This window comes from Rathayibacter sp. VKM Ac-2926 (genome assembly GCF_022815565.1).
Lineage (GTDB): Bacteria > Actinomycetota > Actinomycetes > Actinomycetales > Microbacteriaceae > Rathayibacter > Rathayibacter festucae.
The window spans coordinates 171,955-229,625 of record NZ_JALGRS010000007.1 but is presented as its reverse complement, the minus strand read 5'-3'; the positions used below and the strand labels follow the sequence as shown (position 1 = coordinate 229,625).

Sequence of the window (57,671 nt, the reverse complement as noted above, 5' to 3'; positions counted from 1 at the left end):
TGGTCGGCTCCCCTCCCGGGTACGTCGGCTACGACGAGGCCGGTCAGCTGACCGAGCGCGTGCGCCGGAACCCGTACTCGGTCGTGCTCTTCGACGAGATCGAGAAGGCCCACCCGGACGTCTTCAACCTGCTGCTGCAGGTGCTCGACGACGGACGCCTGACCGACGGTCAGGGCCGCACGGTCGACTTCCGGAACACGGTGATCATCATGACCTCGAACCTGGGGTCGGAGTTCCTCGCCTCGCGCTCCGGCGCGCTCGGCTTCGTCGCGCAGAGCGACGAGTCGGCCGAGGGCTTCGCCTCGGAGAAGGACCTGCACGATCGCGTGATGGGCCGGCTCCGCGAGGCGATGCGGCCCGAGTTCCTCAACCGGATCGACGAGATCGTGCTGTTCCGCCGGCTCGGCCGTGCGCAGCTGCGCGAGATCGTCGGGCTGGTGCTCGAGGCCAGCCGTGCGCGGCTCGCCTCGCGCGACGTCTCGCTCGAGGTCGCCGAGGCCGCGGTCGACTGGCTCGCCGAGCACGGCTACGAGCCGCAGTACGGCGCCCGGCCGCTCCGCCGCCTGGTGCAGCGCTGGGTCGACGACCGCATCGCCGACCTGTTCGTCTCCGGCGACGTGACCGACGGCGGCGTCGTCCGCGTCGACGCCGTCGCCGGCGACCTCGTCGTGACCTCGAAGGCGACCCTCCCCCTGGCAGCCTGACCCCCTGGTGAGCGGACGCCCCCGGCGTCCCTCCCGCGAGATGCCACTTGTGCACGCTTTTCACGGCGTGTCGCGTGCACAAGTGGCATCTCGCGGAGGGGGAGGCCGGGGGTTTCGTGCGCTCGGGGGCCGTGCGGGGACGGGTGTCGAGTGGTTGCGGGGGGTCGCGCGGGTGGGTAGACACGAGGGACGAGAACCGGAGGCACGATGACGAACCCGCGCTACTACGACCCGGTCGGCAAGGCGGTCCGCGCACTCCTGGTCATCAGCTTCGTCTGCTTCGGACTCGCGGTCGGCTTCTTCGCCCTCGACATCGTGATGCCCGGCAGCATGACCGACGCACACCGCCCCTGGTCGGAGGCGAGCGGCGGACTGGCCTGCTTCGGGATCGCGGCGCTGATCGTCCACTACGCGACGGTCGCCATCGTCGGCGCGCTGCGCGGCCGCGGCTGACGCGGCCCCCGTCTGCTGATCGAGGAGTTCGCGGAGCGGGCGGATCGAGATCGACCAGCGTCAGAATGCGGGTCTGCAGACCTGGCATGCTGGGGACGGTGGGTCTCGATACGCCCCTGCGGGGCTACTCGACCAGCATGAAGGCAGCGTCGGCGCTTCCTCTGCTGATCGAGTAGCCCGCGCAGCGGGCGTATCGAGATCCGCTGGCGTCAGAAGCCGAATCCGCAATGACCGGCATGAGGCGCGAGCTCCGGCACGCGGAAACGGCTCCGGCTCGCGAGAACCCGGGGGGTTCTGCGAGCCGGAGGCGGATTCACGTGCCGGAGGTGGGGGCTACGGGCACTTCTTCGCGGTGATGGCGACGCGGAGGGTGGCGTCGGGGGAGACGCCGGTGCCGCCCGCGGGGTCCTGGCCGGTGACCTGGCCGGCGTCGGGGGCGTTGCCGTTCTCGGTGCAGGACAGGGTGATCTTCGAGAAGCCGGCCGAGGCGAACGCGGCCTTGGCGGTCTCGAGGTCCTGACCGACGACGTTCGGCACCGTCTGCTGACCGGCGGCGGGGGCGGCCGGAGGGGCGGGTTCCGCGGTCGGGGCGGGGGCGGGCGCCGGGCCCGAGCTCGGGATGATCGTCACCATGGTGCCGCGGGTCGCGGTGCCGGAGGGGCTCTGGCGGACGACGGTGCCCGACGCGGCGGAGTTCGCCTCGGCGGCGCCCTCGCTCACGCTGAAACCGGCCGACTCGAGCTTCGCCCGGGCATCGCCGACCGACAGGCCGGTCACGTCGGGGACGTTGACGCGCGGCACGACCTGCAGGGAGCCGTCCGCCTCGGGGAACGTGGTGCCGCCGTACTTAGCGTTGGCGGCGGCCATGACCACCGGCCAGATTCGGTGGCGAGCGGTCGCCGCGGATCCGGAGTCGAAGGAGTAGCGCGGAGCACGGAGGCTCGCGGCACCCTTGATGTTGAAGACACCCACGGCGGTCGCGACGCGGGTGCTCGCCCCGGTCATCCAGGTCGCGACGGCGTCGTCGGTGGTTCCGGTCTTGCCGATCAGCGGGATGCTGTCGGGAGTGCGGGAGGAGACCGCGGTGCCGCCGTTAGTGAACGTCGACTGCAGTGCGACGGCAGCCGTAGCGGCGACATTGCGGTCGATCGACTGCCGGCAGTCCGCCGACGGGACCGGCTGCTCGGCGCCAGTGGCATCGGTGATGCGGTCGATCGCGATCGGGTTGCACGTCGATCCGCCCGAGGCGATGGTCGCGTAGGCGCCGGCCATCGACAGCGGCGAGACGTAGTTGGTGCCGAGGACCGTGGCCGGGAACTTGTCGAGCTCGCCGTCGCTGCCCTGCACCACGCCCATGTCCTTCGCCGTGTTGCGGATGGCACACAGGTCGAGCTCGCGAGCCATCCCCACGAAGCCGGTGTTCAGGGACGTCTTGGTGAAGCTGACGGGCGTGCCGACCTGGCCGTTGCCGCCCTCGTCGTTCCGGGCGGCGGTGTCGGAGCTGGTCGTCGAGCCGCCCGGCTCACACGAGTCCTCGAACGTCCCCCACGTCGCCTTCCGGGTCCCGTCCACGGACTCGTTGATGCTGTGCCCCTCCTTCAGCCACTCCACCAGGGTGAAGAGCTTGTAGGTGGAGCCGGGCTGGATGCCCGAGGAGCCGCCGTAGGCGCGGTCGGTGCTGAGGTTGATGGCGCTGTAGGAGGGGTCGGCCGCGAGGACGTCCGGGTCCTGCGAGTACTTCTTGTTCTGCGTCATCGCGAGGACGCGGCCGGAGCCGACCTCGACGCTGACGGAGACCGCTCCGACATCGAAGTTCCAGGTCTGCGGGACCTGCGCGTTGACGGCGGCGACCGCCGCGTTCTGCAGGTCGACGTCGAGCGTCGTGTAGACGTCGAGGCCGCCGCGGCGGAAGTTCGTCCAGCGGGTGTCCTCGTCGTCGCCGAACACCGGGTCGTTCTTGAGGATGTTCGTGACGTAGTCGCAGAAGTAGCCCGCGTCGCCGGCGGTGGAGCAGCCGGTGCTCGGCTCGGTGATCTGCGGCTCGATCGGCGACGCGATGGCGGCGTCGTGATCCTCCTGCGAGATCTTCCCCTCCTCCAGCATCTTGCCGATGATGTAGTCGCGGCGGTCCTTGTTGCGCAGGTAGCCGTTCGCGGCGCCGTTGTCGGGGTTGTCCGGCTGGTCGAGGCGGAGCACGGCCGGGTTGTTCACGATCGCGATGAGGCTGGCGGCCTGGGCGACGGTGAGGTTCGCAGCGGTGGTGTTGTAGTAGTAGTTGGCGGCGGTCTCGATGCCGTAGGTGGTGCCGCCGAAGAAGGCGATGTTGAGGTAGCCCTGGAGGATCTGGTCCTTCGAGTACTCCTTCTCGAGGCCGATCGCGAGCTTCATCTCGCGGAGCTTGCGCTCGGGGGAGGTGCGCGTCGCGGCGTCGATGGCGGCGGCGCGCTCGGCCTCGTCGGTGATGTTGCGGACGGCCTTCTCGACCAGCACGTTCTTCACGTACTGCTGCGTGATGGAGGAGCCGCCCTGGGTGTCGTTGCCGAGGACGTAGGTCTGCGCGACGGCGCGCAGGGTGCCGGGGAGGTCGACTCCGCCGTGCTCGTAGAAGCGGGGGTCCTCGCCGGAGACGGCGGCGTCCTTGGCGAACTGCGAGATCTGGTCCAGCGGGACCTCGATGCGGTTCTCGACGTAGAAGGAGGCGAGCAGCTGCGGGGAGCCGTCCGCGCGGGTCGCGTAGATGTTGCTCTTCTCGGAGAGCTTGTCGACCTCGAGGTACTCGGGGAGACCGTCGAACACTCCGATGGACTGGTTCGCGGCGACGCCGGCGATCGCCACGGCAGGAGTGACGGTGGCGGTCACGAGGACTCCTGCCACGACACTCATGCCGAGGAAGCCCACGACCGCCTTGATCACGCCACCGGTTGTCCTGCTGTCGGACGCCAAACCTTCTCCTTCGGGTCACCCCCGATCATCGCGACGGCCGCCGCCGACGCCCCGGACGCCCATACGCGCCGGGTCAACCCCGACAGACTAACCCGAGACCCGGGAATGACGAAGGGCCGGTCCGGGGCCTGAAAAGGGCCTGTGCACGGGAGACGAGGGTCCGGGACGTCACCGGAGCCCATGCGGACGCCCGGATCGGTGCTCCGATCGCGGCCGTCAGCCGGTGACCGGCCAGACGTAGTCGAGCCCCGGCAGGGTGTCCGGGAAGAGCGGCGCGTAGTGCTCCGGGTCCTTCTCCACCAGCTTCGAGCGGTGCGAGAGGTGCACGTCGTCGCGGCCGAACCAGGGCGGCAGCTCGATCGTCCCGGCGCGGTACAGCGCCAGGTCGGCGCGCTGCGTCGCCAGCGCCGCCTCGGTCTTCTCGAGGCAGGTGTCGGCGAAGCCGCGGTCGGTCCAGGCGTCGCAGGTCTCGCGCTGGTAGGCCATCACGGCCGGCCGGTAGCCGCGCCACATCCGCACGGCGGGGTGGTGCTGCCAGCCGTAGCCGGGAACGGTGAGCGCGCGCATGATCTGCAGCGTCTCGATCCGCTGCTTCCCGAGCCGCTTGCTGTCGAGGGCGCGGGCGCTCGCGCGGAGATCGGGGACGGGGAGGAAGGTCTGCACCCGCCCCATCCAAGACGACGCGGATGGTCCCGGGCTGTGTCCGCCCGGACGCCGCCCGGCCACCGGACCGTCACGCCGATGTCGCCTGCGCGGCGTACCGTGCGGCGCATGACCGGTCTCCCCCTTCTCGCCACCGACGACGTCCAGCTGCGCTGGGCGCGCCCCGAGGTGCTCGACTCCGCCCGGCACCGGATGCTCCGGCTGCTCACCCTCGCCGAGCGCCTGCGCTACGAGGCCACCGGCCGCCGCGAGGTGCGCGACGGCTTCCTCCTCGGCCGGGTGCTCGTCCGCGAGCTCGCCGCCGAGACGCTCGGGATCGATCCGCTCGACGTCCGCGTCGACGCGCGCTGCGAGCAGTGCGGCGGGCCGCACGGCCGCCCGGTGCTCGGCGGCGACCACCCGGCGCTCGAGCGGATGCGGATCAGCATCGCCCACTGCGACGGCGCCGTCGTCGCCGCGCTGGCCACCGGTCGCGGGATCGGCATCGCCGCCGCCCGGAGCCGCGCGGTGCGCGAGCGGATCGCCTCGGGGAGCGCGAGCGCGGAGCAGGTGCTGCAGGAGCTGCGGACCCGCGCCGTGAGGAAGGCCGACGGACGCGGGGCGTCGAGCGGCGATCCGGTCCTCTTCCGCACCCGCGAGGGGGCGACGGAGGCGTGGATCGAGGGCTCCGAGGGCTACCTCGCCGTCTCGGAGCCGGTGGTGCACTCGGCGCTCGTCGTCACGGTCGCGGTCGCGCAGGACTGAGGGCGCGTCGCGCCGCACTCGGGCGGTGCCCGTCGGCACGCGGCGCGCGCCGGGGCACCCGACGACGGGCGCCGCCGACCGGTTGTCCCGCCGTCGCGCCCTACTCTCCGAGGACTCTCCTCCCACCGAGTCCTCGGGAGTCCTGCATGCCCGGTCGAGCTGGGCGCGTCCGCGCGCCCGTCCGCCCTCCCGTCCGCGCTCGACGGGCGAGGCGTCCGCGCGCTGTCGCGGCCGTCGCGGCGGCCCTGATCGCACTGGTCCTCGCGGGTTGCGCGGCGTCGGAGCCTGCCGCCCCCGTGCGGAGCGACGACGTCGACATCAGCGCCTCCGAAGACCTCGGCGCCGTCCTCGACCGGTCGACCGCCGTGATCGTGCTCCCGATCGACGCGTACTTCCTCGACCCGGCCACGCAGGGGCGGGTGGCGCAGGCGAACGCGCTGCTGCTCGACGCGTGCCTCCGGGAGGCCGACCGGTCCTACCCGCCGGCCCGGCTCGGACCGATGGTCCGTCCGCCGCTCGCCGACAGCGTCTACGGGGTGTGGACCCAGGAGCAGGCGTCGCGCTCCGGCTACGAGCTCGACGGGGAGCGGACGGCCTTGATGCACGCGCTGGACGAGTCGCTCCTGGCCGCGAGCCGGGCGGATCCGGGCTGGGGGCCCGCCTTCGCCGGCTGCCTCGAGTCGACGGAGCAGCTGCCCGGGCTCGGCCGCGACAGCGCGGACGCGGAGTCGCTCGCGATCACGGAGCTGCCGCGGCGGATCCGGGAGCGGGCGAGGTCCGCCGCCGAGGCGCGGCCGGAGTGGGCGGCGACCCGCGCGCGCTGGAGCGCCTGCCTGGTCGAGCACGGCCTCGTGCTGCGCACCGGCGAGCACTCGCCGGGGACGCCGGAGGTGCCGGTCGACCGCGAGGCGGCGATCCGGGCGGCCCTGATCGACGTGGGGTGCAAGGAGGAGACGGCCCTGGTCGAGACGCTGAGCGGGCTGGAGGCGCGGTACCAGGCGGCGCTGATCGAGCAGCACCGCGAGGCGCTCGCCGAGGTCGCCGAGCGGGAGCACGCCGTCGCGGTGCGGGCGGACGAGATCCTGGCGACGCTCGGGGAGTGAGGGTCGGGTCGGCTCACTCGAAGAGCGAGAGCGTGAGCGTCGAGCGGTAGCCGCCGGCGGCGACGGTCGGCTCGGTGCCGAGCAGGAGGGCGGCGGTCGCGGACCACGAGCCGGACGCCGCGGGGGAGTCGTCGGCGGCGCTGAGGAGCACCGCGTCGCTGAGGCCCGGGCCGCCGTCGAGGGTTCCTGCGACGTGGGGGCCCGCGGAGACCGCGTCACCGGTGCCCCTCAGCTCCGGGGTCCAGCCGAGGTGCTCGGCGCCGATCGTGCGGCCGCTCGCGCCGGTGAAGTCGCTCGCGGAGCCGAGGACGTACCAGCCGGAGGTGGCCGGGCTCTGCGCGGAATCGCGGGTGTCGGTGACCGTGACGGTGGGCAGGGCGCCGATGAACTGGCGGCGCAGGGGGGTGGAGCCGGATTCGACGAGAGTGGCGGACGAGTCGGCGACGGTCATCGACAGGGCTCCGGGGGCGGTCGGCGGGTCGATGGTGACGCCCACGTCGACGCCGCCGGCGTCCTGCTGCTCGGGGACGCGCTCCGGGGACTCGGGCGCGGGAGTCGCGGCGGGGGAGGCTCCGTCGGGGGAGTCGTTCTCAGCGGGGGAGCCGTCTGCGGAGTCGTCAGCGGGCGAGGCGTCGGCGGCCGGGGTGCTCGTCGGCGGGGGGACCGCGCAGCAGGCGGTCGTCGCGTCCGAGCCGCGACCGCTGCGCGTGGCGGAGGACGGCCAGGGCAGGGCCGTCGGCGAGGCGGACGCGGAGGCGACGGGGACGGGGACGGGCGCGGCGGTGGCGGTGGTCTCCGGCGCGGTGACCGCCTCCGGAGCGACAGCCGCCGAGGCGAAGACCAGGCTGAGCGCGAGGGCGGTGGAGGGGACCGCGGTCGCGAGGACGGCGCGGGTGGTGCGGATCACTGAGGTTCCCGTTCTGCCGGACGCGGCGATGCGCCGGCCTGAGATTCCTATCAGTGGCGGGCGGGCGGGGGAGACCCCGCTTCCGGGTGCAGTGGGTGGGTGGGTCTCGATACGCCGCGTGCCGCGGCTACTCGACCAGCATGCAGAGGAGGGGCTGCGGTTCGGCAGGCGAGGGCAGCGGTCCATGCTGATCGAGTAGCCCACGCAGCGGGCGTATCGGGATCCACAGCGTCAGAAGGACGAGTCTGCAGACCTGCCTGCTGAGGACGGTGGGTCTCGATACGCCGCTGCGCGGCTACTCGACCAGCATGAACGGGGCCGCTGCGCGGCTACTCGACCAGCATGGATGGGGCCGCTGCGCGGCTGCTCGACCAGCATGAAGGGTGCCGCTGCGCGGCTACTTGACCAGCATGGAGGGCCGGGTCAGCAGGTGCGGGCCGGGTAGCTCACCTTCTGCTCGAGGGTGGACGGGCCGGACGTCGCGGTCACGGTGACCTCGCCGGACGGCATCGACGCCTGGCGTGTGGTCCAGCTGTGCGTGGCGTTCGCGCCGGCCGCGACGCTCGCGAAGGCCTTCTGCCCGTACGAGGACGAGACGGTGACGCCGATCGGCACGGTCTCGCCGTTGGTCGCCGTCACCGACAGCACGGCCTTGCCGGCGATGCAGCGCGAGGACACGACGGCCGGGACCTTCAGAGCGGGAGCGGCCGCCTCGGGCACCACGATCTCGGTGATCTTCAGATACGAGTTCGGCGTCGAGAAGCTGAGCTTCAGCCCCGTGGCGTCGACCGCGGTGAAGGGGATCGTCGTCAGCGCGCCGTTCGCCGCCGGAGCGACGTTCTGCGCGGACGTCGGGCGCCAGACGCCGTCGGTGCCGCGGTAGGCGATGCTCACCGAGGCGAGCGTGCCCTCGGTGTTCGTGAACGACAGCCCGGCGACGCGGTGCGCCTCCGTGTTCGTCAGCGTGAAGTCCGCACTGCCAGCGAAGGCCTGGTCGGTCCAGGTCGACCACGCCGTCGCGACGTTCCCGTCGCAGGCGTTGCCGGCGGGCAGGGTCGCCCACTTGGTCTGGCTGAACGACGCCGAGACGGCGGCGCCCTTCACCCGGCAGACGTTCACCGGCGGCGCGGTGCCCCAGATCTGCACCTCGGCGATCGACTGCCAGGTGTTCGCGGCGCTCGTCAGGTGGAGGCGGAGGCCGGTGGTGTCCGGCAGCGAGGACAGGTCGAGGGCGACCGTCGGCGCGGCGTCGGTCGCGGCCTGCGAGAGGGTCGCGGCGACGCTGCTCATGGTCCAGGCACCGTTCACCTGGTACTCGACCTCGATGCGCGAGGGCCAGGTCGCCGTCGCGCCGTCCTTGAAGGCGTGCACGGTCACCGAGTCGAGGTTCTGCGGGCTGCTCCAGGAGAAGGCGAGCCGGCTGTCGCGGGGGTAGCCGGTGCCGGTCCAGTCGTCCCAGCCCTTCGCCTTCACGTTCCCGTCGATCAGCGTCGGCGCGAGGTCGGCGCGGCTCGAGACCGTCAGCGAGGCGCCGGGCGCGAGATTCGCGATCCCGGGCTCCGCGACCTCGATCGTGCGGGTGAAGGTGCGGCCGCGCGCGAACTCGGAGTCGGCGGCGAGCGTGCCCGTCACCGTCAGCGTGCCGAGGAGCGCGGGGCCGGTGGGCGCCCAGGCGACCGCGACGTCGCGGGCGGCGGTGTCGGTCTTCACCGAGACCGTGGCGGGCAGGACGGCGGCGACGTCGGCGTTCCGGCGCACCGCGTCGGGGAGGCGGTCGTCGACGACCGACCAGGTGCCGGCTCCGACGCCCTTGTCGTCCCAGTAGGACTCGTTCCAGCCCGCGGCCCAGCGCGCCGGGTCCTCGACGGCGGGGTTGCGCATCTCGAGGCGGCCGTTCTCGCCGATGGTCATCGGCAGCCAGACGTAGTTCGAGTTGGACTCGCCGTCGGCCCAGCGGTCGCCCATGTAGACGTACTTCCCGGGCGCGAGCGTCAGCACGTTGGTCGATTGCGAGCCGAAGGTGGTCTTCCGGGTGTCGCCGACGGAGAGGAGTCCGTCGCCGCCCTCGGGGATCGCGTTGTAGGCGACGTTCTCGTTGACGTCGCCCTTCTCCACTCCGCGGATCCACGAGCCGAGGATCGAGTCGGCCGTGTAGTAGGTCTGCGGGTTGGGCGCCCAGCCGGTCGCTCCGGACGCGATCGTGTAGTACTTCCCGCCGTTCGCGAAGATCGCGGGCGCCTCGAGGTGGCCGCACTCCTTCACGATCTGGAAGTCGGTGCCGCGGACCGGCGCTCCGGCCTTCCCGTCGGCGAAGACGTAGGGGTAGGTGCCGTCGGCCGAGTACTGGTCGGCGTCGAGGGTGTCCGTCGTGGTCGTGCGCTCGACGTTCGTGTAGTCGGCGTCGAGCTTCGCGATGTAGAGGGAGTAGTTCTCCTCGGAGGAGTAGGAGATGTACGCGGTGCCGTCCTCGTCCTGGAAGACGGTCATGTCGCGCGCCTGGCCGGGGACCGCCGAGGTGGTGCAGGCCTGGTAGTTCGACCGGTTGTAGAGCCGGTAGACGCCCTGCATCGTGAAGGGGCCGGTCGGGCTGTCGGAGGTCGCTACTCCCGCCATCGACCGGGCGTAGGTGCTGCCGCCGGGGGTGATCCGGCCGTCGGAGTGCCACCACATGACCCACTTGCCGGTCTTCTCGTTGAAGAGCACCTTGGGCCGCTCGAAGATCGCGGTGTTCGGCGAGGCCTGCGTGGTGTCGAGGTGGTAGTCGAGCTCGGCGATGCGGTCGGCACGCGGCTGGCCGGCGTCGTCGACGGTGTCGTAGAGGGCGTCGAAGTAGGGGGACTTCAGGTCGTCGGGAGTGGCGACGCTGCGCAGCGCGACTCCCTTGTTCTCCCAGTTGTGGCCGTCGGTCGAGCGGTAGACGGCGACGCCGGGGCTGCTCCAGTAGCCCTTGGTGCGGTCCTCGCCGTACCAGTACTGCACCTCCTGGCCGTTCTCCTGCGTGGTGACGATCTGGCCGCCGTGCGCCTGGATGTGGCGCCCGTCGGTGTCGTACCAGGAGGGCTGGAAGTAGTCGGCGGCGGCGCGACCCGGGTCCTGGATCGCGGGGTAGTCGGTGTAGACGGGCGGCGGACTGGTCCGCGGGACTCCGTCGTTCGGGTCGGTGACCACGCCGGAGGGGGCGGCCGCCGCGGGGGACGCTCCCGCTCCGAGGAGGACGGCCGCGAGGAGGGCCGCCACTCCCGCCGCCACGGATCGCTGTCGAGGACTCATGCTGTGCTCCTTTGCACGCCGGACCGATGTTCACGCAAACACCGCTTCTCGACCGTACATGGCGACGTCAACATTAAGCGAGGGGTCCGTGCTGCTCCGCTGGCGGGCGTGGGTCTCGAGACGCCCCTGCGGGGCCGCTCGACCAGCATGCGGGCGCGTCTCGGGGCCCACCGGTCGCGCGGTGGGCAGTCCATGCTGATCGAGTAGCCCGCGGAGCGGGCGTATCGAGATCCACCACCGTTCGGAGTCGGGTCTGCAGGCCCGGCCTGCTGGGCTCGGTGGGTCTCGATACGCCCCTGTGCGGCTACTCGGCCAGCAGGGAGCGCGGGGCGCGCAGCAGCGCGAGCGGGCCGTCGTGCAGCGGCTCCGTCTCCCAGTGCGCCGCGAAGGTGCCGGCGGTGGGGTCGAGCGCGAGGTGCAGGCGGTGCGGCGTCTCGAGGAAGAGCACGTCGACCAGGAGGGCCCCGCCCTCGCCGGAGCCGGCGCTCGCCGCGAACGCGTCCGTGACCGTCCACTCGCCGGAGCCGGGGGCCAGCAGCAGCCGCTCCTCTCCCTCGATCAGCGCGAGGGTCCAGCCGGTGGTGTCGCCCGCGATCTCCAGCGCGGTCAGCGAGCGGATCGCCGACCCGGCCGCGGGCGAGAAGTGCCCGGGCTCCGGCGCCGTGGGCAGTGCGGGGAGCGGCGCGAGCCCGAGCGAGCCGAGGCGCTCGAGCAGCCGGGCGTCGGCGTCGGCCGTCGAGCCGCGGCCGACCGCCGGCAGCAGGTGCTCCCAGACCGCGGCGAGCAGCGCGCCGGTGTCGGTGCTCTGCCCGGTGATGGCTACGACGAGGTCGTGCTCGGGCAGGATCAGGCTGAACTGGCCGTAGGCGCCGTCGGCCCGGTAGCCGTGCAGCGAGCGCCAGAACTGGAAGCCGTAGCCCTGCTCCCAGTCGGGGGAGTCGGCCGGGGGAGTGGCGACGTGGGCGGTCGACGCCTCGGCGACCCACTCCGGCGAGAGGATCGCCACGTCACCCCAGCGCCCCTCCTGCAGATACAGCTGCCCGAGGGCGGCGGCCGCCTCCGTCGTGGTGTGCAGCCCGCTGAAGCCGATCTCGCGATCCGAGGCGTCGCGGATCCAGGCGACCTCGCCGATCCCGAGCGGGTCGAGCAGCCGCGGGCGGAGGTACTCGGTCAGCGGCAGGCCGCTCACGCGCTGCACGATCGCGGCGGCGGCGAAGGTGCAGGGCTGGTTGTAGGCGAAGACGCTGCCCGGATCCTGCTCCGGCGGCAGCAGCAGGAAGCCGCGGACCATGTCGACGGGATCGAGCTCGCGGGCCCGGTCGATGGTCTCGGCGGAGTGCCCGCTCGCCATCGCGAGGATGTCGCGGACGCGGATCGCCCGTGACCGCGGATCCGTGATCTCGGCCTCCAGCTCCGGGAAGAAGGAGAGGACGGTCGCGTCGAGATCGACGAGGCCCTCGCCCACCGCGAGGCCGACCGCCGCGGCGGTGAAGCTCTTGCTGAGCGAGTAGAGCAGGTGCAGCCGCTCGGCCGAGTACGGCGCCCACCAGCCCTCGGCGATCACGGCGCCGGCGTGCACGACCATCAGGCCGTGCAGCTCGACGCCGGGAGCGGCCTCGATCGCGTCGAGCAGATCGAGGACGCCACCGGCGTCGAGGGCGTGGGCGGAGGGGGAGCTTCTCGGCAGTGAGCGCGTCATGCCTCGATGCTACGCAGGCGTGCTCCCGGCCGAGGCGGGGCCGCTGCCGCCGAACGGTCTCGTCGTCAGCGGCCCTCGCCTCCAGGGCTCGGGTCAGCCCGCTGCCGGTCCCGTCGGCAGGGTGAGGGTGCCGGTGAAGGGGGTGGAGTAGCGGGTGCCGAGGGGGGTGGTGCCGGAGAAGGTGCGGCTGAAGGTGATGCTCCCGGCGTCGAGGTCGGCCTGGGTGACCTGGGCTCGGACCTGGTAGTAGGGAGCGGGCTGGCCGGGCGTGAGGACCATGCTCGTGTCGTTGATGTTGCGGAGTTCGACGTCGCCGCTGTTCACGGGATAGGCGATCCAGGTGATCCGGGTGCCCACCTTGACGGCTTCGCCGTTCTTGAGTTCGAGGTGCCCCTCGAACTCGCCGGAGAGCCTGGGGCGCTCGGCGGGAGCGGGCAGGGCCAGCGTGCCGGTGACGGCACCGGAGGTGTAGCGGGTGCCGGAGACGGTGACGGCGTCGTAGGTCCTGCTGACGCCGACGCTGCCGGCGTCGAGGTCGGCCTGGGTGACCTGGCTCCTCCAGGAGAAGTGGTCGGTGGTCTCACCGGGGGCGAGGTCGACGTCGATGCCGTCGATGGTGCTCAGCTCGATGTCGCCGGTGTTGGCGAGCTCGGCGGTCCAGGTGATCCAGGTGCCGGCAGTGACGGGCTCACCGTCCTTCGTGTCGAGGACGCCGGTGAAGTGCCCGTCGATGCCGGGGTGCTGGACCGGGAGGGTGAGGGATCCGGTGATGGTTCGGGAGTTGTACGGGGTGCCGTCGGGGGTGGTGGCGGAGAGGGTAGCGGCGAAGGTGGCGGTGTGGGCGTCGATCTCTTCCTGGGTGAGCTTGGTCTGCCAGTAGCCGTTGGTGGCGGTCTGGCCGGGGGCGAGGTCGGTGTCGGTGCCGTTGAGGTTGTTGAGGGTGACGTCGCCGGTGTTGGTGGCCTCGATGTGCCAGGTGATCGTGGTGCTGGTGGTGGCGGGTTCGCCGTCCTTCTTGTCGAGGGTGCCGACGAGGCGTGCGCTGACGCCGGGGTGCTCGACGGGGAGGGTGAGGGAGCCGTGGAGGGTGGGGGAGTTGTAGGGGGTGCCGTCGGGGGTGGTGGCGGAGAGGTTAGCGGCGAAGGTGGCGGTGTGGGCGTCGATCTCTTCCTGGGTGAGCTTGGTCTGCCAGAAGAGGTGGGTGGTGGTCTCGCCGGGAGCGAGGTCGGTGTGGCTGCCGTTCAAGTCCTTGAGGGTGACGTCGCCGGTGTTGGTGGCCTCGATGTGCCAGGTGATCGTGGTGCTGGTGGTGGCGGGTTCGCCGTCCTTCTTGTCGAGGGTGCCGACGAGGCGTGCGCCGAGGCCAGGGTGCTGGACCGGGACGGGCGCGGGCGACGGGGTCGCAGTGTGCGCGGTGACTGTCGCCGTCCCCGGCGACGCCCCGTCGGCGTGCGCGGCGGTCGCGGCGCCGCCGAGGAGGACGAGGGACAGCGCTGCCGAGACCGTCACGTCGAGGGCTCGTGCGGTGTGACGGCGGCCGGAGGTGGATCTGGGGGAACTGTGGCGCGGGGTCATGGCGCTCCTTGGCGTGAAGGGTGAACAGAGGATGTGAAGCATTGTCACATCCACCGTCGACCCGGATCGCGTCCGTCGTTCCCTGTGGCGCGAGACGCGCCTCTCAGTCGGCCTGGGTGGGGAACGGCCCGAGGTCGAGCAGGAAGCGCAGGATCTCGCCGGCCGGGGCGCGGACGGCGGGGCCGGAGCCGAGCGACCAGGAGGCGTCCGTCGGCACGAGGGAGCTGCCGCGGGCTGCGGCGCGGATGGCCAGCGGGGCGCGGAGGGAGCGGTCGAGCGCGACGGCGCCGGACACGCGCTCGGGGAGCACGGTCTCGGGGGCGAGGGCGAGCTCGACCCTGACCGCTTCGACCAGCTCGGCGACGCCGGTGGGGCCGCGGCCGGCGCGGCGGGCGGTGGCGAGGGCGGTGAGCGCCGCCGGCAGCGCTGCCGGGGCGGGAGGATCGGCGGCCTCGCGAGCGCCGAGGCGGGAGGCGAGCCGTTGCGTCGTGCTGCTGGAGAGCCGCACGACGAGCGCGCCGAGAAGAGGGGTGGAGACGGCACTGGCCGCCCCGCCCTCCGCGAAGGAGGGGGAGGCGGCCAGGACGGCGAGCCGGTCGAGCCGATCCGCGACGAGCGGGCGCCAGTCGTTGCTGACCCCCGACTCGTCGACCGAGGCTCCGGAGCTGAGCGGCAGGAACCGCGACCAGTCGGCCACGACCGGAGCGGCTAGCGTCCGCCGGAGCGGCGCTTGTTGTAGACGTCGAAGGCGACCGCGAGCAGGAGCACGAGGCCCTTGACCGCCTGCTGCCACTCGATGCCGATGCCCATGATCGACATGCCGTTGTTCAGGACGCCGATGATCAGACCACCGAGGATCGCGCCGCCGATGGTGCCGACGCCGCCCTGGACGGCCGCGCCGCCGATGAACGCGGCCGAGATGGCCTCGAGCTCGAAGCCGTCGCCGGCCTTCGGGCCCGCCAGGTTGAGGCGGGCGGTGAAGACGAGGCCGGCCAGCGCCGCGAGGACGCCCATGTTGACGAACAGCCAGAAGGTGACGTTGCGCGTCTTGATGCCCGAGAGCTCCGCGGCGTGCAGGTTGCCGCCGATGGCGTAGACGTGGCGGCCGAAGACCGAGCGGTTCATCACGACGCCGTAGACGAGGACGAGGACGGCCAGGACGATCAGGGTCACCGGGATGCCCTTGAACGACGAGAGCGCGAAGGCGAACGCGGCGACGACGACGGCGATGAGGACGAGCTTGGTGACGAACCAGGCGCCGGGCTCGACGCCCTGGTTGTACTTCTGGCGGCCGCGGCGGGTGCGCACCGACTGGACGGTGAACGCGACGATCGCGAGCGCGCCGACGCCGAGCGACAGCGGGTCGAGACCGGTGGTCTCGCCGAACAGGTCGGTGAGGAAGCCGTTGCCCAGGGCGCGGTACTCGATCGGGAAGGAGCCGATGTTCGCGTTGCCGAGGACGACGAGCGCCAGGCCGCGGAAGATCAGCATGCCCGCCAGGGTCACGATGAACGCGGGTATCCCCACGAACGCGATCCAGAAGCCCTGCCAGGCGCCCACCAGAGCTCCGATGAGCAGCGAGAGCACGATCGAGACGAACCACGGCAGGCCCATGTTGACGGCGAAGACACCGGACATGGCGCCGACGAACGCGGCGATCGAGCCGACCGAGAGGTCGATGTGCCCGGCCACGATGACCATCACCATGCCGATGGCGAGGATGAGGATGTAGCCGTTCTGGACGATCAGGTTCGAGATGTTCTGCGGACGCAGGAGGATCCCGTTGGTCATGATCTGGAACAGCAGCACCACCACGATCAGGGCGATGAAGATGCCGTTCTTGCCCAGGTCGCCCAGCACGTGGCTGAGGCGCTTGGTGAACGCGTTCTCGGTGGGGTTCACCTGCGCTCCCGCCGCCGTCGGCGGGGTGTTCTGCAGATCGGTCATCGTTGCTTCTCCTGGGTCATGAGGGTGAGGACGGCCTCGGGCGTGGCCTCGGCGATGGGCAGCTCGCCCGTGATGCGGCCCTCCGACAGCGCGTAGACGCGGTCGCAGATGCCGAGCAGCTCGGGCAGCTCGGAGGAGATGACGATGATCCCCTTACCCTCCGCCGCGAGCTTGTTGATGATGGTGTAGATCTCGTACTTCGCACCCACGTCGATGCCGCGGGTGGGCTCGTCGAGGATCAGGACGTCCGGGTCGGAGTAGATCCACTTCGAGAGGACGACCTTCTGCTGGTTGCCACCGGAGAGCTTCCCGGTCTTGGCGAGCACGGTCGGCGACTTGATGTTCATGCTGCCGCGGTACTCGTTGGCGACCTCGAACTCGCGGTTGTCGTCGACGAGTCCGGCGCTGGACACCTTGGGCAGCGACGCGAGCGAGATGTTCCGCTTGATGTCGTCGATCAGGTTGAGGCCGTAGTGCTTGCGGTCCTCGGTGGCGTAGGCGAGGCCGTGGGCGATCGCCTCCGACACGTTGCGCATCCTGATCTCCTTGCCGGCCTTGAAGACCTGGCCGGAGATGCGGCTGCCGTACGAGCGGCCGAAGAGGCTCATCGCGAACTCGGTGCGGCCGGCGCCCATCAGGCCCGCGATGCCGACGATCTCGCCGCGGTGCACGGTGAGGTTCACCTTGTCGACCATGACGCGGGTCGGGTCCTGCGGGTGGTGCGCGGTCCAGTCGACGACGCGGAGGATCTCCTCGCCGATGTGCGGCGTGTGGTCCGGGTAGCGGTGGTCGAGGTCGCGGCCGACCATGTCCTTGATGATCCGGTCTTCCGTCACGTCGTCGTGCGCGATCGTCTCGATCGTCTTGCCGTCCCGGATGACCGTGACGGTGTCGGCGATCTTCTTGATCTCGTTGAGCTTGTGGCTGATGATCAGCGAGGTGATGCCCTGCTCCTTGAGGTGCAGGATCAGGTCGAGCAGGTGGTCGGAGTCCTCGTCGTTGAGCGCCGCGGTGGGCTCGTCGAGGATGAGCAGCTTGACCCGCTTGGAGAGCGCCTTGGCGATCTCGACGAGCTGCTGCTTGCCGACTCCGATGTCCTGGATCTTGGTGGTGGGGTTCTCCTTCAGGCCGACCCGGGCGAGCAGCGAGGCCGCCTCCTGGTTGGTCTTGTTCCAGTCGATCAGACCGGCGAAGCCGCGGACCTCGTTGCCGAGGAAGATGTTCTCCGCGATGGAGAGGTAGGGGCTGAGGGCCAGCTCCTGGTGGATGATGACGATGCCCTTCGCCTCCGAGTCGCGGATGCTGGCGAACTGCATCACCTCGTCCTCGAAGACGATGTCGCCCTCGTACGTGCCGTGCGGGTACACGCCCGACAGCACCTTCATCAGCGTCGACTTGCCGGCGCCGTTCTCTCCGCAGATCGCGTGGACTTCGCCGCGCTCGGCGTTCAGCGTGACGTCCTGGAGCGCCTTCACGCCCGGGAACGTCTTGGTGATGCCGCGCATCTCGAGGATGTTCGTGGTCACGCGTGCCTCCCTTCCTTCGTAGTGGGGGAGGGCGCCCGATGGGCGCCCTCCCGGGGTCGTGCTGACGTCAGTGGAGGCGGTGCTTAGCCGTTGACCTCGGCGTCGGTGTAGTAGCCGCCGTCGACCAGCACGGACTGGATCTGGTCCTTGGTGACGATGACCGGCTCGAGCAGGAAGGACGGGACGACCTTCTCGCCGTTGTCGTAGGTCTCGGTGTCGTTGACCTCGGGCTCGGTGCCCTCGAGGACGGCCTGGGCCATGGAGACGGCCTCCTTGGCGAGCTCGCGGGTGTCCTTGTAGATGGTCGCGTACTGCTCACCCGAGATGATCGCCTTGACCGAGTCGAGCTCGGCGTCCTGACCGGTGATGATCGGGAAGTCGGTGCCCACGGTGTAGCCGGCGTCCGTCAGCGCGGAGATGATGCCGCGGCTGAGGCCGTCGTAGGGCGAGAGGACGCCCTGGATCTTCGAGCCGTCGGAGTACGTCTTGGTGATGATGTCCTCCATGCGGCTCTGGGCGACCTCGGGGTCCCAGCGCAGCGTGGCGACGGTGTTGAACTCGGTCTCGCCCGACTTCACGACGAGGGTGCCCGCGTCGATGAACGGCTTGAGGGTGTCCATCGCGCCGTTGAAGAAGAACGTGGCGTTGTTGTCGTCGGGGCTGCCGGCGAAGAGCTCGATGTTGAAGGGGCCGGCCGGGGCGCTCGCCGCGGCGGTGCCCTCGAGGTCGGTCAGGCCGAGGCCCGCGAGGAGCGAGGTGGCCTGCTGCACGCCGACCTTGTAGTTGTCGAACGTGGCGTAGTAGTCGACGTTCGGCGAGTCGCGGATGAGGCGGTCGTAGGCGATGACGGGGATGTCGTTGGCCTTGGCCTCCTCCAGCACGCTGGTGAGGGTGGTGCCGTCGATCGAGGCGACGATCAGGGCCTTGGCGCCCTTGGTGATCATGTTCTCGAGCTGCGAGACCTGGGTGGGGATGTCGTCCTCGGCGTACTGCAGGTCGACCTGGTAGCCGGCGTCCTCGAGCTGCGACTTGACGTTGTTGCCGTCGGCGATCCAGCGCTCGGAGGACTTGGTCGGCATCGCGACGCCGACGAGGCCGCCGTCGCCCGAGCCGGAGCCCGAGTCGCCGGAGCCGCTCGAGCAGGCCGCGAGGGAGAGGATCATCGCGCCGCCGGCGAGGCCGGCGATGAGAGCGCGCTTCATTGTGGTCACTGTGATTCCTTCGTCATTGAATGCAGCGGGTGCTGGGCTGCCGCGGGGTGCCAGCGGCGGCGGGACGCTCATGTGAGCGATCACATGGAGTGATGCTAGACCCGCTGGCGGCAATCGTGCCACCACGGATGTCTCGACTCGATAACGGCGCGGATCATCGGTGCGCCGCGCGCACGACGGCCGCGAGCGACCGGGGAACGGCGGTGGAGCCGCGGACCATCAGCTGCGGGTCGATCGGCGGAGACGCTTCGGGACGCTCGCCCTCGATCAGGCTCAGCAGCGTGGCCACGCAGCGTCGGCCGAGCTCGGCGAAGTCCTGCCGCACGCTCGTCAGCGGCGGCCAGTAGTAGGCGGCTTCGGGGATGTCGTCGAAGCCGATGACGCTGACGTCCTCGGGGACGCGGATCCCGCGCTCGTGGAACGCGCTCATCACGCCGAGCGCCATCTGGTCGTTGGCGGCGAAGACCGCGGTGACGTCGAGGAGGCGGCTGAGCTCGAGGCCGACGTGGTGGCCGCGCTCGGCGCTCCAGTCGCCGAGGATCGGCGGGCGCAGCGGCAGGTTCCGGTCGCCGAGCTCCACCAGGTAGCCGCGCATCCTGGCCTCGGCCTCGATCCAGTCCTGCGGACCGGAGAGGTGCACGATCTCGGTGTGGCCGAGCTCGATCAGGTGCGCGGTCGCCATCCGTGCGCCGGCCATCTGGTCGACGTAGAGCGCGTCGCCGCGCTCGGCGTCGGTGGTCTGCAGGGTGACGTTCGGGATCCGCAGCGCGACGCCGGAGAGGATGTCGAAGACGCGGATCTGCGGGGCGATGACCACCAGACCCTCGACCGCCTGGTTGAGCAGGTGCCGGATCCCGGCCTGGATGGAGTCGCCGTCGGTGCCGTCGACGTTGGCCGTGACGACGAGGTAGCCGGCGTCGCGGGCGGCGACCTCGATGGCCTGGATGCTCGACGCGGGGCCGAACTGCAGGCTCTGCGAGGAGAGCACCCCGATGGTGCGGGTGCGGCTGGTGACCAGGGCGCGGGCGGCGAGATTGGGGCGGTAGTCGAGCTCGGCCATCACGCCGAGCACGCGCTTCTTGGTCTCGGCGCGCAGGCTCGGGTGGTCGTTGAGCACCCGGGAGACGGTCTGGTGCGACACTCCGGCGGCCCGGGCGACGTCGTAGATGCTCGGGGCCCGCGGCGCGGGCTTGTCTTCCGGCATCGGGCACCGTGGCTTCCTGTGATCGGGCGGCGCTTCGTCGCAGGGACGCGGGTGCCGCTGCGATGCGGGGCCCGCCCGTCCGCGGGCGCGTGTGAGCACACCTTACGTCTCCCGCGGGGCGGAACCCCTCTCAGGGGGACGCGGGGGTGCGCGGGGCTCCGGCTCGTGGAACGGGGGCGGGCACGTCGGATCGCGGGGTTCCGGCGTGCCGGGGGTTGTTTCGCGTGCCGGAGGTCGGGGCGACGGAGGTTCGGCTCGCGGGATGGGGTCGGGCTCGCGGGATCGCGGGGTTCCGGCGTGCCGGGGGTGGTTTCGCGTGCCGGAGGTGGGGCGGGCGGAGGTTCGGCTCGTGGAACGGGGTCGGGCTCGTCGGATCGCGGGGTATCCGCGTGCCTGGGGCGGTTCCGCGTGCTGGAGCTGACGCGTCGGAGCTTCGGCTCGTGGAACGACCTCGGGCTCGTCGTTCCGGGGGCCTCTCGCGTGCCGGAGTTGTTTCCGCCTGCCGGCGGTGGGCGGGGGAGCGGCGGTGGGCTGGAGGGTAGGCGCTCGACAGCGGGATGGCCAGCACCTCGCCAGCGGAGCAGGGCGGACCGACGATGGAGGGGCAGGCGGGACGCGCACCGGCGCACGACCGGCGCGACGGCCCGCCCCATCAGCACCGCTCCGCATCACCGCGGGCACCGACGAGAGGACGACCGATGGGCTTCTGGGGACAGGACGACGACGACTCGCACGGCAGGCCGCGCCCGGTCGACGAGCCGCTGGGCGAGCTGGAGCTCGTGCACGAGTTCACCGACGGGCCGATGCCGACGGGTGTGAGCGTGTCGCACACGGGCCGGATCTTCGTGAACTTCCCGAAGTGGGGCGACGAGGTGCCGGCGACGGTCGTCGAGCTGCGGGACGGCGTCGCGGTGCCGTTCCCGGACGAGGCGTGGAACTCGCCCGACGGGGACGACGACGCGGAGGCGCTGGTCTCGGTGCAGAGCATCGTGGTCGATCCGGCCGACCGGCTGTGGATCCTGGACACGGGCAGCCCGCTGTTCCAGCCGACGAAGCGCGGCGGGCCGAAGCTCGTCTGCGTCGACCTGGCGACGGACACGGTCGAGAAGGTGATCGTCCTCGAGCCGGACGTCGCGCTGCCGACGACCTACCTCAACGACATCCGCTTCGATCTGCGGCGCGGGATCGCCTACATCACCGACTCCGCCGACTCCGGGCCGAACGGGATCATCGTCGTGGACCTCGAGTCCGGCACTGCCTGGCGCCGCCTGCACGAGCACCCCAGCACCAAGGCGCTGACGCCGCCCGAGCTCGTGCCGATGGCCGAGGGGCGGGTGCTGATGAAGCGGCCGGCCGACGGCGACCCCGAGCCCGTGACGATGGGCGCGGACGGCATCGCGATCTCGGCCGACGGCGAGCGGCTCTGGTACTGCCCGCTCGCCTCACGGCGCTGGTACAGCGTGGCGACCGACGCGCTCGTCGACCGCGGCGTCTCCGACGAGGACGTCGCTGCGACGGTCGTCGACGAGGGCGACAAGGGCGGCGGGGCGGACGGACTCGAGACGGACGACCGGGGCCGCTTCTACGCGACGAGCTACGAGAACAACGCGATCGTGCGCCGCCGCACCGACGGCACCATCGAGACCCTCGTGCACGACGAGCGCCTGCTCTGGCCCGACACGATGTCGCTCGCGATCGACGGGCACCTCTACGTCACCGCCAACCAGCTGCACCGGCAGGCCGACTACCAGGGCGGGACGGACCTGCGGACCTACCCGTACTCGCTGTTCCGCCTCGCGGTCGACGCGGGGCCGGTGCTGCTGCGCTGAGCGGCGCCGCGTGCCGGTCGCGTACAGGACCGTGCCGGTCGTGCGCCGAACCATGCCGGTCGGGGGCCGAACCATGCCGGTCGCGCGTCGAAACATGCTGGTCAAGTAGCCGTGCGCGGGACGGCGTATCGAGACCCCGCGTCTGCAGAACGGCGGATCTCGATACGCCCGCTGCGCGGGCTACTCGATCAGCAGGAGACGCGGGCTACTCGATCAGCAGGAGGCGGGCTTCTCGCTGGAAGCGCCGCCTTTCATGCTGGTCGAGTAGCCCCGAAGGGGCGTATCGAGACCCTGCGTCTCCAGAAGGGTGGATCTCGATACGCCCGCTGCGCGGGCTACTCGATCAGCATGCCCGGCCCGCTGCGCGGGCTACTCGATCAGCATGCCCGGCCCGCTGCGCGGGCTACTCGATCAGCATGAGCCGTCAGGCGACGCCGGCCGCGCGGCGCACGAGCACGGCGACCGTGGCACGGGTCGCGTCGTCGGCCGCGGTGAGCGCGTAGGCCGTCGGCCAGATCGTGCCATCGTCGAGCTGCGCGCCGTCCTGGAAGCCGAGGGTCGAGTAGCGGGTGCCGAACTTCGCGCCCGGCTGGAAGAAGACGATCGCCTTGCCGTCGGCGCGCGCGTAGGCGGGGAAGCCGTACCAGGTCTTCGGCAGCAGCTCGGGCGCCTCGGCGGCCACGACCTCGTGCAGCATCTGCGCGATCGGACGCTCGACGTCCGTCATCGCGGCGATCGCCGCCTCCGCGTCGGCCTTCTCCGCGGCGGTCTTGTCGGCGCTCTTCTGCCGCTTCGCCTCCTCGCGCAGCTCGGCGGCGCGCTGCTTCATCGCGGCGCGCTCCTCTTTCGTGAAGCCGTCAGCCATGGGAGTCTCCTTCGCGCGGGCCCGGGCGGTCCGTCGGGGCTCATCGTGGCAGTCGGCGGCGATCGCGGCAACGGCGGAGACGGCCGCCCGCTCGGCAGCCGTGTCGGCGGCCGCCGGTAGCGTGGACGGATGCGCCTCCTCCTGATCCGCCACGGCCAGACCCCCTCCAACGTCGACGGCATCCTCGACACCCGCATCCCCGGACCCGGGCTCACCGAGCTCGGCCGCAGCCAGGCGGCGGCCCTGCCGACGACGCTCGCCGACGAGCCGATCGGCGCGCTCTTCGTCTCGACGATGAAGCGCACCCACGAGACGGCCGCGCCCCTGGCCGCCGCGCTCGGGCTCGAACCGGTCGAGCGCGCGGGCATCCGCGAGATCGCGGCCGCGGGACTGGAGATGCGCGGCGACGAGGCCGCGGTCGAGGAGTACATGGGCACGGTCTTCCGCTGGGCGGGTGGCGAGACCTCGCTGCGGCTGGCCGGCGGCGAGACGGGCGACGAGTTCGCCGCCCGCTACGACGCGGTGGTGGCGGAGGCGGAGGCGACCGGCCACGACGTCGTCGCGCTGGTCAGCCACGGCGCCGCCATCCGCTGCTGGGCCGGGCTCCGCTCGCTCGACCTCGACGCGGACTTCATCGCCGACCACCTGCTCGACAACACCGGCATCGTGGTCCTCGAAGGCTCGGGCTCGGAGTGGTCGCTCGTCTCCTGGGAGGGCGAGCCGGTCAGCGGCGTCGGCGTCACGGCCCCGTCCGGGCCGGCGGGCGAGACGACGGACTGACGGCGGGGGATCTCGATACGCCCGCTTCGCGGGCTACTCGATCAGCATGAGCGGTCCGCTTCGCGGGCTGCTCGATCGACATGAGAGGTCCGCTGCGCGGGCTGCTCGATCATCCGGGCGCAAGCGGGCATCCGCGGGTAACGATCGGGCAACGGTGCGGAAACCGGCCCTGACCAGCACCGGAGTCGCCGCATAGCCTGGCTCTGCATCGTTGCAGAGCCCCTGATGTGGAGTCCGCCGTTTGTCCGGACGGACACCCGCGGCTACCGTGGACGGCGGTCCTCGAGACCCCGATGAATCGGTCCGCGCTCGTGCGGCGTCCTCCCCGACGTGCCGCGAGCGTACGGTCAACGGGTGCGCGAGGCGGCCCCGTGGCTGCCTCCCGGACGAACCGGAATCGCCTCCGCGCCCCCTCCGCTCACCGCGGCGGGACGCCCGCGGAGGCTGGAGAGACGGACGTCCCCCGCACCCGACCCGGCACCACGAGATGAGAGTGCAGGGATGCGTCCCTGCGCGCCGACGGAGTGCATGTGCAGCAGAATCAGCAGGACATCAGCGAGCCCGGGAACGGAGCCGGAGCCGCCACAGCGACCCTCGAGCGGGAGGGCCCGGCCCTCGAGGCGAGGAACCTCTTCAAGGTCTTCGGGCGCCGGCCCGAGGAGGTCGTGCGGCGGCTGCGCGAGGGCGCCGACCGCGCCGACCTCGCGGGCCAGGGCACCGCGGCGGTGATCGACTCCTCCTTCGAGGTGCGCCGCGGCGAGATCTTCGTCGTGATGGGGCTGTCCGGCTCCGGCAAGTCGACGCTCATCCGCATGCTCAACGGCCTGCAGGAGCCGACCGCGGGCGAGGTGCTGATCGAGGGCACCACGATCACCGGCGTCTCCGACAAGGAGCTCCGCCGCGTGCGCCGCTCCTCGATCTCGATGGTCTTCCAGCACTTCGCGCTGCTCCCGCACCGCACCGTGCTCGACAACGTGGCCTACCCGCTCGAGATCCAGGGCGTGCCGGCGGCGGAGCGCCGCGAGCGCGCGCTGCTCGCGGTCGAGCGGGCCGGCCTCGCCGGCTGGCACGAGAAGATGCCGGACGAGCTGTCCGGCGGCATGCGCCAGCGGGTCGGACTGGCCCGGGCGCTCGCCGCCGACACCGACATCGTGCTGATGGACGAGGCGTTCTCGGCGCTCGACCCGCTCATCCGCCGCGAGATGCAGGAGCAGCTGATCGAGCTGCAGCACGAGCTCGGCAAGACCATCGTCTTCATCACCCACGACCTCAACGAGGCCATGCTCCTCGGCGACCGGATCGCGGTCATGCGCGACGGCCGGATCGTGCAGATCGGCACCCCGGAGGAGATCCTCACCGACCCGGCGAACGACTACGTCGCGCAGTTCGTGCAGGACGTCGACCGCGCCCGCGTGCTCACCGCGTCCGCCGTGATGGAGCCGGCGCGCTCCGTCGTGACGCTCGCCGCCGGCCCCCGCGCCGCCCTGCGCACCATGCGCGACCAGCAGACCGCGGCGGCCTTCGTCGTGGGTGCCGGGCGGCGCCTCCTCGGCACCGTCCGCGACCGCGACGTGATCGAGCAGGTCCGCGCGGGCACGACCGACCTCTCGCTCGTCGTCACCGAGGCCGTCGTCAGCGTCGGCCCGGACACCGCGCTCAGCGAGATCATCGAGCCGGCCGTCGAGTCGGCGCTGCCGGTCGCCGTCGTCGACGAGGCGGGGCGGCTCCTCGGCGCGATCCCGCGCGTGACGCTGCTCGCGGCCCTCGGCAATCTCGGACCGCAGACCGGCGGCGTGCCGCTCGTCGAGCCGCCCGCGACCCTCCCCACCGAGATGGTCACCGCGACCCTGCACGCGACCGGCGGCCCCGTCGACGACGCCGTGCTCGCGAGCGAGGGGGGCGTGCGATGAACCCGGACCTCCGCCTCCCGCTCGGCGCTGCCGCCGAGGGCGTCGTCGACGTGCTGACGCAGACCTTCCAGCCCGTCTTCGACCTGCTCCGCACGGTCTTCGGCGCCGCCTACACCGGCGTCGACTTCGTGCTGGCGACGCCGCCGTTCTGGGTCGTCATCGCCCTGATCGCGGTGCTCGCCTACGCTGCGCGCGGCTGGGTCTTCGGGCTCGGCTCCGCGGTCGGGCTGCTGCTGATCGCGAGCGTGGACCAGTGGGACAACGCGATGGACTCGCTCGCCCTGGTGCTCGTCGCCTCCGCCGTCGCGATCGCGCTGAGCGTGCCGCTCGGGATCCTCGCGGCCCGCAACCGGACCGCCTCGACGATCCTGCGCCCGGTCCTCGACTTCATGCAGACCATGCCGGCGTTCGTGTATCTCATTCCGGCGCTGATCCTCTTCCGCGTCGGCGTCGTGCCCGGCATCGTCGCGACGATCGTCTTCGCGATGGCACCGGGCGTCCAGCTGACCGAGCTGGGCGTCCGCGGTGTCGACTCCGAGCTGGTCGAGGCGGGCGAGTCGTTCGGCTCGTCGAAGTGGCGCATCCTCCGCCAGATCCAGCTGCCGCTCGCGCTGCCGTCGATCCTGGCCGGCCTCAACCAGGTCATCATGCTCTCGCTCTCGATGGTCGTCATCGCGGGCATGGTCGGCGCGGGCGGTCTCGGCGGTGACGTCGTGGCCAGCATCGGCCGGATCGACGTGGCGCTCGGCTTCGAGGCCGGCATCGCGGTGGTGATCCTGGCGATCATCCTCGACCGGATGACGAGCGCCCTCGGCGCCCCGTCGCCGGCCCGCGTCGCCCGGGCGAGCAGCCGCAAGGCCGTCGTCGCGACCCGCACGGCCATCGCCGCGGTGTCGGTCGGCGTCGTCGCCTCACTCGGCGCCTCGGCCGTCGCCGGACCGGCGACCACCGCGTCCGTCGACAACGGCGACCGCACCGACGTCACCCTCGCCGTCTTCCAGGGCTGGGACGAGGGCATCGCCGCGTCGCGGCTCTGGGGCGCGGTGCTCGAGGAGGAGGGCTACGACGTGACGCTGCAGAGCATCGACGTGGCGCCCGGCTTCTCGGGTCTCGCCAGCGGCGACTACGACCTCGCGCTGGACACCTGGCTGCCGGTCACCCACGGCGACTACCTCGACGAGTACGGCGACCGCATCGTCGACCTCGGTGCCTGGAACGACGACGCGAAGCTCACCATCGCGGTGAACGAGGACGCGCCGATCGACACCCTCGAGGAGCTCGCGGCGAACCCCGAGGTCGTCGGGAACCGGCTCGTCGGCATCGAGCCCGGCTCGGGGCTGAACGGGATCACGACCGACGCGGTCATCCCCGGCTACGGCCTGGAGGGGATGGAGTACCTGACCTCGTCGACGCCCGCGATGCTGCAGGAGCTCTCCAGCGCGACGGCGGCCGGCGAGAACATCGCCGTGACGCTGTGGCGGCCGCACTGGGCCTACGACGCGTTCCCGGTGAAGGACCTCGAGGACCCGAAGGGACTGCTCGGCGAGGCCGAGGGGATCCACGCCTTCGGCTCCGCGTCGTTCGACAGCGAGTTCCCGACGCTGAGCAGCTGGCTGCGCGACTTCCGGATGGACTCGGACACGCTGTACTCGCTCGAGAACGCGCTGTTCAACGAGGGCGCCGACGACCAGGACGCGGCCCTCGAGTCGTGGCTGGCGGAGAACCGGGAGTACGTCGACGGGCTGACGAGCTGACGAGGGGATCTCGATACGTGCGCTGCGCGCCCTACTCGATCAGCATGATGCGGCTGTGCCGTCGGCATGAGGGGAGCGGTCGCCCGATGGGCGGCAGCCCTCTCCCCATGCTGGTCGAGTAGCGCGGAGCGCGTATCGAGACCCGCGTTCTGCAGAGGGGTGGATCTCGATACGCCCGCTGCGCGGGCTACTCGATCAGCATGGCGGACGCCCGTCGGGCGGCTGCCTCCTCATGCTGGTCGAGTAGCGCGCAGCGCGTATCGAGACCCGCCCTCTGCACGCGGGTCAGGCGCGGGCCGCCGCGTACTGCTCGCGGATGACCGGGCGGTGGTCCGGCGCCGGCTCGGCGAGGGAGGTGACCTCCCAGGTCGGCCGCGCGCCGGTCAGCGCCCAGGCGGCCTGCACCGCAGCGCCGTCGGCGACGTACTCGCCGGGCGTCGGCACGACGACAGGCACGTCGAAGACCTGCGAGGCCGCCAGCTGCACGGCGCTGTTCTGCGCCGCCCCGCCGATCAGCAGGATGCGCCGGGCCTCGACGCCCTGTGCCCGCACGGCGTCCAGGCCGTCGGCGAGGCCGCAGAGCATGCCCTCGATCGCCGCGCGCGCCAGGTTCGGCCGCGTGGTCGACGCGATCGTCATCCCGTGCAGGCTCGCCGTCGCGTCGGGCAGGTTCGGCGTCCGCTCGCCCTCGAAGTAGGGCACGAGCACGAGGCCACCGGAGCCCGGCTCCGCATCGAGCGCGAGCGCCGAGAAGGCGTCGAAGTCGCTCCCCAGCAGCCCGGCCGTCGAGGCCAGCACCCGCGCCGCGTTCAGTGTCGCGACCAGCGGCAGGAACCGCCCGCTCGCGTCCGCGAAGCCCGCGACCGTGCCCGAGGCGTCGCGCACCGGGTCGTCGGTCACGGCGAAGACGGTGCCGCTGGTCCCGATGCTCACCACGACGTCGCCGGGCCCCGCGCCCAGGCCGAGCGCCGCGCCGGCGTTGTCGCCCGCGCCGGGACCGACGACGAGACCGCTCTCGGTCGTGCCCGCCTGCTCCGAGGGGCCGAGCACGCGGGGGAGGAGCGCCCGGTGCCCGAGCGCGCGCTCGAGCAGGTCGAGGTCGTAGCCGTCGGCGCCCCAGTACGAGGTGCCGGAGGCGTCGGAGCGGTCGGTGGTCAGCGCGTCCAGCTGCGGCCCGCGCGCGGAGTCGGGGCCGTAGCCGAGCAGGCGCCAGGTCAGCCAGTCGTGCGGGAGCGCCACGGCCGCGACGCGCGCGGCGTTCTCCGGCTCGGCGTCGCGCAGCCAGCGCAGCTTGGTGGCGGTGAAGGACGCGACCGGGACGCTGCCGGTGCGCTGCGCCCACGCCTCCGCGCCGAGCTCCTCGATCAGCTCGCGCGCCGCGCCGGCACTGCGGGTGTCGTTCCAGAGCAGCGCGGGCCGGACGACCCGCCCGTCGGCGTCGAGCACGACCATCCCGTGCTGCTGCCCGCCGACCGAGATCGCAGCGACGTCGTCGAGTCCGCCCGCGTCCGCGAGCGCGATCTGCAGCGCCTCCCACCAGGCGGCCGGGTCGACCTCGGTCCCGTCCGGGTGCGAGGCGCGGCCGGTGCGGACCACGGCTCCCGTGTCGAGGTCGCGGACGACGACCTTGCAGCTCTGGGTGGACGAGTCGATCCCTGCGACGAGCGTCATCGCCGTCTCCGTTCGTTGTGGCGGGTGCGGAGGCGCGGCCTCCGCTGAAGTCGGGGTGCGGAGACGGTGCCTCCGTCGGGTGGAAGGGCGGGGGCCATGCCTCCGCGGAGGAGAGGCGGGGGAGGGCCGGAGCCGTCACCCGAGCATGCGAGAACGGACGAGACCCCCTGCCGAGGCAGAGGATCCCGTCCGTCTCAGGACGTCCCGCGGCGCACCGCGGGAGCGGCCGGGTGGGTCAGCCGCGCGCGCCGAGCAGGTGCTCGGTGGCGAGCTGCTGCAGGCGGACGAAGCCGAAGCCCTTGCCGCCGAGGTACGCGTCGGTGTCGAACGCCTCGTAGGACGCGCTGTCCGCGAGCAGGTCGTCGTAGGACTCGCCCTCGTTCAGCGTCGGGGTCGACAGCTCGCCGACCTTCGACGCCGCGAGCGCCTCCTGCACCTCGGGGTCGGCGCGGAAGGCCGCCGCGCGCTCCTTGAGCAGCAGGTAGGTGCGCATGTTGGCCGCGGCCGAGTCCCAGACGCCGGTCTCGTCCTCGGTGCGCGAGGGCTTGTAGTCGAAGTGGCGCGGGCCGTCGTAGGCCGGGACGCCGCCGGGGCCGCCGTTCTCCAGGAGGTCGACGAGCGAGAACGCGTTGTGCAGGTCGCCGTGACCGAAGACGAGGTCCTGGTCGTACTTGATGCCGCGCTGGCCGTTGAGGTCGATGTGGAAGAGCTTGCCGTGGTACAGCGCCTGGGCGATGCCGGCCGTGAAGTTCAGGCCCGCCATCTGCTCGTGGCCGACCTCGGGGTTCACGCCGACGAGCTCGGGGCGCTCGAGCGAGTCGATGAACGCGATCGCGTGGCCGAGGGTCGGCAGCAGGATGTCGCCGCGGGGCTCGTTGGGCTTGGGCTCGATCGCGAAGCGGATGTCGTAGCCCTTGTCGGTGACGTAGTCGCCGAGCAGGTTGACGGCCTCGCGGTAGCGCTCGAGGGCCGCGCGGATGTCCTTGGCGGAGTCGTACTCGGCGCCCTCGCGGCCGCCCCACATCACGAAGGTCTGCGCGCCGAGCTCGGCGGCGAGGTCGATGTTGCGGAGGACCTTGCGGAGCGCGAAGCGGCGCACGTCGCGGTCGTTCGAGGTGAAGCCGCCGTCCTTGAAGACCGGGGCGCTGAAGAGGTTGGTGGTGACCATCGGGACGATCAGGCCGGTGGACTCGAGCGCGCCCTTGAGGCGGTCGATCTCGGTCTGGCGCTCGGCGTCGGTCGAGCCGAACGCGAAGAGGTCGTCGTCGTGGAAGGTGAGGCCGTAGGCGCCGAGCTCGCTCAGCTTCTCGACCGCGTGCACGGTGTCGAGGGGCTTGCGGGTCGGGCCGCCGAACGGGTCCGTCCCGTTGTAGCCGATGGTCCAGAGGCCGAACGAGAACTTGTCGGCGCGGGTGGGGGTCAGGGACATTGATCCGAATCCTTTCCGGCGACGTCGCCGAATTGTTGTTGCGCCCAACATATCGATCGGCGGCGTGCGGCGCAACGGTCGTCGCGACGTGTCGCGTGGTGGTGCTCCTCGGTCGGCGCGACGTCTCGCGACACTGTGCTCATCGATCGACGCGACGTCTCGCGTCGATATGTGGCGTCGCCCGACGAATTCCTTGCGGAAGCGTTTCGACTGTGCGTACAGTGCTCAGCAGCAACCCGGTCGAAGCGTTTCGAAGCACTGCTCTCCCGAGCAGGGCGGAGCGGCCGGGCACCGACGACGAGGTCCGGCAGGAGGAACGATGGCGAGCATCCACGACGTCGCCCGCGTGGCCGGGGTCTCGATCAGCACCGTCTCCTACGCCCTCTCCGGCAAGCGATCGATCGCCGCCTCCACCCGCCAGCGGGTCGACGAGGCCGTCCGGCAGCTGGGCTACCGGCCGCACGCCGGCGCCCGCATGCTCGCCGGAGCGCGGACCCACATCCTCGCCCTCTCGGCGCCGATGCGCGGCGAGCTGCACCTGCCCACCCACATGCGCTTCGTCACCGAGGTGCTCGAGCGGGCCCGCGAGTCCGACTACGACGTCCTCCTCCTCGTCACGGACGAGGCCTCCAGCGGCATCGCCCGCGTCTCCTCCTCCTCGCTCGTCGACGGCGTCGTCCTGATGGGCGTCGACGACGAGGACGACCGCGCGGCCCTCATCCGCGCGGCCGGCGTCCCGGCGACCTTCATCGGCGTCCCGGCCGACGCGCACGACCTCGCCTGCGTCGACCTCGACTTCGCCGAGGCCGCCCGCCGCAGCGTCCGCCTGCTCGCCGAGCAGGGCCACCGCTCGATCGGCCTGATCGAGCACCCGCAGTCGTACACCGACCGCAACGCCGGCTTCGTCCGCCGCTTCGACGACGCCTTCGAGGCGGAGTGCGCGGCCCTCGGTCTCGCCCTGAGCGTCGAGCGCCCGCACATCGGCCGAGCGAGCGCGTCGGCGGCGGTCGACGCGCTGCTCACCGCCCCGGTCTCCGCCCTCGTGCTGCACTGCAACGAGCCGGTGGCGGAGGCGGCGATCGAGCGCCTCGTCGAGCGCGGCCTCTCGATCCCCGGCGACCTCTCGGTCCTCGCGGCCTGCGCGAGCTACGACGGCGCGGCGCTCCCGGTGCCGGTCAGCAGCATCCCTCTCCCGTTCGACGCGATGTGCCGCGCGGCCGTCGCCCGCACCCTCCAGCAGATCGACTCCGGCCGCACCACCGGCGTCGACCTCCTCCCGCCCCACTACGTCGACCGCGGCTCCGTCGCGCTCGCCGCGACCGGCGCCCCGGTGCCGGCCGCTCCCTGACCCTTCCCAGTCCTCTTCGCCCCCGCGCTCTCCGCGCCGATCGTCGAAACGCTTCGACAGCTCGGCCGGTCTCAGAGAGCGCTCTTCGACTCGCACGATCCACCACTCACAGCCCTCGTCCACAGCCCCGCGGCACCGTTTGAAGGAGAACTCCCGCTATGTCGCTTCGTCCCCGCACCGCCTTCCACCGCCCTTCCGCCGCCACCGTCGGCTCGCTGAGCCGCCGCGGCCTGATCGCCGGCGGTGTCGGCATCGGCGCGATGTTCGCACTCGCCGCCTGCTCCGGAGGCGGCTCCGACGCCGGCTCCGACGCCCTCGCCACCGACGTCGACGGCGCCGGTCGCACCCTCACCATGTGGGACTTCGAGACCCCCGACAGCGACCGCGGCATCGCCTGGCTCGCCGCCCGCGACATCTTCACCAAGGAGACCGGCGCCGAGATCGCCTACGAGTTCAAGGCCTTCGAGCAGCTGCGCACCGGTGCCAGCCAGATCTTCAACTCCAACTCCGCACCCGACGTCGTCGAGTACAACAAGGGCAACGCGACCAGCGGTCTGCTCTCCAGCCAGGGGCTGCTGACCAACCTCGACGAGGCCGTCGAGTTCTACGGCTGGGACAAGCTCATCCCGGGCGCTCTGCAGACCACGGCCAAGTACGACGACAAGGGCATCATGGGCTCCGGCTCCTGGTACGGCATCCCCAACTACGGCGAGTTCACCTTCGTCTACTACAACAAGGACGTCTTCGCGGCGAACGGCCTCGAGGTCCCGACGACCTACGACGAGTTCACCGCCGTGCTCGACGCCTTCGTCGCGAAGGGGATCACCCCGCTCGCCGAGGCCGGCGCGGAGTACCCGCTGCAGCAGCTCTTCTACCAGCTCGCGCTGCTGAAGGCCGATCGCCAGTGGATCACCGACTACCAGACCTACACCGGCGAGGTCGACTTCGAGGACGCGGCCTGGAGCTACGCGGCCGACCAGCTGCAGACCTACGTGGACAAGGGCTACTTCTCCGCGGACGCCTCCGGACTCAAGGCCGAGGACGCGGGCACCGCCTTCATCTCGGGCGAGTACCCGATCTTCTTCTCGGGCTCGTGGTGGTTCGGCCGCTTCAAGACCGAGATCACCGGCTTCGAGTGGGACACCTTCCTCTTCCCGGGCGCCGAGTTCACGATGGGCTCCGCCGGCAACCACTGGGTCATCCCCGAGACGGCGAAGAACAAGGACCTCGCCTACAAGTGGATCGACATCACGATGCGCCCCGAGATCCAGAACCTCATCGGCAACAACGGCGGCATCCCGCTGGTCGTCGACGAGACCGCGATCACCGACGAGAAGAGCAAGGCGCTGCTCTCGCAGTGGAAGACGGTCGTCGACGAGGACCAGCTCTCCTTCTACCCGGACTGGCCCACCGCCACCTTCTACGACGACCTCGTCGCCGCCTCGCAGGAGCTCATCAACGGCTCGGTCGACCCCAGCGGAATGCTGACGGAGCTGCAGGGCAAGTACGACGACGGAGTCGCGGACATCAAGTAACCGCAAGGTCGTCCCCTCCCGCGAGATGCCACTTGTGCACGCGACACGCCGTGAAAGCCGTGCACAAGTGGCATCTCGCGGCCACCCCGGGCTCCGCCGCCCCCACACGACAGCACACGTTCAAGGAGTACCCATGACGACGACCGTTCCGCGTCGCGCGGAGAGCGCCCCGCCGCCTCCCACGGCGGAGAAGCCGCCCCGCGAGAAGCGCTCCGGCGGCTACTGGCTGTACCTGATCCCGGGCTTCGTGCTCTTCGTGTTCATCGTGCTGATCCCGCTGATCTGGAACATCTACATCAGCTTCACGTCCTGGCGCGGCATCAAGCCGCCGATCTTCATCGGCCTCGACAACTGGATCGAGCTGATGGGCGACGACCAGTTCTGGACGTCGTTCCTCAACTCCGTCTACATGATCATCGCGATGGTGATCGTGCCGACGATCCTCGGCCTCCTCCTCGCCGCGATCCTCTTCGATCTCGTCGGCAAGAAGTTCGGCGGCCGGATCGCCTCCTTCCTCCGCGCGACCTACTACCTCCCGCAGATCCTGCCGACGGTCATCGCCGCCATCGTGATCGGCTGGATCCTGCGCCCGGACAACGGCGCCCTGAACTCGATCCTCGAGGCGGTCGGCCTCGGCTCGCTCGCGCACGACTGGCTCGGCAAGCCCGACACCGCGATGCTCTCGATCATGGTCGTGATGATCTGGGTGCAGCTCGGCTACCCGGTCGTCATCTTCATGGCGGCGCTGCAGCGCGTGGACCCCGAGCTCTACGAGGCCGCGGAGCTCGACGGCGCGAACTGGTTCCAGCGCTTCCGCTGGATCACCATCTCGATCATCCGGCCCGAGGTCTTCGTCGTCACCCTCACCTGCACCATCGCCGCGCTGAAGGTCTTCGGCCCGATCTACGCGCTGACCCGCGGCGGCCCGGGCGACTCGACCATCGTGCCGAGCTACTACTCCTACACCGAGTTCTTCCAGAAGCAGCAGGTGGGCTACGGCGCCACCATCGCGACCGCGCTGACCATCGTCATCGTGATCCTGGCCGTCCTCTTCATCCGCGCCCAGGAGCGCGTCGAGCGCAGCGAAGGAGCCCGCTGATGTCGGCCATCGAAGCCCTGCCGTTCACCCAGGCCGGAACCGACGACACCGATCTGACCACGCCGAAGAAGGCGCCCAAGGCCTCGAAGGGCGCGACCAAGCGCACCCTCGGCGACTGGGCGATCCTGGTCGTGGCCGTCGTGATCGGACTCGTCATCATCAGCCCGGTGCTGCTGATCCTGCTCAACTCGTTCAAGACCCCGGCCGAGTACTCGGTCGGCGGCCCGCTCGCCTTCCCGACCGGCCTCTCCTTCGACGGCCTCTCGACCTTCTGGGAGCGGGTGAACTTCCCGGAGAAGCTCGGCAACTCGATCCTGATCTCGGGCTCGGTCGCGATCCTCGCGGTCGCCCTCTCGGTGCTCAACGCCTATGCGATCGGCATCGGCCGGGTCAAGGGACGCAGCTGGATCATCATCCTGTTCCTGCTGGCGAACATGCTGCCGCAGGAGGCCCTGCTCTACCCGCTGTACTACATGTTCAAGGCCGTCGGGATCTACGACAGCCAGCTCTCGGTGATCATCATCTTCACCGTCATCCAGTCGGCGTTCGGCACCTATCTGCTCTCCAGCGTCTACGGCACCTTCCCGAAGGAGATCCTCGAGGCCGCGGCACTCGACGGCGCCTCCAAGTGGCAGGTGCTCACCCGGGTGATCGTGCCGATCTCGCGGCCGACGCTCTCGGTGCTGATGATCTTCTTCTTCATCTGGACTTGGAACGAGTTCCTCATCCCGCTGGTCTTCCTGGTGAGCGATGCGACGCAGACCGTCCCGATCGCCATCTCCAGCCTCCAGGGCGACAAGATCATGGACGTCACGACGACCAGCGCGAGCGCCCTGCTGGGCCTGCTGCCGACGCTGATCTTCTTCCTGATCTTCCAGCGCACCCTGACCCGCGGCATCACCGCCGGCGCGGTCAAGTAGCCCCTTCTCACCGCGGCGCGGGTCCTTCCACCGGGGCTCGCGCCGCTGATCCCCTCGGCATGCCCGGCCGGGAATCGAAGCGCTTCGACCTCGCTCCCGGCATCGGCCTCCCCATCAGAAAGGCACCACCCCATGAAGTTCACCGACGGGTTCTGGCAGACGAGGGCCGGATTCACGCCCCTCTTCGCGCAGGAGGCGTACGACATCCGCTCCCACGGCACCTCGCTCGAGGTGATCGCGCCGACCAAGGTGATCCAGGGCCGCGGCGACGTGCTGAACCGGCCGACGCTGACCGTCACCGTGTCCTCGCCGGCGGAGGGCGTCGCGAAGGTCCGGATCGAGCACTGGCGCGGCACCGCGACCCGCCGCGGCTTCGACCTGGTCGACGACGCGGTCGGCGAGGCGAGCCTCACCGAGACCGGCGGCGTGCTGCGCACCGGCGACCTCGAGGTGCGCGTCGCGCAGGGCGCGCCCTGGTCGCTCGAGTTCTGGGACACCGCGACGGACACCCGTCTCACCGGCTCCGGGCACAAGGCCGAGGGCTACCTCACCGGCCCGGACGGGAAGGCCTACCTGCACGAGCAGCTCGACCTCGGCGTCGGCGAGCTCGTCTACGGCCTGGGGGAGCGCTTCGGCCCGTTCGTGAAGAACGGCCAGACCGTCGACGTCTGGAACGCCGACGGCGGCACCTCCTCCGAGCAGGCCTACAAGAACGTCCCCTTCTACCTCTCCAGCCGCGGCTACGGCGTCCTCGTCAACGACCCCGGCCTGGTCTCGTTCGAGATCGGCTCCGAGACCGTCGAGCGCGTGCAGTTCTCCGTCGGCGGCGAGGCGCTGGAGTACCTGGTCATCCAGGGTCCGACCAAGAAGGACGTGCTCCGCCGCTACACCGGGTTGGCCGGCCGCCCCGCGATCGTCCCCGCCTGGAGCTACGGACTCTGGCTCACCACGAGCTTCACCACCAGCTACGACGAGGAGACGGTGAACTCCTTCATCGACGGCTTCGCCGAGCGCGAGCTGCCGCTGTCGGCCTTCCACTTCGACTGCTTCTGGATGCGCGAGTTCCAGTGGACCGACCTCGAGTGGGACCCGCGCACCTTCCCGGACCCGGAGGGGATCCTCGCCCGCCTGCACGAGCGCGGCCTGCACACCTGCGTCTGGATCAACCCCTACATCGGCCAGGCCTCGGCGCTGTTCGAGGAGGGCCGCGAGAAGGGCTACCTGCTGCGCACCACCGCGGGCGACGTCTGGCAGTGGGACCTGTGGGTCGCAGGCATGGCCCTGATCGACTTCACCAACCCGGAGGCGACCCGCTGGTTCCAGGACAAGCTGCGGGTCCTGGTCCGCCAGGGCGTCGACTCGTTCAAGACCGACTTCGGCGAGCGCATCCCCTCCGAGGGCGTCGCGTGGCACGACGGCTCCGACCCCGAGGGCATGCACAACTGGTACACCCAGCTCTACAACCGCGCGGTGTTCGAGGTGCTCGAGGAGGAGCTCGGCGAGGGACGCGCGGCGCTCTTCGCCCGCAGCGCGACCGTCGGCGGCCAGGCGCTGCCGGTGCACTGGGGCGGCGACAACACCTCCTCCTACGTCTCGATGGCGGAGACCCTGCGCGGCGGGCTCTCGCTCGCGCTCGGCGGCTTCGGCTTCTGGGCGCACGACATCGGCGGCTTCGAGGGCACGCCCGACCCGGGCGTCTTCAAGCGCTGGCTCGCCTTCGGGCTTCTCTCCTCGCACTCGCGGCTGCACGGGTCGTCCTCGGTGCGGGTGCCGTGGGCGTTCGACGAGGAGGCGGTCGACGTCACCCGGCTCTTCACCCGGCTGAAGCTCTCGCTGATGCCCTACCTCTACGCGGCGGGGGCGGAGGCGGCGCGCACCGGCACCCCGGTGATGCGGCCGATGACGCTCGAGTTCGAGGACGACCGCAACGCGGCGCACCTCGACACGCAGTACATGCTCGGCCACGACCTGCTGGTCGCGCCGGTGTTCACCCCCGACGGCTCGGTCGAGTTCTACCTGCCGCACGGCCGCTGGACCAGCTGGTGGACGGGCGAGAGCACCGACTCGGCGGGGGAGTGGCGCCGCGAGGTGCACGGCTTCGACTCGCTGCCGCTCTACGTCCGCGAGGGTGCGGTGATCCCGGTCGGCGCGCGCAGCGACGTCGCCGAGTACGACTACGTCGACGGGCTGGAGCTGCGGGTGTTCCCGGGCGCGGACGGCGAGACGGTCGTGCGGGTGCCGGCGCACGACTCCGGTGCGGAGACGGTGTTCACGGTGACCCGCTCGGGCGCCGACGTGCGCTTCGACGCGCCCGCCGGCAGCTGGACCTGGACCCGCGCGGGGTCCTGACCGGCGAGGCCCGCGCACAACATCAGCTGAGAGAGGGGTCCCTCCTCTGTGGGGCGAGGGACCCCCTTCTCAGCTGATGTTGTGCGGCCGGAAGCGCCCGCACCCGCGGATAGGCTGGCCCCGGAGAGCAGAGGAGACCGCGGAATGGCCGAGAACGCGACGCGCGGCAACAACCTCGACCGGGTCCGCCGGCACAATCTGTCCGCGCTCCTGCGCCTCGTGCACCGCGGCGGCCCGCGGTCCCGCTCGCAGCTCACCCGCCTCACCGGCCTCAACCGCTCCACCATCGCCGCCCTCGTCGGCGAGCTGGTCGAGCTGGGCGTCGTGCGCGAGCTGCAGCCCGAGACCCTCAACCAGGTCGGACGGCCCAGCCCGATCGTCGAGACCGATCCGCGGGTCGTCGCGATCGCGGTGAACCCGGAGATCGACGCCGTCACCGTCGCGATCGTCGGCCTGGACGCCGAGGTGCGCCGCCGCATCCGCCGCACCGCCGCCGTGCCGAGCGCCGAGGCCGCGGCGGCGCTCGCGGCCGGCGCCATCGCCGAGCTGGTCGCCGAGCTGCCGAGGGACGCCCGCACGGTCGGCATCGGCGTCGCCGTCCCCGGCCTCGTCCGGGACGCCGACGGCCTGGTCCGGGTCGGCCCGCACCTCGGCTGGACCGATGAGCCGTTCTCCCGGATGCTCGCCGAGGCGACCGGGCTCCCGGTGCTCTCGGCCAACGACGCGAACCTCGGTGCCCTCGCCGAGAGCGTCCTCGGCGCCGGGCGTGACGTGTCCCACCTCGTCTACCTCAACGGCGGCGCGAGCGGCGTCGGCGCCGGCGTGATCGTCGGCGGCACCCCGCTGCACGGGATCGACGGGTACGCGGGCGAGATCGGCCACACCCTCGTCAACAGCGCCGGCGTCGACTGCCACTGCGGCGCGGTCGGCTGCCTCGAGACCGAGGTCGGCCGGGCGGAGCTGCTGCGGGTGCTCGGCCTCGACGAGAGCGCCGACGTGAGCGAGCGGCTCGAGGAGGCGCTCGCCGCCTCGAGCGATCCTGCGGTGCGTGCGGAGGTGGAGCGGCAGCTCGGGCACCTCGCCGTGGCGCTGCGCAACGTCGTCAACATCTTCAACCCGCAGCTGGTCGTGCTCGGCGGGTTCCTCGGCGCGCTCGTCGGCGTCGCACCGGGCTTCCTCGAGGAGCGGCTGGGCCGCGGCGGGCCGTTCCGGGTGGCGCTCGACTCCGTGCGCATCGCCCGCACCGAGCTCGGCGCCGACCTGCTGATGCTCGGCGCGGCCGAGCTGGCCTTCGAGCGCCTGCTCGCCGATCCGCTCACCGCCGAGCTGCACCCGGCCGGCGGCGCGCGGCCGGCGGCCTGAGCAGCTCCCACCGCCCCCGCCCGATCTGGCCGTCGTCCGCCGCGGCCTCGCGCCGCTCCGTCTCCGCGCGCCCACCCGATGCGCACTCCGGTCCACGGGCTCGGCTCAGGCCCTTGCGCGACCCCCGGTCGAATTGATTCGATAGTCGGGGAATGAATCCGGTCTCCCGTCGCTTGGCGGTAGAGGCGGTGCCCTTCCGCGCTCCCCTCTCCCTTCTCCGCTCTGCGCCCCGCAGGAAGGCTCCGTGACCTCTCTCGCCCCGACCCCCACCGGCTCGATCTCCGTGCACCGGCACGCCGGCGACGCCCTGACCAACCGTCAGCGCCTCGTCTACGTGATCGTCCTCGGCGCGCTCACCGCGCTCGGCCCGTTCACGATCGACCTCTACCTCCCCGCCTTCCCGGCGCTGCAGGGCGAGCTGAACGTGTCGGAGGCGGCGGTGCAGCTGACCCTCACCGGCACGACGCTCGGCTTCGCGCTCGGGCAGCTGGTCGTCGGGCCGTGGAGCGACGTGGTCGGGCGGCGGCTGCCGATCCTGCTCGCGACCTCGCTGCACGTGCTGGCCTGCGTCGGAGCGGCGTTCGCCCCCGAGATCGTCTCGCTCGGCGTCTTCCGCTTCCTGATGGGAGCCGGCGCCGCCGCGGGCGGTGTCGTCGCGATGGCGATGGTCCGCGACCTGTTCGGCGGGCGTCCGCTCGTGAAGATGCTGTCGCGGCTCGCGCTGGTCTCCGGCCTCGCGCCCGTGCTCGCGCCGGTCATCGGCTCGCAGCTGCTGCTGGTGATGGACTGGCGCGGCATCTTCGTCTTCCTGGCCGCCTACGGCCTGCTGGTGATGCTGGCGGTCGCGCTGCTGATCGTCGAGACGCGCCCCCGGGTGGCGCGCGCCGACCGCGACTCCCGCTCGCTCGCGCAGCGCTACCGCGCGGTCCTCAGCGACCGGGTGTTCGTCGGCGTCGCGATCATCGGCGGCATGACCTTCGGCGGTCTGTTCACCTACCTCTCCAGCTCGTCGTTCCTCTTCCAGGGGCTCTACGGCCTGGACGCGCAGCAGTACGGCCTGCTCTTCGCGGTGAACTCGCTCGGCGTGGTGTCGGGCGTCCAGGCGTCCTCGTACCTCAGCCGCCGCGGCGTCGGCCCGCAGTGGATCCTCGCCATCACCACGGTCACGCTCTTCGTCACCGCCGGGCTGATCGCGCTCTTCGACGGCCTGGGCTTCGGCATCGGGGGCACCCTCGTCCCGCTCTGGTTCTTCATCGCGGCCTGCGGCTTCAGCTTCCCCTGCGTGCAGGTGCTCGGCCTGGTCAACCACGGCCGCGAGGCGGGCACCGCCGCGTCGCTGCTCGGCGCCGTGAACTTCGGCACCGCCGGCATCCTCTCGCCGATCTCCGGCCTCTTCGGCGCCGAGTCGGCCGTGCCGATGGCCGGCGTGATGATGGCCACCGCCGCCGTCTCGATCCTGGCGCTCTGGCTCGTCGTCCGCCCCCGCACGGTCCCGGCCCTGCAGGACTGATCCGCCGAGGCGACCTCCGGCTCGCGGAACCGGCTCCGACTCGCCGGATCAGCGGATTCGGGCGTGCCGGAGCGCGTTCCGCGTGCCGGGAGATGTTCGGCTCGCGGAAGCGGCCTCGGCTCGCGAAATCGCCATCTTCCGGCGTGCCGGACCCGTTCTGGCGAGCCGAAGGTGCGGGCGGATGACCTCCGGCTCGCGGATCCGGCTCCGGCTCGTCGGATGGCCCGCTTTCGACGTGCCGGACGCGTTGTCGCGAGCCGGAGGTGTCCGCGGTTGACCTCCGGCTCGCGGTATCCGCTCCGGCTCGTAAAAACGCACCGATCCGACGTGCCGGACGCGTTTCCGCGAGCCGGAGGTGATCACGGCCGATCTCCGGCTCGTCGTTCCGGCTCCGGCTCGCGAAAACGTGCCGCTTCCACGTGCCGGAAGCGATTCCGCGAGCCCGACCCCGCCGCGTCAGCCCGCAAGCCCCAGCGCGTGAACGTCCGGTGGCGCCATCATGTCCGGATGGATCCTCGCCACGACCCCCTGAAGACCGAGCCCGGCGTCGCCCAGCCCGACGCCGTGCAGCGCGAGCGCCTCCACCGGCGCGCCCCCTCGGACGACGTCGTCGCGAAGGTCCTCACCACGGAGGCCGCCCGGCACGTCTCGCGCCGCTGGCCGCTGATCTCCGCCTCGATCGCGCTGGCCGTGACGATCGTCCTCGCCGTGATCATCGCTTTCCGACCCACCAGCGCGTTCTCGTTCGACGTCGAGTGGATGGACGAGATCGTCGAGCACCGCTCGAGCGTCTGGGACGTGCCGGCGCTCATCATGAACACTGTCGGCGCCGGGATCGTCGGCACCGCGATCATCCCGGTCGCGATCATCATCGTTCTGCTGGTCTTCCGCCGGCGCTGGGCCGCCCTCTACTACGCGCTCGCCGCCCTCGTCAGCGTCGGCGCCACCCAGCTCGTGAAGGAGCTGGTCGGCCGCGCCCGCCCCGAGGACATGCTGGTGACCAGCGACTACGGCTCCTTCCCCTCCGGCCACACCGCGAACGCCTCGACCACCGCGATGGTGCTCGCCCTGGTCTTCCCGCTGCTCTGGGTCTGGATCGCCGGCTTCCTCTACAGCGTCGCGATGATGGCCAGCCGCACCTACCTCGGCGCCCACTGGCTCACCGACACCATCGGCGGCCTCCTGCTCGGCCTCGCCGTCGCCCTGATCGTCTGGGCCCCCCTGGCCGGCCGCCTCCGCACCGAGTCCGAGCTCCCTCACCCGCCCCTCTGGGTCCGCCGCACGCACTGATCCCCGCCGCGAGATGCCACTTATGAGCGCGACACGCCGCAAAAGCCGCTCACAAGTGGCATCTCGCGGAGGGGGTCAGAACGCGCGCAGGCCGTCGAGCTCGTTGAAGGTGTAAACGTGCAGGCCGGCGAGGCGGTCGCCCACGGCGGCTTCCAGCCGGCCGACGAAGGCGGACGGGTCGAAGCGGCGGCCGCGCAGCAGCCCGCCCGCCACCGACGAGCTCCGCTTGAGGAAGCCGAGCGACGACCCGACGCCGATCCGCGCGCCGAGCGACAGCAGCCGCGCCCGCTCGACCGGCCCCGGGACGCCTACCCACAGCTCCGCGTCGATCCCGTCCGCCCGCAGCCGGTCGGCGTAGCGGACAACGGCGTCCACGTCGAAGCACATCTGCGTGACGATCCCGCGGAGGTACGGCGCCCGCTCGCGCAGGTGCTTCGCGATGCTCTCGTCCGAGAGGTGCGGGTGCCCCTCCGGGTAGCCGGCGACGTCGACGGCCAGCTCGGGCCGCAGCTCGCGGGCGTCGCGGATCAGCTCGAGCGACGTCGAGTAGCCGCCCGCGGCGCTCCTCGCGTCGCCCGAGATCACGAACGCCTCGTCGATCCCCGCGTCCCGCATCCGCCCGACTGCGCGCTCCAGAGCCTCGCGCCCCTCCACGTTCCGCGCCGCGAGGTGCGGCACGACCCGGAAGCCGCGGCCGGCCAGCTCCACCGCGGAGTCGATCGTCCGCTCCGTCCCGTGCTTCGGCAGGCTCGTCACGGTCAGCGTCACCGCGGCCGGATCGGGGAACGCCCGCTCTGCCTTCTCGCCGATGCCGTCCGACGGGATGATCTCGAAGCGCGCCCTGGTCATCCGCCCAGCCTCGCACGCGCCGGTGTCGGAGGGGCGCCCTACCCTGGAGGCGGTCGTCGCCCGGCGGCCCGGGAGGGAGTCGCGTGTATCTCGAGGACGACCGCAGCGGGGGAGTCCGCCTCGTCACGAGCCCGACCGACCTCTCCTCCTGGTCGGCCTGCGAGTGGGCGGTGCTCCGCCGGCTCGACGCGACCCTCGGCCGGGCGCCCCGCGTCGTCGTCGAGGAGGACGCGATGCTGCAGCGCACCGCCGTGCTCGGCGACGAGCACGAGGTCGCCTTCCTCGCCGAGCTGAAGCGCACGCACGAGGTCCTCGAGTTCGCCCGCCCCGAGCGCGCCGACTACGCGAGGGCCGCGGACGAGGCGGTCGAGGCGATGCGCGCGGGTGTCGACGTGCTCTACCAGGCCACCTTCTACGACGGCACCTTCATCGGCTTCTCCGACTTCCTGCTCCGCACCGAGGACGGGGCCTACGAGGTCTACGACACCAAGCTCGCCCGGCACGCGAAGATCCCGGCGCTGCTGCAGCTCGCCGCGTACGCGGAGCAGATGGCGGCGCGGGGGATCCGTGTCGGCGAGAAGGTCCACCTGGTCCTCGGCGACGGCACGACCACCAGCCACGACCTCGCGATGATCGCCCCCGTGCAGCGGGTCCAGCGGGCGCGCCTGCGCGCGGCTCTGGAGGAGCACCTCGCCGCGACCGAGCCGGTGGCGTGGGGCGATCCGCGCTTCACCGCCTGCGGCCGCTGCGGCCTCTGCGCCCCCGAGGTGCAGGCCCACCGGGACCCGATCCTGGTCGCGGGCATGCGCCTCGACCAGCGCGCGAAGCTCGCCACCGCCGGCATCACCACCCTCGACGCGCTCGCGGTCAGTGAGGGGCCGGTCCCCGGGATGAGCGCCGGCGCCGCCGAGACGCTGCGCGCCCAGGCCCGCCTGCAGCTCGCCACCGAGGCCTCGGCCGACCACGTCCCCGTCGTCGAGGTCGTCGACGCCTCGGTGCTGACCGCCCTGCCCGCCCCCGACCCGGGCGATCTCTTCTTCGACTTCGAGGGCGACCCGCTGCACGCGGAGGACGGCCAGTGGGGCCTCGACTACCTCTTCGGCATGGTCGACCAGGACGAGGTCTTCACCGCGTTCTGGGCGCACGACCTCGCGGCCGAGCGCCGCGCCCTCGTCGACTTCCTCGCCCTCCTCCGCGAGCGGCGGGCGCGCTTCCCGCGGATGCACGTCTACCACTACGCGTCCTACGAGCGCAGCCACCTGCTCTCGCTCGCGCAGCGGCACGGCACGGGGGAGGAGGAGATCGACGCGCTCCTGCGCGACGGTGTCCTCGTCGACCTCTACCCGGTCGTCCGCCGGGCGCTGCGCGTCGGCTCGCGCAGCTACTCGATCAAGAAGCTCGAGCCGCTCTACATGGGCGAGGAGGCGCGCGACACCCAGGGAGTGACCAACGCGGCCGACAGCATCACCGAGTACGTCGAGGCGCGGGCGCTGCTGCAGTCGGCCGATCGGGACGCCGCGTCGGCGGAGAGGGACCCGGCGAGGGCCGAGCTCGACCGCCGCGAGGGCGAGCGCCGCCTCGCCGAGATCGGCGAGTACAACGCCTACGACTGCCGCTCCACTCTGCGCCTGCGCGACTGGCTGCGCTCGCTCGTCCCCGCCCGCGAGGAGGAGCCGCTCCCGCTCGTCGACGTCGACCTGCCCGTCCCGCGCGAGCCGGACCCGGTCGCCGTCGCCCTCCTCGCCGAGGTCGAGGGCGTCGAGCCGCGCGAGCGCACCCCCGACCAGACCGCCCTCGCCCTCGCCGGCGCGGCGATCGACTACCACCGCCGCGAGGCGAAGACCTTCTGGCAGGAGCACTTCGACCGCCTGCGCCAGCCGCTCGACGACTGGGCCGACGCCCGCGACGTGGTCGTCGTCGAGCGGGTCGAGGTCGTCCGCGACTGGTCGACGCCGGCGCGGGCGCGCACCCTCTCCCGCGAGCTGCGGATCCTCGGCCGCCTCGCCCCGGGCAGCCGGCTCGGCATCGGCGCCAAGCCGTTCCTCGTCTACGACTCCCCGGCGCCGCCCGGGGCGCCCTCGCCCGGCCCGGGGATGCGCGGAGCCTCCGACCGCGCCGAGATCCTCGCCGCGTCCGACGACGGCGAGCGGATCGTCCTGCTCCTCAAGGAGGGCCTGCGCGCGGGGGAGGACCCGCACGACGACGTCCCGATCGCCCTCGCGCCCGCACCGCCGCCCCGGGCCGCCCCGCAGCCCGAGGCGATCGCGGAGTGGGGCGGCCAGGTGCTCGACGCCCTGCCCGCACTCCTGGCAGACCCCGCCCTCGACGTGCTCCGCCGCGTGCCGCCGGCCGTCGTCGCACCGGTCGAGGGCGACGACGTCATCGCCGCCGTCGTCGAGACCCTGCTCGGCCTCGAGCGCGCGACGCTCGCCGTCCAGGGCCCGCCCGGCACCGGCAAGACCTACGTCGGCTCGCACGTCATCGCCCGGCTCGTCACCGAGCACGGCTGGCGGGTCGGCGTCGTCGGGCAGTCGCACTCCGTCGTCGAGAACGTGCTGACCGCGGTCGTCGCGAAGGGCGTCGACCGCGCCCGGGTCGCGAAGGTGCCCAAGGCCGGCAGCTCCGCGGAGGCCCTCGCCGCCGCCGCCTGGACGCCGGTGAAGAACGGCGCCGCCCTCGCGGCGCTCGCCGAGGGCGGCGGCTGCGTCGTCGGCGGCACCGCCTGGACCTTCGCCAACGCGGGCAGCGTCCCGCGCCGCTCGCTCGACCTGCTGGTGATCGACGAGGCCGGCCAGTTCTCGCTCGCGCCGACCATCGCCTCCGCGATCGCCGCCGAGCGCGTGCTCCTCCTCGGCGACCCGCAGCAGCTCCCGCAGGTCAGCCAGGGCTCGCACCCCGAGCCGGTCGACGAGTCGGCGCTGGGCTGGCTCGCCGACGGCCACGACGTCCTGCCGCCCGCCTACGGCTACTTCCTCGCGCAGACCTACCGGATGCACCCCGCGCTCGCCGCCGCCGTCTCCGAGCTCTCCTACGAGGGCGCCCTCTCCTCCCGCGCCCCGGAGGTGCGCCGGCTCGACGGCGTCGCGCCCGGACTGCACGCGGTGCCGGTCGTGCACGCCGGCGACACCACCTCCTCCCCGGACGAGGCGCGCCGGGTCGTCGAGATCGCGCTGACCATGGTCGGCCGCGCCTGGCGGGACGAGCACGGCGAGCGCGCGCTCACCGCCGCGGACGTCATCGTCGTCGCCCCCTACAACGCACAGGGCGCCCTGCTCCGCGAGGCCCTCGACGCCGCCGGTCTCGAGGAGACGCTCGTCGGCACCGTCGACCTCTTCCAGGGCCGGGAGGCGGTCGTCGCGATCGTCTCGCTCGCCGCCTCCTCCGGCGCCGACGTCCCGCGCGGCCTCGAGTTCCTGCTGCTGCCCAACCGGCTGAACGTCGCGATCTCTCGGGCCAAGTGGGCCGCCTACCTCGTGCACTCGCCCGCGCTCGCGGCGTCGCCGCCCACTTCGATGGCGGCGCTCGAGCGGCTCTCGCGCTTCATCCGCCTCCTCGAGATCGCGGAGGAGACGGCGCAGGAGTGACGGAATCCGTCGTGCGGATCCGATCCGCCTCACGATTCCCGCGGTCCGGGCCTTGAACCACGAGTGATTCCGTCGCTACGGTGGCTGCATGAGAATCCTCCTGGTCGGCGCCGGCGGCGTCGGCGACGCCTTCGCGAAGATCGCCGCCCGCCGCTCCTTCTTCGAGCAGATCATCGTCTGCGACTACGAGCTCGCCAGGGCCGAGCGCACCGTCGCCTGGATCCTCGAGCGGCACGGCGCCGACGGGGTCGAGAACCGCTTCGTCGCCGCGCGCATCGACGCCTCCGACGCCGAGAACGTCGAGACCGTCGCCCGCGCGCACGGCGCGACCCACGTGATGAACGCGGTCGAGCCGTCCTTCGTGCCGACGATCTTCGCGGGCGCCCTCGCTGCCGGCGCCGACTACGTCGACATGGCGATGAGCCTCTCCCGGCCGCACCCCGAGGAGCCGCACACCAGGACCGGCCTGAAGCTCGGCGACGAGCAGTTCGCCGCCGCCCCCACGTGGGAAGCCGCCGGCCGTCTCGCCCTGGTCGGGATGGGCGTCGAGCCCGGGCTCTCCGACGTCTTCGCCCGCTACGCCGCCGACCACCTCTTCGACGAGATCGACGAGCTGGGCGTCCGCGACGGCGCCAACCTCGTCGTCCGCGACGACTCCGGCGCCGAGATCTTCGCGCCCTCGTTCTCGATCTGGACGACCATCGAGGAGTGCCTGAACCCGCCCGTGATCTACGAGAAGGACCGCGGCTGGTTCACGACGCCGCCGTTCTCCGAACCGGAGGTGTTCGAGTTCCCCGAGGGGATCGGCCCCGTCGAGTGCGTCAACGTCGAGCACGAGGAGGTGCTGCTGATGCCGCGCTGGCTCGACGCGAAGCGGGTCACCTTCAAGTACGGCCTCGGCGCCGAGTTCATCGGCGTCCTCCGCACGCTCAACCTGCTCGGACTCGACCGCACCGAGCCGGTCCGGGTCCGCTCCGCCGACGGGCCGGTGCTGGTCTCGCCGCGCGACGTGGTCGCCGCGGGCCTGCCCGACCCGGCGAGCATCGGCCCGCGGATGACCGGCAAGACCTGCGCGGGCCTCTGGGTCTCCGGCGCCAAGGACGGCGAGCACCGCGAGGTGTACCTGTATCACGTCAGCGACAACGAGTGGACGATGGCCGAGTACGGCACCCAGTGCGTCGTCTGGCAGACCGCACTCAACCCGGTGATCGCCCTCGAGCTGCTCGCGACAGGTGCCTGGTCCGGCGCCGGGGTGCTCGGGCCGGAGGCGTTCGACGCCGAGCCGTTCCTCGAGCTGATGGCCCGCCCGCTCGACGAGGGCGGCTACGGTCAGCCGTGGCACGTCCGCGAGGACTGAGCGGGAGCGTGGTCGGCGGGGGTCGGCCGGGACGCCGGTCGATGCGGAGTGCGCGCGGATCCGGCCGGGGCGAGCCGGGCTCGGCCGGCGTCGCGACCCTAGGCTGACCCCATGATCAACGACGACGGGCTCGCCTCGGCGAGGGACGACGCACGCACGGCCCTCGAGGCCGCCCGACGGCTGCAGGCCGAGGCCGCCGAGGCACTGGCCCGCGCCGAGGCGGCTGCTGCCGCCCTCGAGGCGGTCGCCGGTCCGGAGGAGGCGGCCGCGGTCGTCGACGACGTGCGGCTGGTCGACGGCGGTCCGGGGGAGGGGTCCGCGCCCGCCGCTGCACCCGCACCGGTCGAGGCGCCCGCGTCCGCCGCGGCACCCGCACCCGTACCGTCCGCCGCCCCCACTCCCGGACCGCTCGCCGAGTCCGCCGTCGACGCCGTCCGCACCGGCTACGCCTTCACCGGCCCCGCCCTCGAGATCGGCGCCCTCGTCAACGGCGACGCCCGCGCCGACGTCCCCGTCCGCATCCCGCTCGGGATGCTCAACCGCCACGGCCTCGTCGTCGGCGCGACCGGCACCGGCAAGACCAAGACGCTCCAGGTCCTCGCCGAGCAGCTCTCCGCGCACGGCGTCCCCGTCTTCGCCGCCGACATCAAGGGCGACCTGTCCGGACTCGCGACCGCCGGCACCCCCGACGAGAAGCTGCTCGCCCGCACCCGCACCATCGGCCAGGACTGGACCCCCGAGGCCGCTCCCGCCGAGTACTTCGCACTCGGCGGCGTCGGCACCGGCGTCCCCGTTCGCGCGACCGTCACCGGCTTCGGCGCCCTGCTGCTGGCGAAGGTCCTCGGCCTCAACCACACCCAGGAGTCGAGCCTCGGCCTGGTCTTCCACTACGCCGAGAGCGCCGGGCTGCCGCTCGTCGACCTCTCCGACCTGCGCGCCGTGCTCACCTACCTCGTCGGCGACGAGGGCAAGGCCGAGCTGGCCGAGCTCGGCGGGCTCTCCAAGGCCACCGCCGGCGTCATCCTGCGCGAGCTGATCGCCTTCGCCGACCAGGGCGCCGACGTCTTCTTCGGCGAGCCCGAGATCGACACCGCCGAGTTCCTCCGCCTCGCGCCCGACGGCCGCGGCGTCGTCAGCCTGCTCGAGGTCCCCGGAGTCGCGGACAAGCCCGCGCTGTTCTCCACGTTCCTGATGTGGCTGCTCGCCGACCTCTTCAACGACCTGCCCGAGGTCGGCGACCTCGACCGGCCCAAGCTGGTCTTCTTCTTCGACGAGGCGCACCTGCTCTTCCGCGACGCCTCGAAGGACTTCCTCGCGGCCATCACGCAGACCGTGCGGCTGATCCGCTCCAAGGGCGTCGGCATCGTCTTCGTGACGCAGACCCCGAAGGACGTGCCGAGCGACGTCCTCGCCCAGCTCGGCTCGCGGATCCAGCACCAGCTGCGCGCGCACACCCCCGACGACGCGAAGGCCCTGCGCGCCACGGTCTCGACCTACCCCGAGAGCGACTACGACCTCGGCGAGGTGCTGCAGGCGCTCCCCATCGGCGAGGCGATCGTCACGGTGATGAACGAGCGCGGCGCGCCGACCCCGGTCGCGTGGACCCGACTGCGCGCGCCGCGCGGCTCGATGGCGCCGACCCCCGAGGCCGAGCGGGAGGCGAGCGTCCAGCGCTCCCCGCTGCTCGCCCGCTACGGCACCCCGCTCGACCGCGACTCGGCCCGCGAGATCCTCACCCGCCGCCTCGACGCGGCCGCCGACGCCGAGGAGGCCCGCGCCGCCGCCGAGGAGCAGGCCGAGGAGGACGCCCGCCGCGCGAAGGAGCAGGCCGCCGAGGCCGCCCGCAGCGCCAAGGAGCAGGCCGCCGACGACGCCCGCCGCGCCAAGGAGGACGCCCGCGCCGCCGCCCAGCGCGCCAAGGACCGCGCCGCCGCCGAGCGCCGCGCCGACCAGGCCGCCGAGCGCTCCCGCCGCCGCACCGCGCCCACCACCCGCTCCCGCTCCACCCGCCGCGACAAGACCGTCGTCGAGGAGGTCCTCGGCTCCTCGGTCGGGAAGACCTTGTTGCGCGAGGTCGTCCGAGGCATCTTCGGCACGGCCCGCCGCGGCCGCTGACACCACCGTCTGCGGCGTTGTCGTCAGTCGCGATACCGCCGGTATCGCTCCTTCCTCCGCCTTGCAGCCGGCGGCGTCAGCGCCCGCGGCCTGCGGGTGCTGACGGGGCGATCTGCGGCGTTGTCGTCGGGCGCGATACCGGCGGTATCGCTTCCTCCTCCGCCTTGCAGCTCATCCCGTCAGCGCCCGCGGCCCGCTCGGGCTGCGCCGCGCTGCCCCAGCTGATCGAGTAGCCCACGCAATGTTCCACACAGTGGAATTCCATGCTGATCGAGTAGCCCGCGCAGCGGGCGTATCGAGCGGAGGGGGCGCCTCCGGCGCCATCGCAGGGCGGGGAAGAGGCCGACGTCCTTGGGGTGCGCGGGTCTCGATACGCCCCTGCGGGGCTACTCGACCAGCATGTCTGCGGGCGTCTCTTCCAAGTAGATCCACGTCACCAGCACGCGCCGTGCTCGTCCGCTAACGCCGCCGTGTTAGCGTCGTTACTCGTGACCGAGAGCCCGACGACCCGCGACCGCATCCTCAGCGCGACGGCGGCGCTGCTCGCGGAGGGCGGCCGCGACGCCGTCTCGACCCGGGCGATCAGCTCGGCGGCCGGCGTCCAGGCGCCCACCATCTACCGCACCTTCGGCGACCTCCGCGGCCTGCTCGACTCCGTCGCCGCCGCGGGCTTCGCCGCCGCCCAGGCCGAGTTCGACGCCGTCGACGCACCCGCCGACGCCGTCGACGCCCTCCGCGCCGCCTGGGACCACCACATCGCCTTCGGACTCGCCGAGCCGCACCTCTACGCCCTGATGTTCACCGGGCGTCCGGGGGAGGAGTCGGAGGCGGCCCGCCTCGCCCGCGGCGTCCTCGCCGCCCACGTCCGCGCCGTCGCCGAGGCCGGCCGCCTGACCGTCGAGGTCGAGCACGCCGCCCGCCTCCTGCAGTCCGCAGCCCTCGGCTGCACCCTCACCCTCGCGTCCGCGCCGGACGACGAGCTCTCCGCCCGCTCCCGCGAGGCCGTCCTCGCCGCGATCACCACGGCGGAGGCGGGCCCGACCGACCCCGCCGCCCGCGCCTTCGCCGCCCACGCGGTCGCCCTGCGCACCGCGCTGCCCGGAGTCGACGGCCTGACCGCCGCCGAGTCCGCCCTCCTCGACGAGTGGCTCCTGCGCCTCACCCGCTGACGCGCGCACTGAGTCGCCCGAGAAGGCGCGTTCTCCGCACCGGGAACGAGCCGTCTCGGGCGACTCGGCGGGGGAGGCGCCATGCGCCGGGAAACACCACGCGCCGGAAAGCAGAGAACGGCGCCGCAGCTGGCGAGAGCGTGCGGCGCCGTTCGGCGGAGGATGGGGGATTCGAACCCCCGAGGGCTTGCACCCAACACGCTTTCCAAGCGTGCGCCATAGGCCACTAGGCGAATCCTCCTGGCGCGACCGTGGCCGCGACTCATCGATACTAGCCGGTACCGGCGCCCTCCGCTGACCACGGCACCGCGACGGCCGTGCCCGCACCCCGCCGGCGTCGGTTAGACTGTCTCCCGGCTCCCCGCGTGGCGCCATCCAGGCCAACTCCCCCAGGGCGGAAACGCAGCAAGGGTAACCGGGCTCTGGCGGGTGCGCGGGGGGTCTCTTCCGTTAAGCGGCGCGAGCGCCTGTGCGCCGCCCGAGGGCGGCGCCGCCCTGCGGGCGCCTGGCTCCGGAACGCCGCAGGCTCACAGCAGTCGACGCACGGGCTCGGGCGTCGACTGCGGCCCACCTCTCCTCCCCACACCGCCGCTCCTGCACGCTCTCCCATCCGGGGCACCCGCCCAGCCTCCGGAGGGCGCCCGTCGCTAGGCTTGCGCCGATGGTTCAGAGCATCTACATCTCGTCCGCCGAAGGTCATTCGGGCAAGTCCACGGTCGCCCTCGGCGTCCTCGACCTGCTCAGCAGTCAGGTGCAGCGGGTCGGCGTCTTCCGCCCGATCGCCCGCTCCACCTCCGAGCGCGACTACGTGCTCGAGATGCTGCTCGGCCACTCCGACTCGGGTCTCGCCTACGACGACTGCATCGGCGTCACCTACGAGGACGTGCACGCCGACGGCGAGGCAGCCCTCTCCCGCATCGTCGAGCGCTACAAGGCCGTCGAGGCGCAGTGCGACACCGTCGTGATCCTCGGCTCCGACTACACCGATGTCGGCAGCCCGACGGAGCTCGGCTACAACGCCCGCATCGCAGCGAACCTCGGCGCTCCCGTCCTCCTCGTCCTCACCGGCCGCGACCCGTCGCGGAGCGAGCAGCTCGGCCAGGCTCCCGCCCGGACGCCCGACGAGATGCGGCAGATCACCGAGCTCGCCGCGGTCGAGCTGCGCACCGCGCACGCGAGCCTCATCGGCGTCGTCGCCAACCGCGCCGACCCGGGCACCTCGGAGCAGGCCGTCGCCGCGATCCGCGAGGCCCTGCCCTCCGGCGCCCCGGTCTGGGCGATCCACGAGGACCCGTCCCTCGTCGCCCCGAGCGTGTCGCGCATCATCGACGCCGTCGACGGCGTCTTCGTCGCGGGCGACCCGGAGCTGCTCGGCCGCGAGGCGCTCGGCGTCGTCGTCGCCGGCATGTCGATGGTCAACGTGCTGCCGCGCCTGATGGAGGGCGGAGTCGTCATCGTCCCCGGCGACCGCCCCGAGGTCGTGCTCGCCGTGATCATGGCGCACGCCTCCGGCAACTTCCCGACGGTCTCCGCGATCATCCTCAACGGCGGCTTCGAGCTGCAGGAGCCGATCGTCCGCCTGATCGAGGGCGTCGACAACCGCCTGCCGATCGTGATGACCGAGCTCGGCACCTACGACACCGCGGTGCGGGTCACCGCCGCACGCGGTCGCCTCGCCGCCGACTCGCCGCGCAAGCGCGACACCTCCCTCGCCCTGTTCGCCGAGGCGATCGATCCGGTCGAGCTGCTCACCCTCCTCGACGTCGGCCGCTCCGAGGTCGTCACGCCGCTGATGTTCGAGTACGGCCTGATCGAGCGCGCCCGCATCGCCGACCGGCACATCGTGCTGCCCGAGGGCGGCGACGACCGCATCCTCCGCGCCGCCGCGACCGTGCTCAAGCGCGGCATCGCCCGCCTGACGATCCTCGGCGAGGAGGTCGAGGTGCGCTCCCGCGCCGCGAGCCTCGGCCTGGACATCGACGGCGCCCGCGTCCTCAGCGTCCTCGACCCGGAGCACCGCAACCGCTTCGCCGAGGAGTACGCCCGCATCCGCGCGCACAAGGGCATCACCTTCGACCACGCCTACGACACCGTCACCGACGTCTCCTACTTCGGCACGATGATGGTCCAGCTCGGCCTCGCCGACGGCATGGTCTCGGGTGCCGCGCACACCACCGCGCACACCATCCGCCCCGGCTTCGAGATCATCAAGACCAGCCCCGGCGTCTCCGTCGTCTCGAGCGTGTTCCTGATGGCGCTGGCCGACCGCGTCCTCGTCTACGGCGACTGCGCCGTGAACCCCGACCCGACCGAGGCGCAGCTGGCCGACATCGCGATCTCCTCCGCCGAGACGGCGCAGCAGTTCGGCATCGACCCGCGGATCGCGATGCTCTCCTACTCCACCGGCGAGAGCGGAGCGGGCGCCGACGTCGAGAAGGTCCGCGCGGCCACCGCGCTCGTCCGCGAGCGCCGCCCCGACCTGCTCGTCGAGGGCCCGATCCAGTACGACGCCGCCGCGGACGCGGCCGTCGCCGCCTCGAAGATGCCCGGCTCGCAGGTCGCGGGACGTGCGACGGTGTTCATCTTCCCCGACCTCAACACGGGCAACAACACCTACAAGGCCGTGCAGCGCTCGGCCGGCGCCGTCGCCATCGGGCCGGTCCTGCAGGGCCTGCGGAAGCCGGTCAACGACCTCTCCCGCGGCGCCCTCGTGCAGGACATCGTCAACACCGTCGCGATCACCGCGATCCAGGCGGCGACCCAGGCCATCGTCCCGCCGACCTCCGCCATCCCCGTCGTGCGCTGAGGGCCACCCGCCCGAGCGCCCCGTCCGACCCCGAACCCCCAGGAGTCCCACCGTGTCCGTCGTCCTCGTCGTCAACAGCGGCTCGTCGTCCTTCAAGTACCAGCTCATCGAGATGACGACGGAGGAGACGCTCGCGAGCGGCCTCGTCGAGCGGATCGGCGAGGAGACCGGCCGCACGAAGCACAGCCACGACGGCGACACCGTCGAGTTCGAGACGCCGATCCCGGATCACACGGCCGGCTTCGACGCGATGATCCGCGCCTTCGCCGAGCACGGCCCGAGCCTCGACGAGTTCCCGCCGATCGCCGTCGGCCACCGCGTCGTGCACGGCGGCAAGCGGTTCTACGAGCCGACCGTCGTCACCGACCTCGTCAAGATCAACATCGAGGACCTCAGCGACCTCGCGCCGCTGCACAACCCCGCCAACCTCGAGGGCATCGAGGCCGCGCAGAAGGCCTTCCCGAGCGTCCCGCACGTCGCCGTCTTCGACACCGCGTTCCACCACACCATCCCCGCGGCGGCCTCCACCTACGCGATCCCCGCCGAGCTCGCCGACAAGCACCGCATCCGCCGCTACGGCTTCCACGGCACCTCGCACAAGTTCGTCTCCGAGGCGGCCGCCGCGTTCCTCGGCCGCCGCCGCTCCGACCTCAAGACGATCGTCCTGCACCTCGGCAACGGTGCCTCCGCCTGCGCGATCGACGGCGGCGCGTCCGTCGAGACCTCGATGGGCATGACCCCGCTCGAGGGCCTCGTGATGGGCACCCGCTCCGGCGACCTCGACCCGGCCGTCGTCTTCCACCTCGCCCGCAAGGCCGGCCTCTCCACCGACGAGCTCGACGCCGTCCTCAACCGCCGCAGCGGACTCCTCGGCCTCTCCGGCCGCGGCGACATGCGCGACGTGCAGGACGCGGCCGAGTCCGGCGACGAGACCGCGATCGCCGCGCTCGAGGTCTACTACCACCGCCTCCGCCACTATGTCGGCGCCTACTACGCCCAGCTCGGCCGCGTCGACGCGATCGTCTTCACCGCCGGAGTCGGCGAGAACGTCCCCGCCGTCCGCGCCGGCGCCCTCCGCGGCCTCGAGGGCCTCGGCATCGAGCTCGACCCCGAGCGCAACACCGCCCGCGACCGCGGCCCCCGCCGCATCTCCACCGACGACTCCCGCGTCGCCGTCCTCGTCATCCCCACCAACGAGGAACTCGAGATCGCCCGGCAGTCCTTATCGGTCGTGTAGCGGCGCAGCCGCTACACGACTCGCGGTCGGCTTGCACAGGTGGGAGCGTTCTGTGGAGCGGGTCGCGTCGGGCTGCCCTGAATCGCTGGCACGCGATTCCGGGTCGCGGCCCTCTGCCCTGCCCGTGCAAGCCAGGTGCGGCCGACGTCCTCGGTGGTCGCGTGAGCAGCGGTGGGGCCGCGCTGCCGCGCGAGCTGCTTCCGGCGACGGCGCCGGTGAACGTGCGAGCAGCGGAAGGGCCGCGCTGACGCGCGAGCTGCTGCCTTCCACGTCGCCGATGAACGTGCAAGCAGTGGGAGGGCCGCGCTCGCGCGCGGGCTGCTGCCATCCGCGGTCGCCGTCCTGTGCATGCTGGTCGAGTAGCCGCGGGACGCGGCGTATCGAGACCCACCCTGCCCGAGCTTGCAGACCGAGACCCGCCGGCGTCAGTCTGCGGCGAGGCGGGCGTCGCCCGCGTAGACGTTGAAGCCGGCGCCGCGGCTGAAGCCGATGAGGGTGAGACCCGCGTCGCGGGCGAGGTCGACGGCGAGCGAGGACGGGGCGCCGACGGCCGCGAGGAGGGGGATGCCCGCCATCACGGCCTTCTGGACGAGCTCGAACGAGGCGCGGCCCGACACCTGCAGCAGCGTGCCGCGCAGCGGCAGCCGGCCCTCGCGCAGGCCCCAGCCGACGACCTTGTCGACCGCGTTGTGCCGCCCCACGTCCTCCCGCAGCGCCAGAAGCGAGCCGTCCGAGTCGAAGAGGCCGGCCGCGTGCAGGCCGCCGGTCCGCTCGAACACCGCCTGCGCCTCCCGCAGCCGGTCCGGCAGCGACACGAGCAGCTCGGTCGACACCCGCAGCGGATCCTCCGCCACGCTCCACGCGGACTCCGTCGCGACGGCCTCCAGCGACGCCAGCCCGCAGACCCCGCACGAGCTCGACGTGTACACCGAGCGCTCGCGGTCGAGCAGGATCTCCGCGCGGCCCCCGCGCACCGTCGCGTCGATCACGTTGTAGGTGTTCTCGCTCGGCCCCGCGCCGCTCGCGCAGTAGCGCATCGCCGCGAGCTGCTCCGTCGAGGTGAGCACCCCCTCCGACACCAGGAACCCGGCGACCAGGTCGAAGTCCTCCCCGGGAGTGCGCATGGTGACGCTGAATCGCCGCCCGCCCACGCGGATCTCGAGCGGCTCCTCGACGGCCAGCACGTCCTCGCGGCGGCGGGTCGGCTCCCCGGCGCGGACGGCGATCAGGCGGGTCCGGGCGACGGCACGGCTCATGGGGTCCTCCTCGACGCGGCTGGCGCACCGCCCCGCGACCTGAGAGCCCGGACGGCCGGCGCTCATCCTCCCACCCGCTCCCCGACGTAGCATGCAGGAATGGTCGATGACGCCGAAGCCCGTGAGAACCCGATCGACGAGAGCGCCGTCACGGTCGGCGCCCCGAAGAGGCGGGCCGTCGGCATCCCCGGCGTCGCGCACGCGCTGCAGATCTCGCTCAAGCAGATGGGTCCGCTGCGCAGCGCCGAGACGCTCCTCCGGGTGAACCAGAAGACCGGCTTCGACTGCCCCGGCTGCGCCTGGCCCGAGGGCGACAAGCGGCACGTCGCGGAGTTCTGCGAGAACGGCGCGAAGGCGGTCGCCGAGGAGGCGACGCTGCGCACCGTCACGGCCGACTTCTTCGCCGCGCACTCGATGACCGAGCTCGAGGGCTGGGACGACTACCAGCTCGGCCAGCAGGGCCGCCTCACGGAGCCGATGCTCCTGGACGAGGGCGCGACGCACTACCGCCCGGTCGGCTGGGACGAGGCGCTCGACGTCGTCGCGGACGAGCTGCGCGCCTGCGCCGATCCCGACCAGGCGATCTTCTACACATCGGGCCGCACCTCCAACGAGGCCGCGTTCGTCTACCAGCTGCTGGTGCGCGGCTTCGGCACCAACAATCTGCCGGACTGCTCGAACATGTGCCACGAGTCCAGCGGGTCCGCGCTGACCGAGACGATCGGCATCGGCAAGGGCTCGGTCAGCCTCCGCGACGTCGAGCGGGCGCCGCTGCTGATCGTCGCCGGCCAGAACCCGGGCACCAACCACCCGCGGATGCTCACCGCGCTCGAGCGGGCGAAGCGCGCGGGCGGCACGATCGTCGCGATCAACCCGCTGCCCGAGGCGGGCCTGCTGCGCTTCGAGAACCCGCAGACCGTGCGCGGCATGATCGGCGGCGGCACGGCGCTCGCCGACCACTTCCTCCAGGTGCGGCTGGGCGGCGACCAGGCGCTCTTCCAGGGCTTCGGCAAGGCGCTCCTCGACGCGGAGGAGGCGCGCGGCGGTGTCTTCGACCGCGCCTTCATCGCCGAGAGCACCGACGGCCTCGAGGGCTACCTCGACGAGATCCGCGGCACCGAGTGGTCCGAGATCGAGCGGGCGAGCGGGATCGACGAGGCCCGCATCCGCGAGATCGCCGAGCTGATCGCGGCGAGCGAGGGCACCATCGTCTGCTGGGCGATGGGTCTCACGCAGCACGCGCACTCCGTCGCGACCCTCAAGGACGTCGTGAACGTCCTGCTGCTGACCGGCAGCATCGGCAAGCCGGGCGCGGGCGTCTGCCCGGTGCGCGGCCACTCGAACGTGCAGGGCGACCGCACGATGGGGATCTTCGAGCGGATGCCGGACTCCTTTCACGACGCGCTCGACCGTGAGTTCTCCTTCGCCTCGCCGCGCGAGCACGGCACCGACACGGTCGCCGCGATCCGCGCCATGCGCGACGGCAAGGCGCGCGTCTTCATGGGCCTCGGCGGCAACTTCGCCCGCGCGACGCCCGACACCGGCGTCACCGAGGCCGCGATGCGCTCGCTCGCGCTCACGGTGCACGTCTCGACCAAGCTCAACCGCTCGCACGTCGTCACCGGCCGCCGCGCGCTGATCCTGCCGACTCTCGGCCGCACCGACTCCGACAAGCGCGCGACGGGGGAGCAGCGGGTC

39 protein-coding genes, 1 tRNA gene and 1 other RNA gene (2 of these 41 only partly in view) are annotated in these 57,671 nt (G+C 72.1%); 24 read left to right on the top strand and 17 right to left on the bottom strand.

The window, feature by feature from the left end:
* Both MT351_RS12105 and MT351_RS12100 read left to right on the top strand, forming a co-directional pair.
* Positions 1–704: the 3' end of an ATP-dependent Clp protease ATP-binding subunit gene (locus MT351_RS12105; RefSeq protein ID WP_243582287.1), read on the top strand. 1,840 nt of this gene lie to the left of the window's left edge; 704 of the gene's 2,544 nt are visible here — the last part of the coding sequence; its start codon lies beyond the left edge, outside the window; it ends in the stop codon at positions 702–704.
* Positions 705–911: 207 nt separating this feature from the next.
* A complete protein-coding gene (locus MT351_RS12100) occupies positions 912–1,157 on the top strand; it encodes a hypothetical protein (protein WP_123447765.1) in 246 nt (81 codons plus the stop codon).
* 333 nt (positions 1,158–1,490) lie between these two features.
* Here the strand turns inward: MT351_RS12100 and MT351_RS12095 are convergent, their stop codons facing one another.
* Both MT351_RS12095 and MT351_RS12090 read right to left on the bottom strand, forming a co-directional pair.
* Positions 1,491–4,100, bottom strand: a complete 2,610-nt coding sequence (locus MT351_RS12095; protein WP_132437613.1) for a transglycosylase domain-containing protein — start codon at positions 4,098–4,100, stop codon at positions 1,491–1,493.
* Between the two features lie 216 nt (positions 4,101–4,316).
* Complete coding sequence (locus tag MT351_RS12090) at positions 4,317–4,763, bottom strand: MSMEG_6728 family protein (RefSeq protein WP_132437614.1); 447 nt, start codon at positions 4,761–4,763, stop codon at positions 4,317–4,319.
* A gap of 108 nt (positions 4,764–4,871) precedes the next feature.
* On the opposite strand from MT351_RS12090, the gene MT351_RS12085 reads away from it, so the two are divergent.
* Positions 4,872–5,507 (top strand): 4'-phosphopantetheinyl transferase superfamily protein, encoded by a 636-nt coding sequence (locus MT351_RS12085; RefSeq protein ID WP_132437615.1) that lies wholly within the window; start codon positions 4,872–4,874, stop codon positions 5,505–5,507.
* 296 nt (positions 5,508–5,803) lie between these two features.
* A complete protein-coding gene (locus MT351_RS12080) occupies positions 5,804–6,610 on the top strand; it encodes a hypothetical protein (protein WP_132437616.1) in 807 nt (268 codons plus the stop codon).
* A 13-nt stretch (positions 6,611–6,623) separates the two neighbouring features.
* Here MT351_RS12080 and MT351_RS12075 read toward each other — a convergent pair whose 3' ends face one another.
* The 9 genes from MT351_RS12075 to MT351_RS12035 all read right to left on the bottom strand — a co-directional run bounded on the left by MT351_RS12075 (position 6,624) and on the right by MT351_RS12035 (position 19,949).
* Positions 6,624–7,517, bottom strand: coding sequence for a hypothetical protein (locus MT351_RS12075; RefSeq protein WP_132437617.1), 894 nt, complete (start codon positions 7,515–7,517; stop codon positions 6,624–6,626).
* A 423-nt stretch (positions 7,518–7,940) separates the two neighbouring features.
* On the bottom strand, positions 7,941–10,787 hold the full coding sequence (locus MT351_RS12070) for a glycoside hydrolase family 43 protein (protein ID WP_243582286.1): 2,847 nt from the start codon (positions 10,785–10,787) through the stop codon (positions 7,941–7,943).
* 304 nt (positions 10,788–11,091) lie between these two features.
* The gene (locus tag MT351_RS12065; RefSeq protein ID WP_132437619.1) at positions 11,092–12,486 is read right to left on the bottom strand and encodes a serine hydrolase; all 1,395 of its coding nucleotides are present in this window, start codon (positions 12,484–12,486) and stop codon (positions 11,092–11,094) included.
* A 93-nt stretch (positions 12,487–12,579) separates the two neighbouring features.
* Positions 12,580–13,995 (bottom strand): hypothetical protein, encoded by a 1,416-nt coding sequence (locus MT351_RS12060; RefSeq protein ID WP_165932479.1) that lies wholly within the window; start codon positions 13,993–13,995, stop codon positions 12,580–12,582.
* Positions 13,996–14,164: 169 nt separating this feature from the next.
* The gene (locus MT351_RS12055; RefSeq protein WP_132437621.1) at positions 14,165–14,758 is read right to left on the bottom strand and encodes a hypothetical protein; all 594 of its coding nucleotides are present in this window, start codon (positions 14,756–14,758) and stop codon (positions 14,165–14,167) included.
* A gap of 11 nt (positions 14,759–14,769) precedes the next feature.
* Positions 14,770–16,008, bottom strand: coding sequence for a multiple monosaccharide ABC transporter permease (gene mmsB, locus MT351_RS12050; protein WP_123447756.1), 1,239 nt, complete (start codon positions 16,006–16,008; stop codon positions 14,770–14,772).
* Entirely contained in the window at positions 16,005–17,534 is a 1,530-nt protein-coding gene (gene mmsA, locus MT351_RS12045) for a multiple monosaccharide ABC transporter ATP-binding protein (protein WP_123447755.1), read from the bottom strand. Before mmsA ends, mmsB begins: the two co-directional genes overlap by 4 nt.
* A gap of 83 nt (positions 17,535–17,617) precedes the next feature.
* A complete protein-coding gene (chvE, locus tag MT351_RS12040; protein ID WP_132437646.1) occupies positions 17,618–18,736 on the bottom strand; it encodes a multiple monosaccharide ABC transporter substrate-binding protein in 1,119 nt (372 codons plus the stop codon).
* Positions 18,737–18,899: 163 nt separating this feature from the next.
* Positions 18,900–19,949 (bottom strand): LacI family DNA-binding transcriptional regulator, encoded by a 1,050-nt coding sequence (locus MT351_RS12035; protein WP_123705241.1) that lies wholly within the window; start codon positions 19,947–19,949, stop codon positions 18,900–18,902.
* Positions 19,950–20,647: 698 nt separating this feature from the next.
* Here MT351_RS12035 and MT351_RS12025 point away from each other — a divergent pair.
* Positions 20,648–21,778, top strand: a complete 1,131-nt coding sequence (locus tag MT351_RS12025; protein ID WP_132437622.1) for an L-dopachrome tautomerase-related protein — start codon at positions 20,648–20,650, stop codon at positions 21,776–21,778.
* Between the two features lie 424 nt (positions 21,779–22,202).
* Here the strand turns inward: MT351_RS12025 and MT351_RS12020 are convergent, their stop codons facing one another.
* Positions 22,203–22,643: a hypothetical protein gene (locus tag MT351_RS12020; protein ID WP_132437623.1), complete on the bottom strand. Its 441-nt coding sequence runs from the start codon at positions 22,641–22,643 to the stop codon at positions 22,203–22,205.
* A gap of 129 nt (positions 22,644–22,772) precedes the next feature.
* Between MT351_RS12020 and MT351_RS12015 the strand changes: the two genes are divergently transcribed.
* From MT351_RS12015 to MT351_RS20325, 3 genes are all read left to right on the top strand, one after another.
* Positions 22,773–23,423 (top strand): histidine phosphatase family protein, encoded by a 651-nt coding sequence (locus tag MT351_RS12015; protein ID WP_123737322.1) that lies wholly within the window; start codon positions 22,773–22,775, stop codon positions 23,421–23,423.
* A gap of 551 nt (positions 23,424–23,974) precedes the next feature.
* The gene (locus MT351_RS12010) at positions 23,975–25,333 is read left to right on the top strand and encodes a glycine betaine/L-proline ABC transporter ATP-binding protein (RefSeq protein WP_243582308.1); all 1,359 of its coding nucleotides are present in this window, start codon (positions 23,975–23,977) and stop codon (positions 25,331–25,333) included.
* Positions 25,330–27,087: an ABC transporter permease/substrate binding protein gene (locus tag MT351_RS20325; RefSeq protein ID WP_308197747.1), complete on the top strand. Its 1,758-nt coding sequence runs from the start codon at positions 25,330–25,332 to the stop codon at positions 27,085–27,087. The genes MT351_RS12010 and MT351_RS20325 overlap by 4 nt, the downstream gene beginning before the upstream one ends.
* Positions 27,088–27,372: 285 nt before the next feature.
* On the opposite strand, the gene xylB is transcribed toward MT351_RS20325, so the two are convergent.
* Positions 27,373–28,758 carry a xylulokinase gene (gene xylB / locus MT351_RS11995; RefSeq protein ID WP_132437648.1) on the bottom strand — a complete coding sequence of 462 codons (1,386 nt, stop codon included), beginning with the start codon at positions 28,756–28,758 and terminating at the stop codon, positions 27,373–27,375.
* Positions 28,759–28,993: 235 nt separating this feature from the next.
* Positions 28,994–30,187, bottom strand: a complete 1,194-nt coding sequence (gene xylA, locus MT351_RS11990; RefSeq protein WP_132437649.1) for a xylose isomerase — start codon at positions 30,185–30,187, stop codon at positions 28,994–28,996.
* Positions 30,188–30,506: 319 nt separating this feature from the next.
* On the opposite strand from xylA, the gene MT351_RS11985 reads away from it, so the two are divergent.
* From MT351_RS11985 to MT351_RS11950, 8 genes are all read left to right on the top strand, one after another.
* Positions 30,507–31,535, top strand: a complete 1,029-nt coding sequence (locus MT351_RS11985) for a LacI family DNA-binding transcriptional regulator (protein ID WP_165909145.1) — start codon at positions 30,507–30,509, stop codon at positions 31,533–31,535.
* Between the two features lie 158 nt (positions 31,536–31,693).
* The gene (locus MT351_RS11980) at positions 31,694–33,070 is read left to right on the top strand and encodes an ABC transporter substrate-binding protein (RefSeq protein ID WP_243582285.1); all 1,377 of its coding nucleotides are present in this window, start codon (positions 31,694–31,696) and stop codon (positions 33,068–33,070) included.
* Positions 33,071–33,203: 133 nt separating this feature from the next.
* Positions 33,204–34,169, top strand: a complete 966-nt coding sequence (locus MT351_RS11975) for a carbohydrate ABC transporter permease (RefSeq protein ID WP_123447720.1) — start codon at positions 33,204–33,206, stop codon at positions 34,167–34,169.
* Positions 34,169–35,089, top strand: coding sequence for a carbohydrate ABC transporter permease (locus tag MT351_RS11970; protein ID WP_123447719.1), 921 nt, complete (start codon positions 34,169–34,171; stop codon positions 35,087–35,089). The genes MT351_RS11975 and MT351_RS11970 overlap by 1 nt, the downstream gene beginning before the upstream one ends.
* Positions 35,090–35,221: 132 nt before the next feature.
* Positions 35,222–37,438 (top strand): alpha-xylosidase, encoded by a 2,217-nt coding sequence (gene yicI / locus MT351_RS11965; protein ID WP_243582284.1) that lies wholly within the window; start codon positions 35,222–35,224, stop codon positions 37,436–37,438.
* Between the two features lie 144 nt (positions 37,439–37,582).
* Positions 37,583–38,800 (top strand): ROK family protein, encoded by a 1,218-nt coding sequence (locus MT351_RS11960; protein ID WP_243582283.1) that lies wholly within the window; start codon positions 37,583–37,585, stop codon positions 38,798–38,800.
* Between the two features lie 244 nt (positions 38,801–39,044).
* Entirely contained in the window at positions 39,045–40,310 is a 1,266-nt protein-coding gene (locus MT351_RS11955; RefSeq protein WP_243582282.1) for a multidrug effflux MFS transporter, read from the top strand.
* A 507-nt stretch (positions 40,311–40,817) separates the two neighbouring features.
* Positions 40,818–41,600, top strand: a complete 783-nt coding sequence (locus tag MT351_RS11950) for a phosphatase PAP2 family protein (protein ID WP_123737316.1) — start codon at positions 40,818–40,820, stop codon at positions 41,598–41,600.
* 75 nt (positions 41,601–41,675) lie between these two features.
* On the opposite strand, the gene MT351_RS11945 is transcribed toward MT351_RS11950, so the two are convergent.
* Complete coding sequence (locus MT351_RS11945) at positions 41,676–42,449, bottom strand: methylenetetrahydrofolate reductase (protein ID WP_132437654.1); 774 nt, start codon at positions 42,447–42,449, stop codon at positions 41,676–41,678.
* An 83-nt stretch (positions 42,450–42,532) separates the two neighbouring features.
* On the opposite strand from MT351_RS11945, the gene MT351_RS11940 reads away from it, so the two are divergent.
* From MT351_RS11940 to MT351_RS11925, 4 genes are all read left to right on the top strand, one after another.
* Positions 42,533–46,033 (top strand): bifunctional RecB family nuclease/DEAD/DEAH box helicase, encoded by a 3,501-nt coding sequence (locus MT351_RS11940; RefSeq protein WP_243582281.1) that lies wholly within the window; start codon positions 42,533–42,535, stop codon positions 46,031–46,033.
* 88 nt (positions 46,034–46,121) lie between these two features.
* Entirely contained in the window at positions 46,122–47,390 is a 1,269-nt protein-coding gene (locus MT351_RS11935; RefSeq protein WP_243582280.1) for a saccharopine dehydrogenase family protein, read from the top strand.
* Positions 47,391–47,501: 111 nt separating this feature from the next.
* Positions 47,502–49,505 carry a helicase HerA-like domain-containing protein gene (locus MT351_RS11930; protein WP_243582279.1) on the top strand — a complete coding sequence of 668 codons (2,004 nt, stop codon included), beginning with the start codon at positions 47,502–47,504 and terminating at the stop codon, positions 49,503–49,505.
* Between the two features lie 488 nt (positions 49,506–49,993).
* A complete protein-coding gene (locus tag MT351_RS11925) occupies positions 49,994–50,674 on the top strand; it encodes a TetR/AcrR family transcriptional regulator (protein WP_221181154.1) in 681 nt (226 codons plus the stop codon).
* A 156-nt stretch (positions 50,675–50,830) separates the two neighbouring features.
* Here MT351_RS11925 and MT351_RS11920 read toward each other — a convergent pair.
* A tRNA-Ser gene (locus MT351_RS11920) sits at positions 50,831–50,915 on the bottom strand.
* 111 nt (positions 50,916–51,026) lie between these two features.
* Between MT351_RS11920 and ffs the strand changes: the two genes are divergently transcribed.
* The 3 genes from ffs (at position 51,027) to MT351_RS11905 (ending at position 54,717) form a co-directional block, all read left to right on the top strand.
* Positions 51,027–51,123, top strand: an RNA gene (gene ffs, locus MT351_RS11915) — signal recognition particle sRNA small type.
* 212 nt (positions 51,124–51,335) lie between these two features.
* Complete coding sequence (pta, locus tag MT351_RS11910; protein WP_123447710.1) at positions 51,336–53,480, top strand: phosphate acetyltransferase; 2,145 nt, start codon at positions 51,336–51,338, stop codon at positions 53,478–53,480.
* Positions 53,481–53,532: 52 nt separating this feature from the next.
* Entirely contained in the window at positions 53,533–54,717 is a 1,185-nt protein-coding gene (locus MT351_RS11905; RefSeq protein ID WP_243582278.1) for an acetate/propionate family kinase, read from the top strand.
* A gap of 425 nt (positions 54,718–55,142) precedes the next feature.
* Here the strand turns inward: MT351_RS11905 and fdhD are convergent, their stop codons facing one another.
* Positions 55,143–55,973, bottom strand: a complete 831-nt coding sequence (gene fdhD, locus MT351_RS11900; RefSeq protein WP_132437659.1) for a formate dehydrogenase accessory sulfurtransferase FdhD — start codon at positions 55,971–55,973, stop codon at positions 55,143–55,145.
* A gap of 99 nt (positions 55,974–56,072) precedes the next feature.
* Here fdhD and MT351_RS11895 point away from each other — a divergent pair, with 99 nt between their 5' ends.
* A protein-coding gene (locus tag MT351_RS11895) for an FdhF/YdeP family oxidoreductase (RefSeq protein ID WP_243582277.1) crosses the window boundary here: on the top strand, positions 56,073–57,671 show its 5' portion. It continues 705 nt past the right edge of the window; 1,599 of the gene's 2,304 nt are visible here — the first part of the coding sequence; the start codon lies at positions 56,073–56,075; the stop codon falls past the right edge of the window.

Excerpts from the sequence above, each read along its gene's own strand:
- MT351_RS11985 (WP_165909145.1), top strand. The coding sequence starts at position 30,507 with ATGGCGAGCATCCACGACGTCGCCCGCGTGGCCGGGGTCTCGATCAGC.
- MT351_RS12015 (WP_123737322.1), top strand. The coding sequence starts at position 22,773 with ATGCGCCTCCTCCTGATCCGCCACGGCCAGACCCCCTCCAACGTCGAC.
- MT351_RS12085 (WP_132437615.1), top strand. The coding sequence starts at position 4,872 with ATGACCGGTCTCCCCCTTCTCGCCACCGACGACGTCCAGCTGCGCTGG.
- xylB (WP_132437648.1), bottom strand. The coding sequence starts at position 28,758 with ATGACGCTCGTCGCAGGGATCGACTCGTCCACCCAGAGCTGCAAGGTC.
- MT351_RS12025 (WP_132437622.1), top strand. The coding sequence starts at position 20,648 with ATGGGCTTCTGGGGACAGGACGACGACGACTCGCACGGCAGGCCGCGC.
- chvE (WP_132437646.1), bottom strand. The coding sequence starts at position 18,736 with ATGAAGCGCGCTCTCATCGCCGGCCTCGCCGGCGGCGCGATGATCCTC.
- MT351_RS12065 (WP_132437619.1), bottom strand. The coding sequence starts at position 12,486 with ATGACGCGCTCACTGCCGAGAAGCTCCCCCTCCGCCCACGCCCTCGAC.
- MT351_RS11945 (WP_132437654.1), bottom strand. The coding sequence starts at position 42,449 with ATGACCAGGGCGCGCTTCGAGATCATCCCGTCGGACGGCATCGGCGAG.
- MT351_RS12035 (WP_123705241.1), bottom strand. The coding sequence starts at position 19,949 with ATGCCGGAAGACAAGCCCGCGCCGCGGGCCCCGAGCATCTACGACGTC.
- xylA (WP_132437649.1), bottom strand. The coding sequence starts at position 30,187 with ATGTCCCTGACCCCCACCCGCGCCGACAAGTTCTCGTTCGGCCTCTGG.
- MT351_RS11935 (WP_243582280.1), top strand. The coding sequence starts at position 46,122 with ATGAGAATCCTCCTGGTCGGCGCCGGCGGCGTCGGCGACGCCTTCGCG.
- fdhD (WP_132437659.1), bottom strand. The coding sequence starts at position 55,973 with ATGAGCCGTGCCGTCGCCCGGACCCGCCTGATCGCCGTCCGCGCCGGG.
- MT351_RS11975 (WP_123447720.1), top strand. The coding sequence starts at position 33,204 with ATGACGACGACCGTTCCGCGTCGCGCGGAGAGCGCCCCGCCGCCTCCC.
- MT351_RS11930 (WP_243582279.1), top strand. The coding sequence starts at position 47,502 with ATGATCAACGACGACGGGCTCGCCTCGGCGAGGGACGACGCACGCACG.
- MT351_RS11960 (WP_243582283.1), top strand. The coding sequence starts at position 37,583 with ATGGCCGAGAACGCGACGCGCGGCAACAACCTCGACCGGGTCCGCCGG.
- pta (WP_123447710.1), top strand. The coding sequence starts at position 51,336 with ATGGTTCAGAGCATCTACATCTCGTCCGCCGAAGGTCATTCGGGCAAG.
- MT351_RS12020 (WP_132437623.1), bottom strand. The coding sequence starts at position 22,643 with ATGGCTGACGGCTTCACGAAAGAGGAGCGCGCCGCGATGAAGCAGCGC.
- MT351_RS20325 (WP_308197747.1), top strand. The coding sequence starts at position 25,330 with ATGAACCCGGACCTCCGCCTCCCGCTCGGCGCTGCCGCCGAGGGCGTC.
- yicI (WP_243582284.1), top strand. The coding sequence starts at position 35,222 with ATGAAGTTCACCGACGGGTTCTGGCAGACGAGGGCCGGATTCACGCCC.
- MT351_RS11970 (WP_123447719.1), top strand. The coding sequence starts at position 34,169 with ATGTCGGCCATCGAAGCCCTGCCGTTCACCCAGGCCGGAACCGACGAC.
- MT351_RS11980 (WP_243582285.1), top strand. The coding sequence starts at position 31,694 with ATGTCGCTTCGTCCCCGCACCGCCTTCCACCGCCCTTCCGCCGCCACC.
- MT351_RS12100 (WP_123447765.1), top strand. The coding sequence starts at position 912 with ATGACGAACCCGCGCTACTACGACCCGGTCGGCAAGGCGGTCCGCGCA.
- mmsB (WP_123447756.1), bottom strand. The coding sequence starts at position 16,008 with ATGACCGATCTGCAGAACACCCCGCCGACGGCGGCGGGAGCGCAGGTG.
- MT351_RS12070 (WP_243582286.1), bottom strand. The coding sequence starts at position 10,787 with ATGAGTCCTCGACAGCGATCCGTGGCGGCGGGAGTGGCGGCCCTCCTC.
- MT351_RS11950 (WP_123737316.1), top strand. The coding sequence starts at position 40,818 with ATGGATCCTCGCCACGACCCCCTGAAGACCGAGCCCGGCGTCGCCCAG.